At 65.7% G+C, this 57,005-nt stretch carries 53 protein-coding genes and 1 tRNA gene (2 of these 54 running past the window's edge); 16 read left to right on the forward strand and 38 right to left on the reverse strand.

The genetic code is table 11. The features are described from left to right. Window positions 1-891 carry the 3' portion of a UDP-glucose 4-epimerase GalE gene (galE, locus tag C3B78_RS13525; protein WP_104998529.1) on the forward strand. Its footprint begins 123 nt before the window's first position, so the window shows 891 of its 1,014 coding nt (coding positions 124-1,014); the start codon falls outside the window, past its left edge; the stop codon is at window positions 889-891. 151 nt (window positions 892-1,042) lie between these two features. Here the strand turns inward: galE and C3B78_RS13530 are convergent, their stop codons facing one another. The 3 genes from C3B78_RS13530 to fdxA form a co-directional block, all read right to left on the reverse strand. Beyond that, the gene (locus tag C3B78_RS13530) at window positions 1,043-2,329 is read right to left on the reverse strand and encodes a citrate synthase (protein WP_104998530.1); all 1,287 of its coding nucleotides are present in this window, start codon (window positions 2,327-2,329) and stop codon (window positions 1,043-1,045) included. Between the two features lie 241 nt (window positions 2,330-2,570). Continuing rightward, window positions 2,571-3,722, reverse strand: coding sequence for a succinyldiaminopimelate transaminase (gene dapC / locus C3B78_RS13535; RefSeq protein ID WP_104998531.1), 1,152 nt, complete (start codon window positions 3,720-3,722; stop codon window positions 2,571-2,573). 14 nt (window positions 3,723-3,736) lie between these two features. Further along, window positions 3,737-4,063 carry a ferredoxin gene (gene fdxA, locus C3B78_RS13540; protein WP_013601705.1) on the reverse strand — a complete coding sequence of 109 codons (327 nt, stop codon included), beginning with the start codon at window positions 4,061-4,063 and terminating at the stop codon, window positions 3,737-3,739. A 136-nt stretch (window positions 4,064-4,199) separates the two neighbouring features. Between fdxA and C3B78_RS13545 the strand changes: the two genes are divergently transcribed. Next, window positions 4,200-4,439, forward strand: a complete 240-nt coding sequence (locus C3B78_RS13545) for a putative acetyltransferase (RefSeq protein ID WP_104998532.1) — start codon at window positions 4,200-4,202, stop codon at window positions 4,437-4,439. Window positions 4,440-4,726: 287 nt separating this feature from the next. On the opposite strand, the gene typA is transcribed toward C3B78_RS13545, so the two are convergent. Next, window positions 4,727-6,655, reverse strand: coding sequence for a translational GTPase TypA (gene typA, locus C3B78_RS13550; RefSeq protein ID WP_104998533.1), 1,929 nt, complete (start codon window positions 6,653-6,655; stop codon window positions 4,727-4,729). A 268-nt stretch (window positions 6,656-6,923) separates the two neighbouring features. Here typA and C3B78_RS13555 point away from each other — a divergent pair, with 268 nt between their 5' ends. Further along, window positions 6,924-7,766 carry an SGNH/GDSL hydrolase family protein gene (locus C3B78_RS13555; RefSeq protein WP_104998534.1) on the forward strand — a complete coding sequence of 281 codons (843 nt, stop codon included), beginning with the start codon at window positions 6,924-6,926 and terminating at the stop codon, window positions 7,764-7,766. Window positions 7,767-7,833: 67 nt separating this feature from the next. Here C3B78_RS13555 and C3B78_RS13560 read toward each other — a convergent pair whose 3' ends face one another. The 6 genes from C3B78_RS13560 to ychF form a co-directional block, all read right to left on the reverse strand. Beyond that, a complete protein-coding gene (locus C3B78_RS13560; RefSeq protein ID WP_104998535.1) occupies window positions 7,834-9,540 on the reverse strand; it encodes a dipeptide ABC transporter ATP-binding protein in 1,707 nt (568 codons plus the stop codon). A gap of 11 nt (window positions 9,541-9,551) precedes the next feature. Next, window positions 9,552-10,496, reverse strand: a complete 945-nt coding sequence (locus C3B78_RS13565) for an ABC transporter permease (protein ID WP_104998536.1) — start codon at window positions 10,494-10,496, stop codon at window positions 9,552-9,554. Next, entirely contained in the window at window positions 10,486-11,415 is a 930-nt protein-coding gene (locus C3B78_RS13570) for an ABC transporter permease (RefSeq protein ID WP_104998537.1), read from the reverse strand. The genes C3B78_RS13565 and C3B78_RS13570 overlap by 11 nt, the downstream gene beginning before the upstream one ends. 122 nt (window positions 11,416-11,537) lie before the next feature. Continuing rightward, window positions 11,538-13,223 (reverse strand): peptide ABC transporter substrate-binding protein, encoded by a 1,686-nt coding sequence (locus C3B78_RS13575; protein WP_104998538.1) that lies wholly within the window; start codon window positions 13,221-13,223, stop codon window positions 11,538-11,540. Window positions 13,224-13,492: 269 nt separating this feature from the next. Beyond that, on the reverse strand, window positions 13,493-15,265 hold the full coding sequence (locus C3B78_RS13580; RefSeq protein WP_104998539.1) for an ABC transporter family substrate-binding protein: 1,773 nt from the start codon (window positions 15,263-15,265) through the stop codon (window positions 13,493-13,495). Between the two features lie 84 nt (window positions 15,266-15,349). Continuing rightward, window positions 15,350-16,435 carry a redox-regulated ATPase YchF gene (ychF, locus tag C3B78_RS13585; RefSeq protein ID WP_104998540.1) on the reverse strand — a complete coding sequence of 362 codons (1,086 nt, stop codon included), beginning with the start codon at window positions 16,433-16,435 and terminating at the stop codon, window positions 15,350-15,352. 115 nt (window positions 16,436-16,550) lie between these two features. Between ychF and C3B78_RS13590 the strand changes: the two genes are divergently transcribed. Continuing rightward, a complete protein-coding gene (locus C3B78_RS13590; RefSeq protein WP_104998541.1) occupies window positions 16,551-17,792 on the forward strand; it encodes a DNA recombination protein RmuC in 1,242 nt (413 codons plus the stop codon). Window positions 17,793-17,810: 18 nt separating this feature from the next. On the opposite strand, the gene C3B78_RS13595 is transcribed toward C3B78_RS13590, so the two are convergent. Together C3B78_RS13595 and C3B78_RS13600 are read right to left on the reverse strand one after the other, a co-directional pair. Beyond that, window positions 17,811-18,890 (reverse strand): 4-hydroxy-3-methylbut-2-enyl diphosphate reductase, encoded by a 1,080-nt coding sequence (locus C3B78_RS13595; RefSeq protein WP_104998542.1) that lies wholly within the window; start codon window positions 18,888-18,890, stop codon window positions 17,811-17,813. A gap of 9 nt (window positions 18,891-18,899) precedes the next feature. Continuing rightward, entirely contained in the window at window positions 18,900-19,751 is an 852-nt protein-coding gene (locus tag C3B78_RS13600) for a hypothetical protein (protein ID WP_104998543.1), read from the reverse strand. Window positions 19,752-19,939: 188 nt separating this feature from the next. Here C3B78_RS13600 and xseA point away from each other — a divergent pair, with 188 nt between their 5' ends. Together xseA and C3B78_RS13610 are read left to right on the forward strand one after the other, a co-directional pair. Then, a complete protein-coding gene (xseA, locus tag C3B78_RS13605) occupies window positions 19,940-21,277 on the forward strand; it encodes an exodeoxyribonuclease VII large subunit (protein ID WP_104998544.1) in 1,338 nt (445 codons plus the stop codon). Next, window positions 21,274-21,492 (forward strand): exodeoxyribonuclease VII small subunit, encoded by a 219-nt coding sequence (locus C3B78_RS13610; RefSeq protein WP_104998545.1) that lies wholly within the window; start codon window positions 21,274-21,276, stop codon window positions 21,490-21,492. The genes xseA and C3B78_RS13610 overlap by 4 nt, the downstream gene beginning before the upstream one ends. Window positions 21,493-21,502: 10 nt before the next feature. On the opposite strand, the gene C3B78_RS13615 is transcribed toward C3B78_RS13610, so the two are convergent. The 6 genes from C3B78_RS13615 to C3B78_RS13640 form a co-directional block, all read right to left on the reverse strand. Beyond that, window positions 21,503-22,357, reverse strand: a complete 855-nt coding sequence (locus C3B78_RS13615) for a polyphosphate kinase 2 family protein (protein ID WP_104999794.1) — start codon at window positions 22,355-22,357, stop codon at window positions 21,503-21,505. 51 nt (window positions 22,358-22,408) lie between these two features. Next, the gene (locus C3B78_RS13620; RefSeq protein ID WP_104998546.1) at window positions 22,409-23,629 is read right to left on the reverse strand and encodes a pyridoxal phosphate-dependent aminotransferase; all 1,221 of its coding nucleotides are present in this window, start codon (window positions 23,627-23,629) and stop codon (window positions 22,409-22,411) included. Between the two features lie 166 nt (window positions 23,630-23,795). Continuing rightward, the gene (locus C3B78_RS13625) at window positions 23,796-24,761 is read right to left on the reverse strand and encodes an ABC transporter substrate-binding protein (protein WP_104998547.1); all 966 of its coding nucleotides are present in this window, start codon (window positions 24,759-24,761) and stop codon (window positions 23,796-23,798) included. Next, window positions 24,758-25,504: an ABC transporter permease gene (locus C3B78_RS13630; RefSeq protein WP_104998548.1), complete on the reverse strand. Its 747-nt coding sequence runs from the start codon at window positions 25,502-25,504 to the stop codon at window positions 24,758-24,760. The genes C3B78_RS13625 and C3B78_RS13630 overlap by 4 nt, the downstream gene beginning before the upstream one ends. Continuing rightward, window positions 25,501-26,232 (reverse strand): ABC transporter permease, encoded by a 732-nt coding sequence (locus C3B78_RS13635; protein ID WP_104998549.1) that lies wholly within the window; start codon window positions 26,230-26,232, stop codon window positions 25,501-25,503. The genes C3B78_RS13630 and C3B78_RS13635 overlap by 4 nt, the downstream gene beginning before the upstream one ends. After that, on the reverse strand, window positions 26,232-27,329 hold the full coding sequence (locus C3B78_RS13640; protein ID WP_104998550.1) for an ABC transporter ATP-binding protein: 1,098 nt from the start codon (window positions 27,327-27,329) through the stop codon (window positions 26,232-26,234). Before C3B78_RS13640 ends, C3B78_RS13635 begins: the two co-directional genes overlap by 1 nt. 250 nt (window positions 27,330-27,579) lie before the next feature. Here C3B78_RS13640 and C3B78_RS13645 point away from each other — a divergent pair, with 250 nt between their 5' ends. After that, window positions 27,580-28,602, forward strand: coding sequence for a pirin family protein (locus C3B78_RS13645; RefSeq protein WP_104999795.1), 1,023 nt, complete (start codon window positions 27,580-27,582; stop codon window positions 28,600-28,602). Window positions 28,603-28,607: 5 nt separating this feature from the next. Here the strand turns inward: C3B78_RS13645 and C3B78_RS13650 are convergent, their stop codons facing one another. Continuing rightward, on the reverse strand, window positions 28,608-29,537 hold the full coding sequence (locus tag C3B78_RS13650) for an N-acetylglucosamine kinase (protein ID WP_104999796.1): 930 nt from the start codon (window positions 29,535-29,537) through the stop codon (window positions 28,608-28,610). Between the two features lie 65 nt (window positions 29,538-29,602). Beyond that, window positions 29,603-30,577 (reverse strand): LysR family transcriptional regulator, encoded by a 975-nt coding sequence (locus C3B78_RS13655; RefSeq protein WP_104998551.1) that lies wholly within the window; start codon window positions 30,575-30,577, stop codon window positions 29,603-29,605. A 174-nt stretch (window positions 30,578-30,751) separates the two neighbouring features. Between C3B78_RS13655 and C3B78_RS13660 the strand changes: the two genes are divergently transcribed. Both C3B78_RS13660 and C3B78_RS13665 read left to right on the forward strand, forming a co-directional pair. Continuing rightward, window positions 30,752-31,990 carry an MFS transporter gene (locus tag C3B78_RS13660; protein ID WP_104998552.1) on the forward strand — a complete coding sequence of 413 codons (1,239 nt, stop codon included), beginning with the start codon at window positions 30,752-30,754 and terminating at the stop codon, window positions 31,988-31,990. A gap of 130 nt (window positions 31,991-32,120) precedes the next feature. Beyond that, entirely contained in the window at window positions 32,121-32,624 is a 504-nt protein-coding gene (locus C3B78_RS13665; protein WP_104998553.1) for an Lrp/AsnC family transcriptional regulator, read from the forward strand. Window positions 32,625-32,641: 17 nt separating this feature from the next. Here the strand turns inward: C3B78_RS13665 and C3B78_RS13670 are convergent, their stop codons facing one another. Beyond that, window positions 32,642-33,895: an MFS transporter gene (locus C3B78_RS13670; RefSeq protein WP_104998554.1), complete on the reverse strand. Its 1,254-nt coding sequence runs from the start codon at window positions 33,893-33,895 to the stop codon at window positions 32,642-32,644. A 173-nt stretch (window positions 33,896-34,068) separates the two neighbouring features. On the opposite strand from C3B78_RS13670, the gene C3B78_RS13675 reads away from it, so the two are divergent. The 4 genes from C3B78_RS13675 to C3B78_RS13690 are packed head-to-tail and all read left to right on the forward strand — an operon-like array spanning window position 34,069 to window position 36,566. Beyond that, window positions 34,069-34,548 carry an Lrp/AsnC family transcriptional regulator gene (locus C3B78_RS13675; RefSeq protein ID WP_104998555.1) on the forward strand — a complete coding sequence of 160 codons (480 nt, stop codon included), beginning with the start codon at window positions 34,069-34,071 and terminating at the stop codon, window positions 34,546-34,548. Between the two features lie 31 nt (window positions 34,549-34,579). Then, window positions 34,580-35,005 (forward strand): DUF1761 domain-containing protein, encoded by a 426-nt coding sequence (locus C3B78_RS13680; protein WP_104998556.1) that lies wholly within the window; start codon window positions 34,580-34,582, stop codon window positions 35,003-35,005. A gap of 37 nt (window positions 35,006-35,042) precedes the next feature. Then, window positions 35,043-36,038, forward strand: a complete 996-nt coding sequence (gene corA / locus C3B78_RS13685) for a magnesium/cobalt transporter CorA (protein ID WP_104998557.1) — start codon at window positions 35,043-35,045, stop codon at window positions 36,036-36,038. A gap of 3 nt (window positions 36,039-36,041) precedes the next feature. Further along, complete coding sequence (locus C3B78_RS13690) at window positions 36,042-36,566, forward strand: hypothetical protein (protein ID WP_104998558.1); 525 nt, start codon at window positions 36,042-36,044, stop codon at window positions 36,564-36,566. A 169-nt stretch (window positions 36,567-36,735) separates the two neighbouring features. Here the strand turns inward: C3B78_RS13690 and C3B78_RS13695 are convergent, their stop codons facing one another. The 9 genes from C3B78_RS13695 to galU all read right to left on the reverse strand — a co-directional run bounded on the left by C3B78_RS13695 (window position 36,736) and on the right by galU (window position 42,942). Then, window positions 36,736-37,134, reverse strand: a complete 399-nt coding sequence (locus C3B78_RS13695; protein ID WP_104998559.1) for a DUF4259 domain-containing protein — start codon at window positions 37,132-37,134, stop codon at window positions 36,736-36,738. Window positions 37,135-37,164: 30 nt separating this feature from the next. Further along, window positions 37,165-38,049 (reverse strand): hypothetical protein, encoded by an 885-nt coding sequence (locus tag C3B78_RS13700; RefSeq protein ID WP_104998560.1) that lies wholly within the window; start codon window positions 38,047-38,049, stop codon window positions 37,165-37,167. 14 nt (window positions 38,050-38,063) lie between these two features. Then, the gene (locus C3B78_RS13705) at window positions 38,064-38,819 is read right to left on the reverse strand and encodes a hypothetical protein (protein WP_234005393.1); all 756 of its coding nucleotides are present in this window, start codon (window positions 38,817-38,819) and stop codon (window positions 38,064-38,066) included. A 219-nt stretch (window positions 38,820-39,038) separates the two neighbouring features. After that, entirely contained in the window at window positions 39,039-39,272 is a 234-nt protein-coding gene (locus C3B78_RS13710) for a helix-turn-helix domain-containing protein (RefSeq protein WP_104998562.1), read from the reverse strand. Next, window positions 39,272-39,832 (reverse strand): hypothetical protein, encoded by a 561-nt coding sequence (locus C3B78_RS13715; RefSeq protein ID WP_234005394.1) that lies wholly within the window; start codon window positions 39,830-39,832, stop codon window positions 39,272-39,274. The genes C3B78_RS13710 and C3B78_RS13715 overlap by 1 nt, the downstream gene beginning before the upstream one ends. 354 nt (window positions 39,833-40,186) lie before the next feature. Beyond that, window positions 40,187-40,259, reverse strand: a tRNA-Ala gene (locus C3B78_RS13720). A 126-nt stretch (window positions 40,260-40,385) separates the two neighbouring features. Beyond that, the gene (locus C3B78_RS13725) at window positions 40,386-41,306 is read right to left on the reverse strand and encodes a hypothetical protein (protein ID WP_104998563.1); all 921 of its coding nucleotides are present in this window, start codon (window positions 41,304-41,306) and stop codon (window positions 40,386-40,388) included. A 105-nt stretch (window positions 41,307-41,411) separates the two neighbouring features. Beyond that, complete coding sequence (locus C3B78_RS13730; protein WP_104998564.1) at window positions 41,412-42,032, reverse strand: GNAT family N-acetyltransferase; 621 nt, start codon at window positions 42,030-42,032, stop codon at window positions 41,412-41,414. Between the two features lie 4 nt (window positions 42,033-42,036). Beyond that, window positions 42,037-42,942, reverse strand: a complete 906-nt coding sequence (galU, locus tag C3B78_RS13735; RefSeq protein WP_104998565.1) for a UTP--glucose-1-phosphate uridylyltransferase GalU — start codon at window positions 42,940-42,942, stop codon at window positions 42,037-42,039. Window positions 42,943-43,078: 136 nt separating this feature from the next. Between galU and C3B78_RS13740 the strand changes: the two genes are divergently transcribed. From C3B78_RS13740 to C3B78_RS13750, 3 genes are all read left to right on the forward strand, one after another. Beyond that, on the forward strand, window positions 43,079-43,702 hold the full coding sequence (locus tag C3B78_RS13740; protein WP_104998566.1) for a 5-formyltetrahydrofolate cyclo-ligase: 624 nt from the start codon (window positions 43,079-43,081) through the stop codon (window positions 43,700-43,702). Window positions 43,703-43,829: 127 nt separating this feature from the next. Continuing rightward, the gene (locus C3B78_RS13745) at window positions 43,830-44,102 is read left to right on the forward strand and encodes an FmdB family zinc ribbon protein (protein ID WP_104998567.1); all 273 of its coding nucleotides are present in this window, start codon (window positions 43,830-43,832) and stop codon (window positions 44,100-44,102) included. 258 nt (window positions 44,103-44,360) lie between these two features. Then, window positions 44,361-44,975, forward strand: coding sequence for an RcpC/CpaB family pilus assembly protein (locus tag C3B78_RS13750; RefSeq protein WP_234005610.1), 615 nt, complete (start codon window positions 44,361-44,363; stop codon window positions 44,973-44,975). Between the two features lie 87 nt (window positions 44,976-45,062). On the opposite strand, the gene C3B78_RS13755 is transcribed toward C3B78_RS13750, so the two are convergent. From C3B78_RS13755 to C3B78_RS13790, 8 genes are all read right to left on the reverse strand, one after another. Continuing rightward, a complete protein-coding gene (locus C3B78_RS13755; RefSeq protein WP_104998569.1) occupies window positions 45,063-49,151 on the reverse strand; it encodes a DUF4011 domain-containing protein in 4,089 nt (1,362 codons plus the stop codon). 130 nt (window positions 49,152-49,281) lie between these two features. Beyond that, on the reverse strand, window positions 49,282-50,871 hold the full coding sequence (guaA, locus tag C3B78_RS13760; protein ID WP_104998570.1) for a glutamine-hydrolyzing GMP synthase: 1,590 nt from the start codon (window positions 50,869-50,871) through the stop codon (window positions 49,282-49,284). 114 nt (window positions 50,872-50,985) lie between these two features. Next, window positions 50,986-51,528 carry a DUF3817 domain-containing protein gene (locus tag C3B78_RS13765; protein WP_104998571.1) on the reverse strand — a complete coding sequence of 181 codons (543 nt, stop codon included), beginning with the start codon at window positions 51,526-51,528 and terminating at the stop codon, window positions 50,986-50,988. Continuing rightward, window positions 51,525-52,361 carry an SURF1 family protein gene (locus C3B78_RS13770; protein ID WP_104998572.1) on the reverse strand — a complete coding sequence of 279 codons (837 nt, stop codon included), beginning with the start codon at window positions 52,359-52,361 and terminating at the stop codon, window positions 51,525-51,527. The genes C3B78_RS13765 and C3B78_RS13770 overlap by 4 nt, the downstream gene beginning before the upstream one ends. A gap of 107 nt (window positions 52,362-52,468) precedes the next feature. Then, window positions 52,469-52,957 (reverse strand): PTS sugar transporter subunit IIA, encoded by a 489-nt coding sequence (locus C3B78_RS13775; protein WP_104998573.1) that lies wholly within the window; start codon window positions 52,955-52,957, stop codon window positions 52,469-52,471. 41 nt (window positions 52,958-52,998) lie between these two features. Continuing rightward, window positions 52,999-54,738, reverse strand: coding sequence for a glycerol-3-phosphate dehydrogenase/oxidase (locus C3B78_RS13780; protein ID WP_104998574.1), 1,740 nt, complete (start codon window positions 54,736-54,738; stop codon window positions 52,999-53,001). Between the two features lie 75 nt (window positions 54,739-54,813). Beyond that, window positions 54,814-55,950 (reverse strand): GuaB3 family IMP dehydrogenase-related protein, encoded by a 1,137-nt coding sequence (locus C3B78_RS13785; protein WP_104998575.1) that lies wholly within the window; start codon window positions 55,948-55,950, stop codon window positions 54,814-54,816. 109 nt (window positions 55,951-56,059) lie between these two features. Continuing rightward, a protein-coding gene (locus C3B78_RS13790) for an ABC transporter ATP-binding protein (RefSeq protein WP_104998576.1) crosses the window boundary here: on the reverse strand, window positions 56,060-57,005 show its 3' portion. The gene runs 908 nt beyond the window's last position; the window shows 946 of its 1,854 coding nt (coding positions 909-1,854); the start codon falls outside the window, past its right edge; it ends in the stop codon at window positions 56,060-56,062.

Below are 57,005 nucleotides of genomic sequence, written 5' to 3' on the forward strand. Positions count from 1 at the left end.
CGCCGGGTAGCCGAACTCAGCGGGAAGACTGCCGAATTCCATAATGTCGACCTCGTGGACGAGGCTGCCGTAGAGCGGGTCTTCGCCGCCGGAACCATTGACGCCGTGATCCACTTTGCAGGGCTGAAAGCCGTGGGCGAGTCCGTCCGCGAGCCGCTCAAGTACTACTACAACAACCTGGTGGGGACCCTGAACCTCATCCGGGTGATGGACCGCCACGATGTCCGGTCCATCGTGTTCAGCTCCTCAGCCACCGTCTACGGCGAACACAACCCCATCCCCTACGTCGAAAAGATGGAGATCGGGGCCAACAACCCCTACGGCCGCACCAAGGAGCAGATCGAGGACATCCTCTCGGACCTCGGGTCAGCCGACACCCGCTGGCACATTGCCCTGCTGCGCTACTTCAACCCGGTTGGCGCCCACCCCTCCGGCCGGATCGGCGAGGACCCCCAGGGCATTCCCAACAACCTGGTTCCGTTCATCGCGCAGGTGGCCGTGGGCCGCCGGGAAAAACTGATGGTGTTCGGCGGCGACTATGACACTCCCGACGGCACGTGCCTGCGCGACTACATCCACGTCGTCGACCTAGCCGAGGGCCACGTGGCCGCGCTGAACCACGTTGCGGACCGTGCCGGTGTGTTCCGCTGGAACCTTGGCTCCGGCAAGGGCTCCTCCGTCCTGGAGGTTCTCCGCTCGTTCGAGAAGGCGGTGGGCAGGCCTATCCCCTACGAGATCACCGGCCGCCGCGCGGGCGACCTCCCGGCCTTCTGGGCCGACGCCACCTCCGCCCTGGCCGACCTCAGCTGGGCCACCACCAAGACAGTGGACCAGATGTGCGAGGACCACTGGCGCTGGCAAAAGAACAACCCAAATGGCTACTTGGCTTAAAACCGCAACGCGGGGTCACTTAACGTCCTTCCAGGACGATTTATCGGGCGTGGAGTGACCCCGCGTTGCTTTAAGTGGTGATGAACGACGGCGGCTGCCCACCTCGCAAGGTGGGCAGCCGCCGTCGTAATTGCAGTTATTGGTCCGGAGGCTAGCGGACCGGGTAGTCCCGCTCCGGCTCGCCGATGTACAGCTGGCGGGGGCGGCCGATCTTGGTGTTGGGGTCGCTGATCATCTCGCGCCACTGGGCAATCCAGCCCGGGAGGCGGCCGATGGCGAACAGCACCGTGAACATCTTCTCCGGGAAGCCCATGGCCTTGTAGATCAGGCCGGTGTAGAAGTCCACGTTCGGGTAGAGCTTGCGCTGGATGAAGTAGTCGTCGTTCAACGCCTTCTCTTCCAAGCGCAAAGCGATGTCCAGCAGTTCGTCGTTGCCGCCGAGCTTGCTGAGGATCTCGTGGGCCGTGGCCTTGACGATCTTGGCGCGGGGATCGTAGTTCTTGTAGACGCGGTGCCCGAAGCCCATGAGGCGGACGCCGTCTTCCTTGTTCTTGACCTTCTCCATGTAGTCCTCGGGCTTGGTGCCGTCGGCCTGGATCTGGCGGAGCATCTTGAGCACGGCCTCGTTGGCGCCGCCGTGGGCCGGGCCGAAGAGCGCGTTGATCCCTGCGGATACTGAGGCGAAGAGGTTGGCGTTGGAGGAGCCCACCAGCCGCACCGTGGAGGTGGAGCAGTTCTGTTCGTGGTCCGCGTGCAGGATGAGCAGCAGGTCCAGTGCCTTCGCGACGACGGGGTCCACTTCGTACTGTTCGGCCGGAAGCCCGAAGCTGAGGCGCAGGAAGTTCTCCACCAGGTTGTGGGAGTTGTCCGGGTACAGCATGGGCTGGCCGATGGACTTCTTGTGCGCATACGCCGCGATGACCGGGAGCTTGGCCATCAGGCGGATCGTGGAAACTTCCACCTGTTCTGCGTTGAACGGGTCCAGCGAGTCCTGGTAGAAGGTGGACAGCGCGGAAACGGCCGAGGAGAGGACGGGCATGGGGTGCGCGTCACGGGGGAAGCCGCCGAAGAAGCCCTTGAGCTCCTCATGCAGCAGGGTGTGCCGCCGGATCTTCTGGTCGAACGCGTCCAGCTCCGTGGGCGTGGGCAGGTTGCCGTAGATCAGCAGGTAGGACACCTCGAGGAAGCTGGAGTGCTGCGCCAGCTGCTCGATGGGGTATCCGCGGTACCGCAGGATGCCCGCATCGCCATCGATGTAGGTGATGGCCGAGGTGGTGGCTGCGGTGTTCATGAAGCCAGGGTCAAAGGTGACTGCGCCCGTCTGCTTCAGCAGCTTGGAAACGTCGTAGCCTTCGTTCCCTTCAATAACCTGGATGCGCGGGAGCTTAAGCTCGCCTCCTGCGTGGAGCAGGGTCGCTGCGTTGTTGGTCTCAGTCATGGAGTCCCCTTCATGAGGCTTCTGGGCCTCTGTCGAAAGCTTGATCCAACATCAGGTGAGCCGCGCACTGACCCTGAGAACACAGGTTCCAACACCCGGGCTGCCTTCTTGTAGAGGGCCACCATTGATAGTCACTTAAAAAGTACCCGCTCCTTGGCGGGTGTCACTAATCCAAGACGCGGCCGAAGCCCCTAAAATAGGGCCCTTGTGGCGCGAGTCACACCATTGTTACGGTGCTGTTCTACTGCCGCGCCGGTGCCAGCCGGGACACTGCGGCATCGATGCGCTCATCCGAACCCGTCAAGGCCACGCGGATGTAGCCGTTGCCCGCCTCGCCGTAGAAAACCCCGGGGCCCACAACGATGCCGCGCTCTGCCAGCCGCCCCACTGTGTCCCACGTGCTCTCCCCCGCGGTGGACCAAAGGTACAGTCCGGCGTCGGAATCCTTGATCTCCAGGCCGAAGTCCAGCAGGGCCGGGACCAGCCGTTCGCGGCGCCCGCGGTACAGGTCCTTCTGCGCCTCTACGTGGGCGTCGTCGCCGAGCGCCACCCGCATGGCCTCCTGGACCGGGTAGGGGACAATCATGCCTGCGTGCTTGCGGCTGTTGACCAGGTTGGGCATCAAGTCAGGATCTCCGGCCACAAATGCCGCGCGGTAGCCTGCCACGTTGGACTGCTTGCTGAGGGAGTAGACGGCGAGGAGCCCCCGATGGGAGCCTCCTGCTACCCGGGGGTCCAGGATACTGGGAACGGCCTGGCCGCCGCGCTGGACGTCCCAATCGCCCCAGCCCAGCTCTGCGTAGCACTCGTCCGAAGCCACCACGGCGCCCAGCCCACGGGCCTGGTCCACGAGCGTTTTCAGGGATTCCACGCCCCGGACACTGCCTGTGGGGTTTCCGGGCGAGTTGACCCAGATGAGCCTTACCCGCGCCCGCGTGGCGTCGTCGAGTTCGTCCAGGTTGTCCGTCGCCACGGACGCGGCACCGGCGAGGGTGGCCCCGATGTCATAGGTGGGGTAGGCCACCTTGGGGCGCACGACGACGTCTCCGGGCTTAAGCCCCAACAGGAGCGGCAGCCATGCCACCAGTTCCTTGGAGCCCACGGTGGGCATGATGTTGCGGGGATCGAGGCCGGCAACCCCGCGGCGCCGCTCAAACCACCCCGCAATCGCTTCGCGGAGGGCCGGGGTGCCATGGACGGTGGGGTATCCCGGGGCGTCGGCGGCCGCCTTCAGCGCATCCTGGATCAGGGCGGGGGTGGGGTCAACGGGGGTGCCGATGGACAGATTGACGGCCCCGTCCGGGTGCTGCGCGGCCTTGGCGGCATACGGCGCCATGGCCTCCCACGGGTAATCAGGCAGGTCCAGGCCAAAGGTTCTTTCTGCTGCGGTCACGGTCCCTGCCCGGGTCAGTGGTCTTGGTTCTGCGGCGGCAGCGCGGCGATCATCGGGTGGTCCTTGCCCGTGTTGCCGATCTTCGCGGCGCCTCCAGGGGAACCGAGGTCATCAAAGAACTCCACGTTGGCCTTGTAGTAGTCCGCCCATTCCTCCGGGGTGTCATCCTCGTAGTAAATGGCTTCAACCGGGCACACCGGTTCACAGGCACCGCAGTCCACGCACTCGTCCGGATGGATGTACAGCGAACGCTCGCCTTCGTAGATGCAGTCGACGGGGCACTCCTCAATACATGCCTTGTCCTTGACATCTACACACGGCTGCGCGATTACGTACGTCACGTCCCTGGCCTCTCCACGTTGGTTCCGGCGACCGCCGGTTCTTGCATCCGGCAACTGCGGCCGGACTCTTGACATCTGAGCCTATTATCTCCCAGCCCGTTCCCGCGAACCTAGCCGGGGCACCTAGTATGAACTGGTGAGTCAGCCTATACCCACTCCTTCCGGGTTCCTCTCATCCGCAACGCCTGGAACGAGGGTTGTGGTGCGCTACCGCATAGAGGACGGGCTCACGGATGCCCTCGGGCACCTCCTGGCCTGCGACGCCGGTGCGTGCACCATCCGCACGCGGCAGGCCGACGTCGTCATTCCCCTGGACCGTGTGGTGGCTGCCAAGGAAGTGCCGCCGGCACCGGAGCGCCGCCGGCCGCGCGCCTAGGCGGCCCACGCTGCGCAGGGACTGCCTCTGCAGCGCGCCATCGTCTCGATGCTGGGCGGATGGATACATGCCCCGCGCCACCCTGCGCACCGTGCCGTCAAGCACGCCCGCATCAATGGTCCGGCGGGAGACGCCCGCCTGCCGCAGGACGCGGGCGCCCGCTACTCCGAGGGCAATTCATTGCGCGGGGACTGCGCCCGCGCACCAAACCCGGGCCTTACTGCTCAGGGCGGAACGCAGAATGCCACCGGCACAGGGCCGGTGGCATTCTGGGGAACGCGGGGTTGCTAGACCTTGGCGCGGGCGCGGTTGGCCTTGGCACGCTCGTTGGTGTCCAGGATGACCTTGCGGATGCGGATTGCTTCCGGGGTAACCTCCACGCACTCGTCCTCGCGGGCGAACTCAAGGGACTCTTCGAGGGTCAGGTCGCGCGGCGGCGTCAGGTTCTCGAAGGTGTCGGAGGAGGCTGCACGCATGTTGGTGAGCTTCTTTTCCTTGGTGATGTTGACGTCCATATCGTCGGCGCGGGAGTTCTCGCCCACGATCATGCCCTCGTAGACCTCGGACGTGGGCTTCACGAAGAAGGAGCCGCGTTCCTGCAGGTTGATCATGGCGAACGGGGTCACAACGCCGGCGCGGTCAGCGATCATCGAGCCGTTGGTGCGGTACTCGATGGGGCCGGCCCACGGCTCGTAGCCCTCGGAAATTGAGGCTGCGATGCCTGCGCCGCGGGTGTCCGTGAGGAACTTGGTACGGAAACCGATCAAGCCGCGGGCCGGGACGATGAACTCCATCCGGCACCAGCCGGTGCCGTGGTTGGCCATGTTGGTCATGCGGCCCTTGCGGGCTGCCATCAGCTGCGTGACGGCGCCGAGGTACTCTTCCGGCACGTCGATGGTCATGTGCTCCATCGGCTCGTGGACCTTGCCGTCGATGGTCTTTGTGACAACCTGCGGCTTGCCCACGGTCAGCTCGAAGCCTTCGCGGCGCATCTGCTCAACCAGGATGGCCAGCGCGAGCTCGCCACGGCCCTGGACTTCCCAGGCGTCGGGACGCTCGGTGGGCAGAACCTTGATGGAGACGTTACCGATCAGTTCCTTGTCCAGGCGATCCTTCACCTGGCGGGCCGTGACCTTGGCACCCTTGACCTTGCCGGCCAGCGGCGAGGTGTTGATACCGATGGTCATGGAGATCGCGGGATCGTCCACGGTGATCAGCGGCAGCGGCTGCGGGTTCTCGGCATCGGTCAGGGTCTCACCGATGGTGATTTCCTCGATGCCGGCGACGGCGACAATCTCGCCCGGCCCGGCGGATTCTGCCGGAACGCGGTCCAGCGCCTTGGTGGCCAGGAGCTCGGTGATTTTGACGTTCTTGAGTTCACCGTTGGCGCGGGCCCAGGCAACTGTCTGGCCCTTGCGCAGGGTGCCGTTGTAGATGCGCAGCAGCGCCAGGCGGCCCAGGAACGGGGAAGCGTCCAGGTTCGTGACGTGCGCCTGCAGGACACCTTCGGGGTTGTAGGTGGGAGCCGGGATGTGCTCGATGATGGTCTTGAACAGCGGCTCAAGGTCCTCGTTGTCCGGGGCGGCACCATTGGCGGGCTGCTCCAGCGACGCGCGGCCAACCTTGGCGGCGGCGTAGACAACCGGAACCTCAAGGACCTTGTCCAGGTCCAGGTCCGGCACCTCATCGGCAAGGTCGGAGGCCAGGCCCAGGAGCAGGTCCATGGACTCGTGGACCACTTCGTCGATGCGGGCGTCGGGACGGTCGGTCTTGTTGACCAACAGGATCACGGGAAGGTGCGCAGCCAGGGCCTTGCGCAGCACGAAGCGGGTCTGGGGCAGCGGGCCTTCAGAGGCATCAACGAGGAGGACAACGCCGTCAACCATGGACAGGCCGCGTTCCACCTCGCCACCGAAGTCGGCGTGGCCGGGGGTGTCAATGACGTTGATCGTGATGGTCTGGCCGTTGGAGGACGGACCGTTGTAGGCCACCGTGGTGTTCTTGGCCAGGATGGTGATGCCCTTTTCGCGCTCCAGGTCACCGGAGTCCATCACGCGGTCTTCGAGGTGGTTGTGCTCGGCAAAGGAGTTGGTCTGCTTGAGCATGGCGTCGACCAGCGTGGTCTTGCCGTGGTCAACGTGGGCCACAATCGCGACGTTGCGGAGGTCACTGCGTGATGCAGTGGCTACCGCGGTGTTGGTGGTGGTTTCAGACATGCGTAATGGCTCGATTCAGTGGGTCAGCTTTGAGGCATCGCGACATTTCCAACTGGAACGCACGACGGATCCGGCCCTTAGCACAGGGCACCTTCCCCAAGTCTAGCCGCACAGGCATTTATTGGCCTAAATTTTTCATCTGTCCGCGGATCCGGCGGCCCGCCAACCGCCCCGCCGCGGCGCATGTTTGTGGGCAAGATCACTGGCGGATCCTGCGGCGATGCCACATGATTGCTCTGACATACCGCGCGAGCCTGAAAGACACCAGATGCGAAATGCCTTGGCCGCCGTGGCCTGGAACCGCCGCCGTACCGCGGCCGGAGCCGTTGCGGTTATCGCCGTGACCGGCGCCATTTTCCTCTCCGGCTGCGCCCTGCCCGCCCCGTCCGTCGAGGGCCCAGCGTTCGTGTCCGCGGGGGCTGCCGCTTCCGGCGTCCTCAACCCTGGCAACGGCCGGCTTGAGGCGGTGGTCCCGGAGATCGGCAGGACCGTCCTCCTGATCGGCGATTCACAATCCGAGCCGGCCGACGGCTGGCCGCGCCTGGGCCTGGCCGCTGCGGGATACCGGGTGTACTTCTGCGGCAGGGGCGGCACCGGCTTTGTCACGTCGAAAGGTGCCACCGGCAACTACATCGATGCGCTCCTGCGCGGTGACTGGCTGCTCCCGGCCGGCACGCCCGCGTTGATCGTGGTGCAGGGCGGCGGCAATGATGCCACCAGCGGGGCCAGTGACAGCGCCATCGTTGCCAATGCTGAGCGCCTGATCGGGGAGCTCCAAAGGCGGTACCCGGGCACGCGCCTGGCGATGATCGGAACACTGGCCCGCGGCGAAGGCCATGGCGGAGGCCGGCGAAGCGAAGTCGACGCCCTGCTCGGCTCCGTGGCGGCGGCCCACGGCCTGCCCTTTGTATCCGTGGGTGACTGGCTAACCAAATACGGCCTTGTTAAGGACCTCGCGGATTCCGTGCATATGAACCCGGGGGGCCGCCGGGCGCTGGGCACGCTCCTTGAGGGCCACCTCCGCGAGCTGGGCTTGGAGCGAAAGCCGACGGCTGACGCTCACCCGCTGCTGGATGCGCGCACCGGAGACGCGGGTCTGGGCCAGGACTGAAAACAGCAACGGCCGGCGCCGGAGTCTGATACCCCGGCGCCGGCCGTTCCGCGTTGCTGCCGCCTGGCTACGCCACTTCCGGCGGCAGCATCAGCTTGGCGCCGGGAATGGCATTGAGCAGGGCCTTGGTGTAGTCCTGCTGCGGCGATTCGAAGACGTCGTCCGTGGATCCGGTCTCAACCAGGCGCCCCTTTTCCATAACGCAGACGTGGTCCGCGATCTGGCGCACCACCGCAAGGTCGTGCGTGATGAAGAGGTACGTCAGGCCGAGGTTCGACTGCAGGTCCGCCAGGAGGTTCAGCACCTGCGCCTGGACCAGGACGTCCAGGGCGGACACCGCTTCATCACAGATGATCACTTCGGGATCCAGCGCCAGCGCACGGGCAATGGCCACGCGCTGCCGCTGCCCGCCTGAGAGCTCGTTCGGGTACCGCTGCATGGCGGACTGCGGAAGGGCCACCTGGTCCAGCAGTTCCCGGACCTTTTTCTCGCGGGTCGCGTTGTCGCCGATCTTGTGGACCCGCAACGGCTCTTCAATGGTGCGGAAGATGTTGTACATCGGGTCAAGGGAACCGTATGGGTCCTGGAAAATGGGCTGGACCCGGCGGCGGAACCTGAAGAGTTCCGCAGGCTTCAGGGCAGACGTGTCCAAGCCATCAAACAGGATCCTGCCCTCGGTCGGCTTCTCCAGCTGGAGCACCATCTTGGCCACGGTGGACTTGCCGGAACCCGACTCCCCCACGATCGCCGTCGTGGTTCCCCGCTTGACGTCGAAACTTACGCCGTCAACGGCGGCAAAGTCTGAAGCTTTCCCGAAACCCTGCCGGAGCCTGTAGACCTTGCGCAGGTCCTGGATCTGCAGGACGTTGTCCGCCGCTGCTGCTTCCGCAGCCGGGGCCAGGAGGTCCGCCGTTTCCACGCCCTGTTCCTTGGCGGCCTGGATACGCCGGCTGGCCAGCGAAGGAGCGGACTCGACGAGCCTCTTCGTGTAAGGGTGCTGCGGGTTGCGCAGCAGTTCCAGCGAAGGCCCCGCTTCCACAACCTGCCCCTGGTACATCACCACCACCTTGTCCGCCCGTTCTGCAGCCAGGCCCAGGTCGTGGGTAATGAGCAGCACCGAGGTGCCCAGTTCCGTGGTCATGGTGTCCAGGTGGTCGAGGATCTGCCGCTGCACGGTCACATCCAGGGCGGACGTCGGCTCATCGGCAATGAGCAGCCGCGGCTGGCAGGACAGTCCAATGGCAATAAGCGCGCGCTGCCGCATGCCGCCGGAGAACTCGTGCGGATACTGGTTGGCACGCCTGCGCGCATCCGGAAGCCCGGCTTGGGACAGTACCTTGGCAATGTCCTCCGGCCCGCTCGGCCTGCCGTTGGCGCGCAGGGTCTCCTTGACCTGGTATCCGATTTTCCAAACAGGGTTGAGGTTGGACATGGGGTCCTGCGGCACCATGCCGATGGTATTGCCGCGCAGTTCGATCATCCGCTGCTCTGTGGCGTGGGCGATGTCCTCGCCGTCGAGCAGGATCTGGCCGCCGGACACCCGGCCATTGTTGGGCAGCAACCCAATGGCTGCCAGCGCCGTCGTGGATTTGCCGGAACCCGACTCCCCAACGATGGCCACCGTCTCACCGGGCATGATAGTCAGGTGCGCATTGCGGACTGCCTGGACGTCCCCGCCGCTGGTCTTGAACGTTATGGCGAGGTCGCGGATTTCCAGCAGCGGCCTCACTCCGGTGGTGCCGGCCTCATCGATGCGGATTTTTGGAGTGGTCATCTCGTTATCTCTCATCGCTGACGGCTCTTGGGGTCGAGGGCGTCACGTACAGCATCGCCCAGCATGATGAAGCTCAGGACCGTGATGGACAGGGCCGCGGCCGGATAGAGCATGATTTCGGGCCTGGTTCGAATGGACGCCTGGGCGCCGGCGATGTCATTGCCCCAGGACATGATGCTCTGCGGCAGGCCTATGCCCAGGAAGGACAGGGTGGCTTCGGCCACGATGAACACGCCGAGTTCCAGTGTGGCAAGGACGATAATCGGGGCGAGTGCATTCGGCAGTACGTGCCGCACCAGGGCCCCGAACTTGGAGACGCCCAGGGCACGCGCCGCGGTGACGAAGTCAGCGTTGCGTACCTCAATGACGGCGCCGCGGGTGATGCGTGCCATCTGCGGCCACGCCAGCAGCGAAATCACAAAGACCACCGTCCAGACGCCCTTGTTCTCGCGGAAGAGGGGAAGCTGGGTGATGACCAGCGCGCCGAGGATCAGTGGCAGGGCGAAGAAGATATCACCCAGGCGTGCGAGCACGGCGTCAATCCAGCCGCCGTAGTAACCGGCCAGGGCACCCACGGTGACACCGATGACCAGGACGCACAGCACGGAGAGCAGGCCTACTGACAGCGAGGCCTGGGTCCCGTGGATGACGCGGGAGTACACGTCACAGCCCTGGAAAGTGAAGCCGAAGGGGTGGCCCAACGTGGGCCCGCCCTCGGAATTGGCCAGCTCGCAGCCCTCATTGGGAGGCACGGAAGTAAAGAGTCCGGGGAACAGCGCAATCACGGTCAACGCCACGATGAGCAGCGCCGAAATGATGAACAGCGGACGACGGCGGAGCTTGCGCCAGGCGTCGGACCACAGGCTGAGCGGGGCCTGGTCAGTCTTTACGGCATCCGTTGCCAGCAGAGGAGTTTCATCGATGGGCGCCACAAAGTGGCTGTCATTACTGGTCATAGCGGATCCTCGGGTCAAGCCAGGCGTAAAGGAGATCGACAAGCAGGTTGGCCACTACGAAGACCAGCACCAGCACGCTGACGATGGAAACGATGGTGGGACCCTCGCTGCGGAGGACCGCCTGGTAGAGCTTGTTGCCGACGCCGGGCACGTTGAAGATACCCTCCGTCACAATTGCCCCGCCCATCAGGCCGCCGAGGTTGGCTCCAAGGTAGGTCACCACGGGAATCAGCGAGTTGCGCAGGATATGGGCCACGACCACCCGGGGCCGCGACAGGCCCTTGGCGGTGGCTGTACGCACGTAGTCGGCGTTCATGTTTTCGCTGACCGAGGCGCGGGTGAGGCGGAGGACATAGGCGAAGGACACCAGACCCAGGACAACGGCGGGCAGCAGCAGGCTCCCCCAGTCGGCGTTGGCGCCGACGGTAGGTTTCGCCCAGCCGAGCTGGACGCCGAAGACGAGCTGGAAGACGAAGCCCAGCACGAATGTGGGCACGGCGATGACCACGAGCGAGGCCACCAGGACGGTGGAGTCGAACCAGCCGCCGCGGCGCAGGCCTGCGAAAACACCGAATGCCACGCCGAAGATCGCTTGTATGGCCAAGGCCTCGACGGCCAGCATCGCGGTGACCGGGAAGACGCGGGCCAGGCTGGCCGCAATGGGCTGGCCCGTGAAGTCGTTGCCCAGGTTGAACGTAAAGAGGTTCTTCAGGAACAGTCCGTACTGGACCCAGAACGGCTCATCAAGGTGGTACTGGCTGCGGAGGGTGTCGATGACGGCCTGCGGGGGCTGACGGTCCCCGAAAAGCGCAGCGATAGGGTCACCCGGGAGGGCGAACACCATGTAATAGACCAAAAGGGTAGTGCCGATGAAGACAGGGATCACTTGCAGGAGTCGGCGCAGAATAAAGCGGACCACCGGATCACCAGCCTTCCGGTTGGGAAGAAAACAGGTTCATTGGTGCCTTCCTGCCGTGCAAGCCAATGGGGGCCCGGCGGTAGCCGGGCCCCCATGTGCTTACCGACAAGTTAGTTCTGGGACTACTTTGCGGTGATGCCGTAGTAGAGGATGCTGCCGTTCCAGCCGGTTTCAGCCTTGACGACGTTGTTGCTCCACACGATCGGCCGTGCCTGATCCCAGAGCGGCAGGCCCGGAAGGTCCTCGAAGAGGATCTCCTGTGCCGCGTTGAACTTGGCGTTAGCCTCATCCGTGGTCTTGGCCGCCAGGCCCTCCTTGAGGAGCTTGTCGAACTCGGGGTTCGAGTACTTCTCGTAGTTGGAGGATGCGCCCGTGGCCCAGACCGGCCCCAGGAAGTTGTAGAGCGACGGGTAGTCGCCCTGCCAGCCTGCGCGGCTCAGGCCCGGGAGGGACTGGGACTTGCGCAGGTTCAGCACCTCGGCAAACTTGGCGAAGGGCTGGATTTCAGCCTGGATCCCCAGGTTGTTCTTGAAGCCGTTGGCGACGGCGTCGATCCATTCCTTGTTGCCGCCATCGGTGTTGGAAGCGATCTGCAGCGGCTTGGAATTGTCGTACGGCTGGATCTTCTCGGCCTGCGCCCACAGGTCCTTGGCCTTTGCGGCGTCGAACTTCAGGACCTCGCTGCCCTTGAGGCCTTCCTTGAAGCCGTCGATGACCGGCGGGGCGTAAGCCTTGGCCGGGGTACGGGTGCCGTTGAAGACAACCTTGGCGATTTCCTCGCGGTTGATGGCGTGGGAAAGTGCCTGGCGGCGGAGCTTGCCGGCTTCACCCTGGAAGTTCGGGTTGTAACCCGGGATGTTCAGGGTGGAGTTGGTGGCAACGGGCTTGGTGGCGTTACGGTCCGGGAAGTCCGAAACGTACGTCTTAAGCGCGTTCGAGGGGAGGACGTCGGTTACGTCCAGGTTGTCCGACTGCAGGTCGGTGTACGCGGGGCCCGGATCGGTGTAGAACTTGAACGTCACGCCGCCGTTCTTCGACTCGCGGGGGCCGCTGTAGTCCGGGTTCTTCACGAGGGAGATGGACTGGTCGTGAACCCAGGCGCCCTCCTTCTCCATCTTGTACGGGCCGTTGCCTACCGGGTTCTCACCGAATGCCTTCGGGTCTGCCAGCGCCGCGGAGGGGAGCGGGAAGAAAGCCGAGTAGCCGAGCCGCAGGGACCAGTCAGCTTCGGGCTGGGCCAGCTTGACCGTAAGGGTGGAGTCGTCCTTGGCCTCGAGGCCGGACATGGTTTCCGCGGTGGGCGCGGGAGTGGTGGTGGTCTTACCGTCTGCAGACTTTTCGGTGGTTACCGCCGAGACTTCCTCATAGCCGGCGATGGATTCAAAGAAGAACCCGTTGTTCTGCAGGTTCTTCGAGTTCGCCGCGAAGTTCCAGGAATCCACGAACGTCTTGGCAGTGATCTCTTCACCGTTGGTGAACTTCTGGCCCTGCTTGATCTTGATAGTCCAGTTCTGGGCGTCCGGCGACTCGATGGATTCTGCAAGCGCGTTTACCGGCTTGCCATCAGCGCCGTAGGTCCGCAGGCCCTCGAACAGAAGCTCGACGACGCGGCCGCCGTAGACTTCGTTGGTGTTGGCCGGCAGCAGCGGATTTTGTGGTTCGTTGCTGTAGGCAGTGATGACCTTGTTCGGGTCGCCGGCGGCGTTGCTGGCTCCATCAGTGCTGCCGCCTCCAGCGCCGCAGCCGGTCAGGGCAAGTGCTGCTATTGCCAGGATGCCCAGTGCTTTGGAAGTGCGCGTAAAACGCATTCCGCCTCCTATGAGTTGTGGGAGATAAAGAGGGGGAATCTTGTGCTCCCCCGCAGGCGAGACCCAGCTGTCCGCTGTGACGCAGCCTACATATACGAGTAGCCTAACCGCACGAAGTCCGAATACTGGGACCCCGTTGCTAAACCGTGACCGGCGGGTTTCTGAACGCTTGGTCGGTCAACAGAAGTTGTGCAGGTCACATGCTACTCGCCGGTAGCTGCGGCGGCCAATCGGGGAAGGAGGGAAGCTGCCACTCAGGTCTGCTGGCCTCACGACGGGGTGGCAAGCCGCCAGTCCCACACGTTCCACCAGACACCCAAGGGACCCGAGCTCGTTTTGACGCCGGCGACCCGGGCGTTGAAGGCAGTGGTACCGATCGTCTGGTACAGCGGGAGCCCATAGGCGCTCTCCCAGATCTGCCTGTCGATCTCGGCCAGGAGCTCGTCCTGCTTGCCCAGGTCGGTGGTGCCGGCCAACTGTTCCATCGCCTTGTCTGCATCGCCGTCGGAGAAGCCGTTGAAGTTGCTTCCCGCGCCGGTGCGGAAGATTTGGGGGACCCGGCTGACGCCGGCACCCGTGCCGATCCATCCGAGCAGCGCGGCTTCGTAGCCCCCACCCCCGAGCGACCGCGCCCAGTCCGCGCTTGCCTGCCCGCCGTCAACCACCTGGAAGCCTGCGCGCGCTGCCGAGTCGCGGATGAGGGCAAAGGCTTTGGCCCTGTTGGGGTTGTCGCGGTTGTAGAGGATCCGGACCGTGGGGGTTTTGCCGTCCAGGAGGGCCTTCGCCCCCTCAATGTCCACTTCCGCATAGTCGGCTGAGCCGTTGTTCTTCACGGTGTCGTTGTACTTGGGCTGGGCGGGCAGGAAAACGTGGGAATCCAGGGGCTTCGCGTCCGGCAGAAGGTCCCCCACCACGGCGTCAACGATGGCCTGCCGGGGAACCGCCTTGAGGAACGCCCGGCGGACGCTTTCGTCCAGGAAAGGCCCGGAGAAGTTGAGGTCCAGGTGGTCGTAGCCGGACTGGTTGTACCGCTCAACTGTGATGCCCTGGCCGGCCAGCCCCGCCAGGAGCTCCTCCGTTTCGGCCGATGGCTGCGGGGAAATGATGTCGGCCTGGCTGTTCCGGAGCGCATCGACTGCCGCGGGCACGGCGCCGGTGAATCGCACGTTGATTTCATCCAGCCAAGGTTCCTGTCCCCAGACGTAGTCACGGTTCCGGACGAGTTTCATGGAAACTTCCGGGATGATCTCCCGGACGATGTACGGGCCGCTGGAGAGGAACACGGCAGGATCCTCGGGAAGGCCCTTGGAGTCGAATCCGGAGTTCCAGAAGTCGCTGACCTGCTTCAGGGGTGCGTTCAAAGCCGGCTTCTCCGCGTCCCCGCGGGGTGAGTTCCTGATCAGGTCGATCAGGTCCTCTTCGTCGTTGAGCCCACCTTTGGCTGCAACCACGTGGGCCGGCAGCCCGACATCGAACGCCACTTCCCAGTCGGCGTACGGAACGGTGTACTCGAGGGTGATGGAGCGGCCGTCCGCCCCGACTTCGGGAAGTACGGTGCCGGCGAGGCCGCTGGTGTCGGAGGCAACGGAAAAGTACTTGGTGCCAGTCCCCGCCAGGGGGTCGGCATCGTCAAAGTACCCCGAGCCCGCGGCCCAACTGAGCAGGAGGTCGCCGGCGTCGATCGCTTCACCGTCGGACCACGTGACGCCCTCGTTGACGGTATACCGCACCTTCCGCGGCTGGTCTGAAACTTTCTCGAAGCGCCCGAACTTTTCATTCCGCACCACCTTGGCGGCATCGTCCAGGTAGTAGAAGCCCGAATGGGTGATGTAGCCGATTTTTGTATTGATATCGGTGTTCCCGTCGGCACTGTACGGGTTGAAGGACGAGAAGGCGTTAACCTCCGCGACGGTGGCGCTGCCGCCGCGTTTGGCCTCCCCCACCACCACGGGTGCAGTGTCTCCATTGCCGGAGCAGCCTGACAGGACCAGGGCAGACGCTACCGCCGCGGTGATGTACTGCATCAGGCGCCTGATCGGCATGCCGCCTCCTTGTTTGTTTCTGCGGGAGGGGCTCCTGGAATCGCCAGGATCACGCCCTTTATTCAGGATAAGGCGTCCGCCGGATCAGACGTTGAAGCGGAACTCCACAACGTCGCCGTCGGCCATGACGTATTCCTTGCCCTCAATCCTGACCTTACCGCGGGACTTGGCCTCCGCCATGGATCCGGCTTCAATGAGGTCGTTGAAGGACACCACCTCGGCCTTGATAAATCCGCGCTGGAAGTCTGAGTGGATTACCCCTGCTGCCTGCGGTGCAGTGTCCCCCTGGCGGATGGTCCAGGCCCTGGTTTCCTTGGGGCCTGCCGTGAGGTAGGTCTGCAATCCCAGGGTGTGGAAGCCGACGCGCGCCAACTGGTCCAGGCCGGATTCGTCCTGGCCATTCATCTCCAGCATTTCGCGGGCCTCTTCCTCATCGAGTTCCACGAGGTCGGCTTCGAGCTTGGCATCAAGGAAGACGGCGTCCGCCGGGGCAACCATGGCCCGCAGTTCTTCCTGCTTTTCCGGGCTGCCCAGGATGGCTTCGTCGGCGTTGAAGACGTAAATGAACGGCTTGGCCGTCAGGAGGCCGAGCTCCTTGAGGTGTTCCATTTCCAGCTTGTCGCTCTTAATGGAAGAGAAGATGGTGTCGCCGCGCTCCAGGACTACCTGGGCTGCCTTGATGGCGGCAAGCTCGGCGGCCTCCCGCTTCTTGATCTTGACTTCCTTTTCGATCCGCGGAATGGCGTTCTCGATGGTCTGCAGATCGGCGAGGATCAGTTCGGTGTTGATGGTTTCCATGTCGGAGCGGGGGTCCACCTTGCCGTCCACGTGGATGACATCCGGGTCATCGAACACCCGCACCACCTGGGCAATGGCTTCCGCCTCGCGGATGTTGGCCAGGAACTTGTTGCCGAGGCCCTCACCCTCGGATGCGCCCTTGACGATGCCGGCAATATCCACGAACGACACCGGCGCGGGCAGCAGCCGCTGCGAGCCGAAGATATCGGCCAGCTTCTGGAGGCGGGGGTCGGGCAGGTTCACGACGCCGACGTTGGGTTCGATGGTGGCGAACGGGTAGTTCGCGGCCAGGACCTGGTTGCGGGTGAGTGCGTTGAAGAGAGTTGATTTGCCGACGTTGGGCAGTCCGACGATGCCAATAGTAAGAGCCACGAGTATTGATTCTACCCGCAGGGCGTCCGCCCACCGTAACGGGCAGGGAGTCCCGTGCATGCCGGGGAAAATGTCGCTTCGGCAAAATGTCACAGCCCCGTGCAACAGTGAGGGCATGGATGCTTTCGCCTTGATTCTTGCCTTATTCATGCTGCTGCTGGGTGCCTTCGCGGGTGCGGCGGCTGCGTTCTTTGTGCTTCGGAAAAGCGCCAGGGGCCTGGAGGAGGATTTCGACGCCGTTTCGTCGCGGCTTTCAGAGGTCAGTGCGCAGTTCGCCGCGGCCGACGCCGAGCGGCGCCTTTTGGCGGCACAGAACAGGGAGCTGGGCGAAGCCAGGTCCCAGGACGGCAGCGTACTGCGGGCTCTGGCGCCGGTGGCCGAGAAGCTCACGGCTGTCCAGCAGCAGGTGGCGCTGCTGGAGCGTGACCGGGTGGAACAGTACGGCCAGCTGGCGCAGCAGCTTCAGGAAGCCAGGCTCTCGGATGAACAGCTGATCCGCTCCACCCACGCGCTTGAGTCCGCACTCCGGTCCAACAGCGCGCGGGGGCAGTGGGGTGAAGTCCAGCTCCGGCGCGTTGTGGAAGCGTCCGGCATGCTGCGCCACGTGGACTTCATCGAGCAGGTCCACACTGCCGGGAGCGATTCCAGCGTGCGGCCGGACCTGGTGGTCCAGCTGCCCGGTGAAAAACAGTTGGTGGTTGACGCCAAGGTTCCGCTGTCCTCCTACCTGGAAGCCCAGGAGCTGGGAGCGGACGTCCGCACCGCAGGTGGTTCCGGCACCCTCCCCGCCGGTCCTGCGCCAAGCAACGGCCACCGAAGCCAGCAGGCACTGCTGGCTGCCCATGCCAAGGCACTGCGGGCACACGTGGATTCACTGGGAAGTAAGAAGTACTGGGACATTCCCGGCAACTCCCCCGAGCTGGTGATCTGCTTCATCCCGGCTGAGTCCATTCTCGCGGCGGCCCTCATGGCCGATGCCGGGCTCCTTGACCACGCACTGTCGAAGAACGTTGTCCTGGCCTCACCCAGCACGCTCCTGGCCGTCTTGAAGTCGGTGGCATTTACGTGGCGACAGGATGTCCTGACAGACAGCGCCCGGGAACTGTTCGAACTGGCGCGGCAGCTCTACGACCGGATGGGAACGCTGGGCGAGAACGTCACCAAACTGGGGTCATCGCTGAAGTCATCCGTGGACCGCTACAACGCCATGGTGGGAACACTGGAGGCGCGTATCCTTCCTACAGCCCGGAAACTGAACTCACTGGAAGAGTCCGGACTTGCCGCGCCGCCGGTGGTCGAAGCCACCCCGCGGGCCCTTGCCGCGCCGGAACTCCAAAGCGACGATGAAGCCGCGTGAGCAGGGGCTGCCCTGTGATCAGCTGCGCGCCCGGCGTCCGCCAAGGGCGCGGCTGACATCGCCGGCCTGCTTGAGGGTGGCACGGAGTTCCTTGGGCAGCGAGAAGAGCAGGTCCTCCTCCGCCGTGACAACTTCCTCCACGGTGCCGTAGCCGTAATCGGCCAACAGGCGCAGCACGTCCTGCACCAGCACTTCCGGGACGGACGCTCCGGACGTCACGCCAACGGTGGCAACCCCTTCAAACCAGGTTTCGTCGACCTCGTTGGCGAAATCGACCCGATAGGACGCCTTCGCACCGTACTCGAGGGCCACCTCCACCAGGCGGACGGAATTTGAGGAGTTGGCCGAGCCCACCACAATGACCAGGTCTGCCTGCGGCGAGATCTTCTTGATGGCCACCTGCCGGTTGGTGGTGGCATAGCAGATGTCGTCGCTGGGCGGATCCTGGAGCGTCGGAAACCGCTGCTTGAGCAACCGGACCGTCTCCATGGTTTCGTCAACGCTCAGTGTGGTCTGTGAGAGCCAGATAACCTTTTCCGGGTCCCGGACCGTCACCTTGTCCACCTCGTGCGGACCATTGATGATCTGGATGTGTTCCGGAGCTTCGCCGGCCGTGCCTTCAACTTCCTCATGGCCGTCATGGCCGATCAGCAGGATGTCGAAATCATCCTTGGCAAACCGGACGGCCTCCTTGTGCACCTTGGTCACGAGCGGGCAGGTGGCATCGATCGTGCGCAGGCCGCGGTCCTCGGCGGACTGGACCACGGCCGGGGAGACGCCGTGGGCGGAGAAGATGACCAGGGCACCCTCGGGCACTTCATCTGTTTCGTCGACGAAGATGGCTCCCTGTTCCTCCAGGGAGCTGACCACGTGGACGTTATGGACGATCTGCTTCCGCACATAGACGGGCGGACCGTAGTGCTCCAGGGCCTTCTCCACGGCGATGACGGCGCGGTCAACGCCGGCGCAGTAACCGCGGGGAGCAGCGAGCAGAACCTTCTTGGTTCCCGGTACCGGGGCCGCGGCAGCTACTTCCTCAGGTGAACGGCGCCGACGCGGGATTGTGGGCATCGAAAGGGAAACAGCTGAGGGGGTCATTCCTCCATGCTACCGGGTTGCCCGCGACCGCTTCCGCGAGGTGAACCCGGCAGCGACGCCCAGCACCAGCAGCACGCCGCCGGTGACCGCCGCAGCCACGGTCCAGGCCTGGAAATCCGCCGCGGAGGCGGCCACAAATTCGTCCCGGAACATGTTGGCAACGTCATTTCCGCTGTCCGCGGACACGATGGCGGCTGACGCAGCCTGTGAGCCCGCCGCCCAGGCAGCGGCGAGGAGCAGCGCGCCGACTCCCGCCCCGGCCAGCACTGTCCAGCGGCGGCGTGCAGCCACCAGGGCAAGGAGCAGCGCTACGGCAGACCCACCAGCCAGCAGGTAGCCTGCAGGCGCGTAGGTGGCGAGCCGTTCAGTCCACTCCTTATGCACAGGCTGCCCTACGTTGATGAGGGTCTGTTCAGGCGGGTCCAGGGGCAGCCTGGTGGTGCGCGAAATCTCCTCCGCGCCCAGCGCCACCAAGGGAGCGACGTCCAGGGTGAGGGACGAAGCTGAGGCTGCTCCGGCGTCGTCCGTTGCAGGGCCGGCGAAGCTGAGACGGTGGCTCCTGCGCAGCGTTTCCTCCCATGCGGCTGGATAGCCCGGCAGGCCTGTCAGTGAGGAAGCCGCGTCTTCAAGCACCGGCTTGACGAGGTCGGAAAGGAAACCGGGAACGGCGCTCGTGTCGATGGTGCCCACCGCCGCTACCGCCAGCTCCTGCTGGAACCCTGAATTTGTTGCCAGCGGGGCTGCCAACTCCACGAAGCCCTGTTCCTGGACGATGTTGCGGTCCAGCCAGATGGCCGGCACTGCCACGGCTGCCAGCAGGACTGCCAGCACGGTGGCGGCAGCAGAAACAAAAGTTCGCACGGCGGTTCCTAAGTCGTTGGTGGGGTCAATCCATCCTAGGCAGGCCTGGCGGCCGGTTCTTGTCAGCCCCGGTGGTACAGCTTATGGATAAGGTTGAATGACCGCCGAACATAGCCAGCAATACCAGACAGCCAAACACCGGACGAAGGACCCCATGCCCGCAGCTCCAGCCCCGCGAGGGCGTTCGCATGTCTGAACAGGCGTCACTTCCGGGCACCGGCCAGCAACTCACCGCGCCCACCACGCTGCCCGCCACGGCCGCCGAAACAACTCCTGACAATCCGTGGCCGCTCCAGCTGCTGTCGCAGAAGCTCAAAGCCCACATCGACCGCACGCCCTCTGCCTGGGTTGAGGGCCAGGTCATCGAGCTGAACCGCCGGGGCACCAACGCGTACCTCACGTTGCGGGACGTGGACGCGGAAGTTTCGCTGCCCGCCTCGGTCTGGACCAAAGTACTGGAACGCCAGGACCTGCCGCTGGAGCGCGGGTCCCGTGTGGTTGCCCTGTTGAAACCGGAGTTCTGGATCAAGACCGGCCGGCTGAACATGCTGGTCCGTGACATCAGGCCGGTGGGCCTGGGCGATCTCCTTGCCCGGATTGAACGGCTGCGCCAGGCGCTCTCGGCCGAGGGCCTTTTCGCTGACTCCCGCAAGAAACCCCTTCCCCTGCTGCCGCACCGCATTGGCCTCATCACGGGGCGCGATTCGGATGCCAAGAAGGACATCCTGCGCAACGCCGCCCTGCGCTGGCCCGCGGTTGAGTTTGAAATCAGGGAGGTGGCCGTCCAGGGGAACACCGCCGTCGCCCAGGTGGTCCGCGCGCTCCGCGACCTGGACGCCCTGCCGGAGGTGGACGTCATTGTTATCGCCCGCGGCGGCGGCGCCTTGGAGGACCTCCTGCCGTTCAACAGTGAAGAGCTGATCCGCGCCGTCGCCGCAGCCGTTACCCCTGTGGTGAGTGCCATCGGCCACGAGGCGGACAGGCCACTGCTCGACGACGTCGCGGACCTGCGTGCCTCTACCCCCACGGATGCCGCCAAACGGATTGTCCCGGAAGTTTCCGAGGAACTGGCGGGGGTCCGCCAGGCCCGGGAGCAGCTGCGCCGGTGCATTGAGCGGCTGGTGGACCGGGAATCGGACCGGCTGGCCTCCCTTCATTCACGGCCCGTGCTGGCTGCGCCGGAAGGACTGGTGACCATCCGCTCGGAAGAAATCGAGCGGCTGCTGAGGAGGTCATCGGCCGCAGTCAGTTCCACCGTGGTCCGCGCGGCTGACCAACTGGACCACCTGAAGGCCCAGGTGCGGGCACTGTCGCCGCAGAAAACCCTGGACCGGGGGTACGCCGTCGTCGAACTCGCCGGGAAGCTTGCGGCGCAATCAGGCGCCGCGGGCCACGCGGTGGTCCGCCGCCCGGCTGAGGCTCCCGCCGGCGCCCCGCTGTCCATCCGCGTGGCGGAGGGCCGGTTCGGCGCAACCTCCACCGGAACACCTGAAGAGACCACAACGGAAACCGGAGTATCAAAATGACGGAGCAGACGGCAGGGACCGGGATCGCGGCCCTGAGCTACGAAGAGGCCCGCGAGCAGCTCATCGCCGTGGTGGGGAAGCTCGAAGCCGGCGGGGCCAGCCTCGAGGAATCCCTGGCGCTGTGGGAACGGGGCGAAGCCCTGGCGGCCCGGTGCGAGGAGTGGCTGGAAGGTGCCAGGAAGCGGCTCGCAGCCGCCCGCGACCAGCCGCTCTAACCGCCAAGGCTCAGGACCGGGCCGCGAGTTCCCTTTCCATCGCGACGTCGAACTCCGCTTTGGGCCATTCAAGGTTAAGGTCAGTGAGCACCCCCAGCAGCAGTTGCTGGACTGCAATCCTGGCGAACCATTTCTTGTTGGCCGGGACAACGTGCCAGGGAGCGGCCGCCGTGCTGGTTTCCTCGATCGCCGCTTGGTAGGCGCTCATGTAGTCATCCCAAAAGGCGCGTTCCTCCAGGTCTCCCCGGCTGTATTTCCAGTGCTTGGCGGGGTTGTCCAGCCGGGCCAGCAGCCGCTCCTTCTGCTCCTCCCCGCTGATGTGCAGCATGACTTTGACCACCTTCGTCCCGGAGTCGGTCAGCCGCGCCTCGAACTCGTTGATGGCCACGTACCGCCGTTTGATTTCCGCGGGGGTCGCCCAGGCACGCACCCGGTGGATCAGGACGTCCTCGTAGTGTGAGCGGTCGAAAACACCCACCATCCCGGCGGCCGGCACCTCCTTTTCGATGCGCCACAGGAAGTCGTAGGACTTTTCCTCCTCCGTGGGCGCCTTGAAGGCTTTGAACTGGACGCCCTGGGGGTTCATCGCGGCCATCACGTGGCTGACGATCCCGCCCTTGCCCGCGGTGTCCATGGCCTGGAGGATCAGCAGGATCCGCTTCCGTCCGCCGAACCGCGACTCGGCGAACAGCTTTTCCTGCAGTTCCGTCAGTTCGTTGTCCATTTCGGCGAGCAGGGCCTGGCCGTCCTCCTTGGTGCCGCTGTAACCGGGGGTGGCGTCAGGATCGACATTGCTCAACAGGAACCCTTTCCCCGCCCGCAGCGTTTCAGAGGGGTGCTTGTCGAAGCCAACGGCGTCGGGCATGGGAATCCTTTCCGCGAAGTTCCACGGGTCCGAGGTGCCCGTGGACACAGGCTAGTTCCCCTGGTACCTGCTTAGGAAGTCCCCCATCCGGCCCACGGCTTCCTCGATGTCCTTGACGTTGGGCAGGGTCACCATGCGGAAGTGGTCCGGGCGCACCCAGTTGAACGCCCGGCCGTGGGAGACCAGGATTTTTTGCTCCCTGAGGAGGTCCAGGACGAACTTCTCGTCGTCACGGATGTGGTAAACCTCCGGGTCGAGCTTCGGAAAGAGGTACAGGGCGCCGCGGGCCTGCTGAGTACTCACGCCCGGGATGGCGTTGAGCATGTCGTACGCCTTGTTGCGCTGCTCCAGCAGCCGCCCGCCCGGCAGGATCAGGTCGTTGATGCTCTGGTAGCCGCCCAGTGCGGTCTGGATGGCGTGCTGGGCCGGCACGTTGGCGCAGAGGCGCATGTTGGCAAGGAGGCTGATGCCCTCAAGGTAGTCGGCGGCATCCTTCTTCGGCCCCGAAATGGCCATCCACCCGGCCCGGTACCCGCACACCCGGTAGGCCTTGGACAGGCCGCTGAAGGTGAGGCACAGGACGTCGTCGCCGGTAAGCCCCGCCAGGTTGATGTGGACGGCGTCCTCATAGAGGATTTTCTCGTAGATTTCGTCGGCAAAAAGGACCAGGCCATGTTTCTCGGCAAGGGCCACGATCTTCTTCAGCGTCTCTTCCGGGTACACGGCGCCGGTGGGATTGTTCGGGTTGATCACCACGATGCCCTTGGTGCGGGGCGTGATCTTGGCTTCCATGTCCTCTAGGTCAGGCTGCCACCCGGACTCCTCGTCGCAGAGGTAGTGGACGGGTTTGCCGCCGGCCAGCGCCACAGAGGCGGTCCAGAGCGGGTAGTCCGGCGTGGGGATCAGGACCTCGTCGCCGTCATCAAGCAGGGCCATCAGGGACATGGTGATGAGCTCGCTGACGCCGTTGCCCAGGTAGATGTCGTCCACATGGATGTTCTGGATACCGCGGGTCTGGTAGTACTGCGACACTGCTGTCCGGGCGGAGAAGATGCCGCGGGAGTCACTGTAGCCCTGGGCGTGCGGCAGGTGGCGGATGATGTCCACCAGGATGGCGTCCGGCGCTTCAAATCCAAACGGCGCGGGGTTTCCGATGTTCAGTTTGAGGATCCGGTGACCCTCCGCCTCCATCTGCTGGGCGGCCTGAAGGATCGGTCCACGGATGTCGTAAAGCACGTTGTTGAGTTTCGTGGACTGCCTGAATTCTGCCATCCCTCAAATATGCCACAGGAAGGATGGACTGCCGTTGAGACGTCAGCCACACGGTGCGGCGGCTTCAGGCAGGCAGGACGGACGACGGCGGCTGCCGGGCCTCCAAAGGTCCGGCAGCCGCCGTCGTCTGCTACGCCATCGCGCTGCTGGCGGCGCCAGGCAGCTACTACTTCACGATGCCCTTTTCCTTCAGCCACGCCTGCGCGGCTTCCTTGGCGCCCTGCTTCTGGCTGCCGCTGACGGCTCTGTTCAGGTTGATCAGGTCCTCGGTGGTCAGCACGCGGGATACCGAGTTCAGGGCTTCCTTTGCCTTGTCCGTCATCTTCGCCTCGTTGTACAGCGGAACCACCTGCTGGGCAATGAAGTTGTTCTTGGGGTCCTCGAGCACCACAAGATCGTTGTCAGCAATGGACGGGGTGGTGGTGTAGATGTCAGCCACCTGCACCTTGTCCTCCAGGAGTGCCTTAAGGGTCACCGGCCCCCCTCCATCACTGAAAGGCTCCAGTTTCTTGGGCTCGCAGTTGTAGTTCTTCTTCAGGCCCGGCAGGCCGTAGGCGCGCTCGGCGAAGGTGGCCGGAGCCCCCACCACGATCTCGCTGCAGACCTTGGCCAGGTCCTCGATGGACTTCAGCTGGTACTTTTCGGCGGTTGCCTTGGTGACCACCATGGCGTCCTTGTTTTCCGCCTTGGACGGTTCCGGCACCCCCAGGCCCTCCGGCAGCTTCTCCACGACGGCTTTGTACACCTCGTCTGCTGCGACTTCTTTGGCTTGCGGATCAAGTGCCACTGTGAGGAGGTTTCCGGTGTATTCCGGGATCACGTCAATGGATCCGTCCTTGACTGCCTTGAAGTACACCTCGCGGGAGCCGATGTTGGGTTTGGTGGTGGCTGTGACGCCGGCTGCATTCAGCGCCCCGGCGTACAGTTCACCGATGATCTGGCTTTCCGTGAAGTCGGCTGAACCAACCACCAGGGACGTTGCTCCCCCGGAGGCTGCCCCGCTGGTGGCCGGCGCCTTGCTCAGCGGATCCGGGGATCCGCCGCAGGCAGAGAGTGCCATGGCCAGCACGAGCCCTGCGGCGAAGCCGCCGAATGCCCGCCTGCCAAGATGGTGTGGACGGCTTTCTTTCATGATTTACCTCCTTGTACCACAGCCTCCGTGAGGACGGGGTCTGTGAGATCGGCCGTAGCCTGCTGGCTGCGGCGGGACTGCCTCGAGGCGCCTGTTGCCAGGAACAGCCTCTGGAAAAGGGAAAGGACAAGGTCGACGGCGATCGCCAGTGCCGCGATGAGCAGTGAACCGCCGAACATCTGGGGGAAGTCGCTGAGGACCAGGCCGTCGAAAAGGTACCGGCCCAGGCCGCCCAGGTTGATGTAGGCCACCACGGAGACCGTGGCGATCACCTGCAGCACGCCGGTGCGGAAGCCGCCGAACATCACGGTGAGCGCGTTGGGCAGTTCTGCCCGGAAGAGGACCTGCAGTTCGGTCATGCCCATGGCACGGGCCGCGTCCACCACGTTGCGGTCCACGCTGGAGATGCCGGCATAGGTGCCCGCGAGCAGGGGCGGGACAGTGAGGATGACCAGCGCCCAGATGGGGGGCATCAGCCCGATCCCGGCAAGCAGCACAAAGAGCGTCAGCAGGCCCAGCGTGGGCAGTGCACGCAGCGCGCCGGCGAGCGCAACCACCGCAACCCTTCCCCTGCCGGTGTGGCCTACATACATGCCTATGGGGACGGCGATGGCGACCGCGATCAGCATCACCAGGCCGGTGTACTGGAGGTGTTCGGCCAACCGGGCGGGGATGCCGGCGCTTCCCGTCCAGTGCAGGGGGTCGGCCAGCCAGGCGAAAGTATCCGTAAAGACGTTGCTCATGCGTTTCCGCCTCCTGTCTTGGGCGCGGCCAGCCTGAGGGCCGGGTCAAGTGCCTCGCCGGCGGTCCCGGTTTCCCGCTGCCGGTCCGGCCGCTTGCCCGCGCGCTCCCAGGGCGTGAGGAGCCGTTCCAGCAGGACCAGGACCGCATCCATCAGCAGCGCAAGGATGAGGATGGCGATGATCCCCACCACCACTTCGGTGACGAAGTCCCGCTGGAGCCCGGAGGTGAAGAGCATCCCCAGGTTTCCGATACCCAGCAGGGCTGCCACGCTGACCAGGGAGATGTTGCTGACCGACACCACCCGGAGCCCTGCGAACAGGACCGGGAGGGACAGCGGCAGGTCCACGCGGAGGAACCGCGCCAGCGGTTTGAATCCCATGGCCACGGCGGCCTGGCTCACGTCCTGGCTGACCGAATCGAAGGCGTCCAGGGCGGCCCGGACCAGCAGGGCAACGGCATAGATGGTCAGGGCCACCACCACGTTGAGGGGATCCAGGATCCTGGTACCAAGGATGGTGGGCAGGATGATGAACAGCGCCAGCGAAGGAATGGTGTAAAGGAGCGAGGAGGCTGTGAGCACCACCGAGCGGAGCACCCGGTTTTGCCGCGCCAGCTGCGCGAGGGGGATGGAGATGACCAGCCCCAGGACCATCGGGACGAGGGCCAGCACCAAGTGCTGGCCGGCGCGCTCCAGGACCATGCCGCTGTTGGCGAGGAACCACTCCATCAGAGTGCAGCCTGCCGGAGCTGGCGCGCCTCTTCAATGAGGGCCAGCACTTCTCCGCCACGGATCACGCCCTTCACCCTGCCCTCTCCATCCACTGCCACGCCCAGGCCCGATGGCGAGGAAAGCGCGGCGTCCAGCGCCCGGCGCAGGCTCTCCCCTGGGCGGAACAGGGAGCCGCCCGGGATCAGGCCTTCGTTAGTGCCGGGAGTGGACCAGCCGAGCGGGCGCATCTCCTCGTCCACCACCAGCTGCCAGCCGCCCGCGGCGTCCGGACCGGTGTTACCGCCGCGTCCGCGGACGAGCGTTGGCACCGGATGGAGGGTGACGCCGTCGGACGGGGTGAAGCCAAGGTGCCGGAAACCGCGGTCCCGTCCCACGAACGAGGCCACGAAGTCGTTTGCCGGGGCACGGAGGATTTCCTCAGGGGTGGCGTATTGGGCGAGCTTCCCGCCCACTGCGAAGACGGCCACTTTGTCCCCCAGGACGGTGGCCTCATCGATGTCGTGGGTGACGAACACGATGGTCTTGGCCAGGTCCTTCTGGAGGCGCAGCAGTTCCTGCTGGAGCTCATCGCGGACCACGGGGTCCACGGCGCTGAAGGGTTCGTCCATGAGCAGGACGGGAGGATCGGCGGCGAGCGCACGCGCTACCCCCACGCGCTGCTGCTGGCCGCCGGAAAGCTGGGAAGGGTAGCGCCTGCCGAGCGGGCGGGCCAGACCCACAACGTCCAGGAGTTCCTCGGCGCGCCGCCTTGCTTCGGACTTGGAGACACCGTTCAGCCGGGGCACGGTGGCGACGTTGTCCAGCACCGAGCGGTGCGGCAACAGCCCTGCCGACTGCATCACGTAGCCCATCGAGCGGCGCAGTTCAGCTGCCGGGACGGCGGTAACGTCCCTGCCGCCCACCGTGATGGTCCCGGAAGTGGGTTCCACCATCCTGTTGATCATGCGCAGCGTGGTTGTCTTGCCGCAGCCGGAAGGACCGACCAGGACGGTGATGGAGCCTTTGCTGATGGACATCGAGAGGTTGTCCACGGCCGGCTGGCCGCCCTGGTACTGCTTGGTAACGCTCTGAAACTCGATCATCGCCTGGTCCATGGTGCGGACTCACCTGTTCTCTGGGACGGGCTCCTGGAAGCACCGCGACATTGTCATCAGCACGCTGATAGTTACGGTAACCCAATCCGGGGCCGGCAACACCCTGCAGCGTCCCGAATCCGGGCAAAGGAATCCCTACTGTAACCATTCGGAGCCGGGAGCGGCCGGGATGGGATCTCCTATGCAGGCTTGAACAACCGGAGGGCCTGGAACCGTGCCTGACGTGCGCCGTCCGGCCTACAGTGGATTCGTGACCAACTTGGAAATAGCGCCCCAGCAGGAAGTGTGCCCGCCGGCAGGCACGGACGGTACGTCCGGGCCTTGCCTGCAGCTGTGGCCGCAGCGCGAAGTACCGCTCGGCGGCGTCCGGGCCATGAACGTCCAGCGGACGCTGCCGCAGCGCGGCCTCCCCACCATCGGGGCATGGTGTTTCCTGGACAGCTTCGGACCTGACCGGACGGCGATGTCCGTGCTCCCGCATCCCCATATTGGCCTTCAGACCGTGACCTGGCCCCTCGCCGGCCATATCCGGCACCGCGACAGCGTGGGCAGCGACGTGGTGGTCCGGCCGGGCGAGCTGAACATCATGACGGCTGGCCACGGCGTCTCCCACTCGGAGTTCGCCGTGCTGCCGCCCGCCGGGGAGGCGCTGCCGGTTCAACGTGGCCTGCAGCTCTGGGTTGCCCTGCCGGAGGGTGAACGGCACCGGCAGCCGGCATTCGAGCAGCACCGCCGGCTTCCCCGGGCCAGCGGCCAGGGCTTCACCGCCACCGTGATGGTGGGCGAGCTCGCCGGCGTGACCTCTCCGGCAACCATGTACTCACCGATCGTGGGCGCGGACGTTTCGTGCAGCGGGTCCGCCGTGTTGCCGCTCAACGCGGAATTTGAGCACGGAGTCCTGGTGCTCGACGGCGGGCTGGCGGTGGACGGCCAGGAGGTTCCGCCTGGCCCGCTGGGCTACCTGGGCACCGGGCGCACGGAACTGCTGGTCCGGGCGCTTCCAGGGACACGCTTCCTCCTCATTGGCGGCGAGCCGTTCCAGGAGGAACTGTTGATGTGGTGGAACTTCGTTGGCCGTACCCACGACGAAGTGGAGCAGGCACGGAGTGACTGGGAAGCCCAGGCCGGACTGCCCGAAACGGAGGAGGCAGCAGCCCGGTACGGCGTGGTCCGCGGCCACGGTCCTGGCGCGGGGCCGGAGGCCGGCCGCATTCCTGCTCCTCCGCTGCCGGGTGTGCGGCTTACGCCCCGGAAACGGCTCCCGGGGAACTGATCCGCCTAGGTCTGCTCGGCCACCAACTGCAGCACACCGAACACCGGTTCCTGGTCCAGCACCCGGATGTCGGTCACGCCCGCGTCACTAAGGTGGCGGCGGAAGGAGTGCTGCAGCGGGGCAACGTTCATGCCCAGGCCCCCGCCCAGGATCACGGGACCGGTGATGCCCAGCAGGCCCAGTACCTGCAGGGCAAGCGCTGAAAGGTCTTCACCGGCTTGGTCCAGCAGGGCATGGCTCTCCGGGTGGCCGCCGGCTGCCGCCTCCACTACCAGCCGGGCCTGCTGCGCCCAGAAGCGCCGGCCGGTTTTCGGCGAATGGAACAGCGCAATCAGCCGGTTGGGATCGTCAACCCCGCAGGACTGCAAAAGGGATTTGGTCAGGGCGTCCACCGGCAGGCCCTGGTTCATCCGCCGGAGGCTGTGCCGCACCGCTTCCCGGCCCAGCCAGTATCCGCTGCCTTCATCGCCCAGAAGGTAGCCCCAGCCGCCTGCCCGGGCTTCGCCGCCGTCGGCATTCCTGCCCCAGGCCGCAGAGCCGGTGCCGGCAATCACCGCAACACCGGTGCTCGCGTAGCCTGCCGCCAGCAGCAGGCGCGAATCATGGACCACGGTGACCCGGGCGCCGGGGACATGCGGCTGGATCAGGGACGCCAGGGCGGCGGCGTCGTCGTCGGTATCAATGCCGCCGGAACCCGCGTACACCTGCGACACCTGGCCCCCGCCGATGCGTGCAAAGAGCTCGGCAAGGTTGGCGGCTGCCTCGTCGCGGCTGACGTTCTGCACGTTGGAACTGCCGGCCGACTCATCCGCAACCGGAACCCCGTCCTCAAAACGGACCCCGTGGGTCTTCGTCCCGCCGATATCCAGTCCGATGATGGCGCCGCGGAGTGGACTGGCGGCCGGGAGTGCGGAGGAGTTTTCAGCGTTGGTCACGTCACAAGGGTAATGGTGCTGGAGCGGCGGTACGCCCAGGCGCCGCACTTCCCGGCGCTCGCGCTTCAGCGGGAGCGCTGCCTGACCAGCCCGGCCAGGAGCCCCGGCCCTTCCGTCACCACCATGTCCCGGAACAGCCGGACGGGCACGGGTTCGGACCCAGGCTTGCGCCGCCGCCAGGACAAGCCCGCTTCGCGGAAGGCCAGGGCGGACTCAAGAGGGACCTCAACCCAGCCGAGGTTCCCGGTTTCGGGGCTGACAGTCCGTCCGGGGGCATCGCCGCCTGGTGGCAGGATACTGACACCGAGCCCCGCAGAGACAAGGCCGCGGGCCGTGTGTGAATCCTGGCTTTCGAAAGCGATACGGGGCCGGTAGCCGGCCTCGCGGAACAGGGCATCGGTATGCGACCGCATTCCGTATCCGGCGCCGAGGGCCACAAAAGGCTCTCCCCGTATGTCGGCAAGCCGGGCCGCCGGCCGTGCGGCGAGGGGATGGCTATGGTGCACAACCAGGCGGAGCGGCTCCCGGTACAGCGGCGCCGAGGACACGTTCCGGCCCGGCGGCGCCACAGGCGCGGTCAGGGCGAGGTCGGACTCGCCCGACGCGAGTTCGTCAAGGCACGCGTTGCGGGCGCCCTGGCTGAGGGTGAAAACAGTGCCGGGATGCCTGCTCCGGAAAGCACTGATCAGGAGCGGCAACGTCGCCTCACCAAAAGTGTGCTGAAACGAAAGGGAGACCCTCCCCCGGGCCACGTCCGACTCGTCCCGGACAACGTCCAGTCCCGCCTGGAACGCCGTCAGTGCCTGCTCAATGTAGGGCAGCAGGGTCCGTGCCGCGGGCGTCAGCCGGACTCCCCTGCCGTCCTTGACAAGGAGTTCTATACCGACGACGGCGCTCGCCCGGGCCAGCGCCCGGCTCACCGTGGACTGGGGTACCCCAAGGAGTTCCGCGGTTTCCGTGACGTGCTCGGTCCGCCCCAACTCGGCCAGCACGGGCAGCAGCGGAAGCAGCTGCACCAGCTGTTTCTGATCCGGTTCCACGGGCCTGCCCCCCTTCCTGCTCCGCGCGAGCCCAACTAGGTAGCGCTAAGTGTCGTTTTGGGCGTTCAAAACGACACTTAGCGCTACCTAGTTGGGAAAGCATGCAAAACGGCTATCAGTTTTACACAAAGCATGCATTGGAGGCATGTGTTGGGTGAAAGCTAGGCTGACCGGATGGCCCACATCGTCCGTTCCGCCGGCAACAGTCCTTCCCCACGCTGGGAAGGGCATGCCAAAGGATCGACGGCGTACGCCAGAATTCTCGCTGGCCTTTCCTTTGCGGGTGTGGCGACCTTCGCGCAGCTCTATTCCACCCAGGCCGTCCTGCCGATCGTGGCCTCGGACCTTAAGGTCACGGCAGCCGAGGCGGCCCTGACCATCTCCCTGGCCACCGTGGGACTCGCGGCGACGGTGATCCCCTGGTCCTTCCTGGCGGACCGCATAGGGCGGGTCCGGGCGATGACGTGGGGCATCTCGGTGGCCACCGTCCTGGGGCTGCTGGTTCCCCTGTCCACCAGCTTTGGCATGCTCCTCACCCTCCGGCTGATGGAAGGCATGGCACTGGGCGGCATCCCTGCCATTGCCATCGCCTACCTCAACGAAGAGGTCACCAAAGCGCATGCGGCCCTGGCAGCGGGAAGCTATGTTGCCGGCACCACGCTGGGCGGCCTTGCCGGCAGGCTGGTGGCCGGGCCGGCCGGTGAACTGTGGGGCTGGCGGGCAGCCGCACTGGCTGTCTCAATCCTTGCCACGCTCGCCGCGGTCGCGTTCCTGGTCCTGGTGCCGCGGGCCCGGGGCTTCGTCTCCGCCCCGGCATCCGGCCTGCGCGGCGCCTTCCGGACCTTGGGCGGCCACCTGCGGAACGTCCGCTTGCTGGTCCTCTACGGCCAGGCCTTCCTGACGATGGGCGGGTTCGTGGCGGTCTACAACTACCTCGGGTTCCGGCTTTCAGGCGAACCGTTCGGCCTGCCGGGAACGTTGATCAGCCTGATCTTCCTGGCCTACCTGTCCGGGACCGTCACCTCACGCTGGTCCGCCGGGCTGACCCTGCGCTTCGGGCGCCGCAGCGTCCTCCTCGCCGGCCTGGCGCTTTCAATGGCGGGACTTGCGCTGACGCTGACGCAGTCCCTCCCCCTGATACTCGCCGGCCTTGTGGTGTTTACCGGCGGCTTTTTCGCCGCCCACAGCATCGGGTCAGGCTGGACCGGCGCCCTCGCCGGTACGGGCCGGGCGCAGGCCGCCTCACTCTACAACCTGGCCTACTACCTGGGGTCCAGCATCATCGGCTGGGCGGGCGGCCTGGCCTTCCAGTCCCTGGGCTGGAACGCACTGGCCGCGGCAGTCATGGTCCTTGCCTGCCTCACCGCGGCAGCTGTCGCCGTCGTCCATCCCCGGCGAGAACCCCGCGCGTAAAGGCAGCTGCACGAATTATGTGCCCCTCTGAAGGCAGCCGCCGCACAAAAATTCGGCTGCAGAGCCCGTGCGAACCCGAAAGCGCATATCCGCAGGTCTAGGATGAACAAAGGACCATAGAGGAGTTGCAGTGAGCACGAACGCCAGGAATCCCAGGCCGGGAGCGCACCTTGAGCCGCTGGATGCGATTGACGAACGGCTCCTGGCGGCGCTGGTGGCTGATGCGCGGATCTCCAACAAGCAGCTTGCGGAACTTGTCGGGATTGCCCCTTCCACGGCCCTGATGCGGACACGCGCCCTGTCCGAACGCGGGATCGTTCAGGGCTACGAGGCCAAGCTCAGCCTTTCTGCCATCGGGCGGTCCGTGCAGGCGCTGGTTGCCGTGCGCCTCCGCGCCCACGACCGTGACCAAATTGACCGCTTCACCTCCCGGGTGCCCCACCTGCCCGCGGTGCTGTCCACGTTCCACACCTCAGGCTCCGTGGACTACCTGCTGCACATCGCCGTCGCCACTACCGAGGACCTGCGGGACTGGGTCCTCGACAATCTGGCAACTGATCCGGTGGTGGGGCACACGGAAACCACGCTGGTCTTCGAACACATCCAGGGCAATCACGGTCCGCTCCCTGAGTAGATGCCCGGCGGAACGGACTAGGCAGCGGCCCTGCGGCCGATGACCGCGAGGCGGAAAGTCACGGCTGCGAGGCTCAGAGCAGCCGCACCGCACAACAGGACGAAACCCGCTACGGCGGCCGGCACGCCCACCACGCCGGAGGCCCAGCCCAGCCCAAGGACCGGCACAGCGCTTCCCAGGTACGTGATGACATAGACAGTGCTGACAATCTGGGCATGCAGTGATGCCTCCACCTTGGCCGCCACCTCGTTGAAAACGGTGCGGAAGGCGATGCCCTGCCCGGCCCCGGCCGCCACGGTGGCTGCCACCAGCAGCAGCGGGCTTTGCCAGGCTCCCGCGGCGCCCAGGAGAAGCACGGACACGCCCAGGACTGCAAGACCGGCCGGAACCACGTAGCGGCCCCGGAAGGTCAGGAGCTGGCTCAGCGCCGAGGATCCCAGGGCCAGGCCGGCCAGCACGCCAACCAAGGGGCGCGAGTCTGTCTCCAGGACCTGCGCAAAGTAGCCGGGTGCAAGGGATAGGCAGAAGCCGAAAACCGCGAAGCTGAGGAAGCCGACGCCGGCAGCGAGCCAGAATGCGCCCCTCGCCTCCCGCGACACGGACGGACGGCGGGGCGCCAGTGCCCGCAGCGCCCTGGCCGGGGCCGGAGGATTGATTGCCGGGCGGGCATGGAGCAGGTACAGCGGCACCAGGAGGCCGGCCAGAACCAGCGAATGGACGTAGTAGGGTGCGGTGGTCGGGCCGGGGAGGAGGGACAGCAGTCCCCCAATAACGGGTCCGGCCGCCACTCCCCCGGACGACGCCAGCAAGGTGAACCGGGATGCCCACTCAGGACGGGACGGGAGGAGCTCGCGCAGGGCTGCGGCACTGGCCCCGGTTGCCAGCGCAACGGCTGCGCCCTGCAGCGCCCGCCCGGCGCATAGGGCAGCGAGCGTCTGTGCCTCGGCAAAGAGCCAGCCGCCTCCCAGCCCGATGACCACAGCGAGGATGAGCGCAGCCCGGCGCCCGATGTGGTCCGACCAGTGCCCGGCCAGCATAAGCGTGGCCACCAGCGACAGGACATAACTGGCAAATGCGGCGGTCACGCCCAGCGTGGACAGCCCGAGCTCCGCCTGCAGGAGCGGATACAGCGGCGTCGCGAGGTTGGCACCCACCAGCAGAACGAAAATGACAGCGCCGGCCATCACCAGCCGCGCCGTGGTGGATGCATCCCAGCCCGCCCGGGCAGCAGCCGGGGCAGGGCGCATCCGGAGCTCGCTGAAGACCGTCATGTGGCGCCGCCTTTTGGTTCTGACCGCGGCAGGTGGTCCTTGTGGGAGTCCGGCGCGGGGTGGATATCCGATGGCACAAGAATGCGGCACTTCTGCTCCATTGCTCGACATTCTCGTGGCCTATTGCGCAAAAACGTCAAAATCCTGCCGTCCATGTGATGCAGAATGACCATATGAACAATCTGGATGCCACCGACCTGAATATCCTGCTGGCCCTTATCCGGGATCCCAGGATCCAGGTCGGTGAACTCGGCGAGTCCCTGGGCATCGCCCGGAACACGGCCCAGACGCGGCTGCGCCGCCTCATCCGGGCAGGAGTACTGAGGCCGGGCGGCCGCGAAGTGGACCTGGAGGCCGTGGGCTATGACGTGGTGGCCTTCGTGACGATTGAGGTCTCGCACCGGGAGCTGGACGGCGTGGTGGCCGCACTGCGACTGATCCCCCAGGTCCTGGAAGTTCACGAAATCTCCGGACGCGGCGATGTCTGGTGCCGGGTGGCAGCGACGGACACCCACAACCTCCAGTCCTCCCTAAGGCAGGTCCTGAGGATCAAGGGCGTGATCCGGACCGAAACCGTGCTGGCCCTCCATACCCATATCCCCTACCGCACCGAGCCGCTGATCAGCGGCCTGGCCAAGGCGTCGAACACCTGACGTCCGCGCCCGGGCGGCTAGGATTTCCAGAATGGATTGGCTCTCGTACGTTTCACAGATCAACTGGCTGGCCGTGCTGCTGGCCTTCGTCGCAACCATGGCCATCGGCTTTGTCTGGTACATGCCCGCAGTCCTGGGCAACCGGTGGATGGCTGCCATCGGCAAGACGGAGGAGGATCTCAAGAACATCAGCGGCGGGGCAGCCATCTGGGTCCCGATGATGGCAGCCGCAGCCCTGACCGCGATCCTGCTGGCCGTCCTGATCACCAAGCTCGGGCTGGACAGTGCCGTGGCGGGCGGCTGGTTTGCCCTGGTTGCGGGACTGGTCTTCAGGGCAGGCGGCCACGTCATCCACAACGGCTTTGCCGGGCGCCCGGCAGCCGTCACGCTGATCGACTCCGGCCATGACCTGGTGGCCATGACGGTAGCCGGTGCCATCATCGGAGGAATGTCCTGATGGTGGCCGTTGCCCTCCCGGCGGGAGGCCGGCGCCCATGACCATCATTGACAACGCCGTCTACGTCAACGGGGTCCGCCATGTCGAGCCCGAAAACCTGGAACAGACCTTCGAAACGCTGGCCCGGCACGGAGGAATGGCCTGGATCGGCCTCTACCGGCCCACCGAGCAGGAAATGGCCGCCGTTGCCGCTGAATTCGGCCTGCACGCGCTCGCAGTGGAGGACGCCATCTCGGCCCACCAGCGCCCCAAAATCGAGCGTTACGAGGACAACCTCTTCACGGTCCTCCGGCCTGCACGGTACCTGGACGCGACCGAAACGGTTGAATTCGGCGAGCTGCACATCTTCACGGGGAAGAACTTCGTGGTCACCGTACGGCACGCCGAGACGGCCGGAGTTGCCAAGGTAAGGCAGCGCCTCGAAAGCCGGCCGGACCTGCTGCGGCACGGCCCCGAGGCCGTGCTCTACGCTCTGCTCGACCGGGTTGTGGATGACTACGGGCCCGTGGTGGCCGGCCTTGAAAACGACATCGATGAAATTGAGGACCAGCTCTTTAGCGGTGACACTGCCGTATCCCGGCGCATCTACGAGCTCGCCCGGGAGGTCATCCAGTTCCAGCGGGCCATCCATCCCCTGCCGGACATCATGCGCCAGCTTAAGCAGGGCTTTGAAAAGTATGATGTGGAGACCGACCTCCGGCACAGCCTCCGTGACGTTGAGGACCACGTGGAACGCGTGATCTCCCGGGCCGATTCCTTTCGCGACCTGCTGCAGAACGCCCTGACCCTGGACGGCACCCTCACCGCCAACCGGCAGAACGAGGCTAGCGCCAAGCAGAACGAACAGGTGAAGAAGATATCCTCCTGGGCTGCGATCCTCTTTGCACCGTCCTTCGTGGCCGGGATCTACGGGATGAATTTCGACCACATGCCCGAGCTCCACTGGGAGCTGGGGTACCCGATTGCGATCGGGCTGATGATCGCGACGGCGGCCCTCATGTACGGCATCTTCAAGAAGAAGGGCTGGCTGTAAGAGATGGAAACGGGGCCGCAGCCTCCAGTTCTCCGGGAAGGCCGCATTATTGTTCCCGGCAGCAGCCGCCAGTTGGCTGCCTACGGCCTTTTCCATCCGCAGCCCGACCGGCGCAGGGCTCTCCCATCCGGCTCCCGTACATTCGATGCCAAGGCCCTGGAGCATGACCTGCTGTGGCTCAGCTTCGATGAACTGTGCGCGCCGGGCACCTCAGTGGAGGACTACTCCGTCCTGGCGGCCGGCCCGGAGCTGTGCGTTATTGACGGCGTGCCCGCTCCGGACCCTGCGGATGCAGGGTTCCGGGCAGAGGCCTGGGAGCAGTTCGCCGCCGTTCTTGCCGTCCTCGCGGCCAGGAATGCGACGCTTTTTGTTGTGGGCACCAGGCCCATGGACTGGGCAGCCGCCTCGGCTGGCGCCAAGGACCCACGGCTGCGTGCCTCCCTTGCCGGCATCGACAGGCTCCTGGCGGGCCTTGAAAGGGTCGAATCGGACGAGACCGTAGCCGTTGAGGGCGTTTCGGGGAGTTAGGCGGGGGACCTTCATTGCGGAGCTAAAGGGGATTGGGACCCCAGACCTCTTCGACCCTTGGGGATGCCGTCAGAATTGATGGCACGAGATGAAGCGGCGGCATATTTTTCAACAACATCGTCGCCCGGAACAGTGAGAAGCCGCTGCGCCACAGCCTGTGGGTCGTCACTCACGCCAGTGCTGCCCTCAGTCGCTCGGAGAGGTTGTCGAGGGATTCCTTCCACTCCGGCTCGTCCGCCTCGTCCCAGAGTTCGGCAAGCTCGGATTCCTCGCCGACAACCCGTTCAACCGCTTCGAGGGCCAGCTGCGCGTCTTCAGCTGTGAGCTCGGCCCCGTGGGCGGTCACCCACGTTGCGACGTCCTCGGGCAGGTCGCCGTGCGGGTTTCCCTGCGCAGCTGCGGTGATCTCGGCGGCCGCAACGGCGACGCTCCCGTCCGGCGCGTCGATGTAGCCGTCGGCCACAGCGTTCAGACCCTGGCGGACGACCTCCGCGCCGCCGGCTTCGAGCTCTTCGAGCCAGTCCAGGGCATCGTCGTTCTCGAAGGCCTGGAATCCCCATGCACCCATGTCTTGCTCCTTCTCATTAGTCCGAATATTCTAGGCCGACCGCAGGTCGCGGACGTTGGCCTGAAGATAGCGTGCCACCCACTCCTGAAGCCGGTCAGTGCTCCAGGTCGGCGTGGCAACCAGGAGGATCTCACGGTCCTCACAGACGACGCGGGTGATGCCGTCTTCCTCCTTGAGGGCTTTGATCATGCGGCCCACCACCCTGTTGTGCTCAAAGACGATGTCCTCCCGCAGCGCCACCTCAAGCTCCCGGCCGCGGAGCTCGTCATCGCCCAGGTCTTCCACCTCGACGAGCGGCTCGTCCTCGGCCATCTCATCATCGTCCGGGCGATCACCCTGGTTCAACTGCTCGATGAGTCTGCGCGCGTAATTAGCCATGGTGTCATCCGGGGACTCGCGAAAACCGGTGAGGCTGCTGTAGGCGTGGACCCTTGGCAGTCCGGGGAGGTAGTTGTGGTCCTCCCCCGTGCCGCTGGCCAGGACGGGGTGCTTGTTGAGGTGGTATCGCCTGATGCGGTGGTGGGCGATCTCCCACCGCGCCTCCGGGGCGTGCTGCTGCACGACCTCACCCAGGTAGGACACCAGCCCGTCGATCAGGAACAGCGACTCCAGCGGCAGGGCGTGCATTACCTCATACTCATGCCGCGTCCAGGAGGGCCATTGTTCCCGCGGCGCGCTGTTCGGATCAGTTGCGCCGCCGGGCGCGTCGAACACCGTGAGGTGGGCGAGGATCCACCGCCACAGCGGAACCAGGCTCTCGATAGAGCCATCCAGCAGCGCGTCCGGGTCCTGGCCGTCGGCGACCAGCGCCTCCCGCAGCCGGTCCAGCGCCGGCCCGCGCTCCGCCGGGTATTCCCGGAAGGCAGCTTCGGCCTGTGCCTTGGTCATGTCGATGTAGTTGACGTACTTGGTCATGGCGTCCCCTCTTCCTACCGGCCGCGCATAGCAAAGGTATTGACGGTCTTCTGCCCCGTCCGGCGCTTCCGCCGGCGCCTGCCCGGACCATTGAACGGCGGCCGGGGCTGGCCGAGCCGTGGGCCGGTCCAGTACCTGCCGCCGATAAGAATGCCGGCCAGGACTCCATAGGCCCACGCGAATGGAAGGGCCGTCTGGTCTGTGGCACCGCCGACCAACGCCAAGGCAATCCAGCCGACAGGTACAACCAGGAGGAGGCCGTTCCTGACCTGCAACGGTGGCGCGAAGCGGAACAAGGCCCAGCCTCCCAGGACCGAGACGGCAAGGACGGCGACAGCAGTCATTGTCGGTGACAGCAATACGAGCCCTGCTGTACCGATTGCGGCCAGCACCAGGCCACACACGCCGTTGATCACCGCGAGACGCCGCCCGCCGGTGAAGCTGCCGTCGGCTTGACGGATGCGTTTCGGCTGTTTGAATTCCGTCCCGGCCCGCGGGCCGCGCCACACATATCCGCCACCAATTGACCCGACGATGAACCCGAGGAACCACGGTCCCGCTGCAGGAACACCCAGGCCGTTCTCGATGGAGGTCAACGCAAGGAAGTTCAGGAACATTGCCCAGAGCGTCACAGTGAAAGCGCGCTCTGACTGCGAGACGACCCGGTACGCGAGGACCGCGCAGACCACCGACAAGGTGAAAAAGAATGAGGCCTCAAATAGCCAGTTGTGGAAGAACCATACGAACACGGCTATCAACAGCGCGATCAATGCGGCATGGACGACCCGTACATTCCATCGGCCAATTCTCTTCAGCAAAGCCCTACCCCCATGGAGTCAAGGATAGGTCAGCAGCGTGTGCCCCATGTCATCAATCCGGGCTGCTAGCGGCCAGTCCGTGCGCGTACTGGGAGCGGCCGCGGTCCAGCACGACCCGGGGCCGCCCATTACCTCCAGGGGCGCCCGGCCCGCCGCCACCTTCCAGCCCTTCTACCGCGGTCCGCCACGCGTGGTCACCAGCAGATCGCCGACCTGGCAGTCCAGGACGTCGCAGATCGCGGTCAAAGTGGAGAACCGGATGGCCTTGGCCCGGTCGTTCTTGAGCACCGACAGGTTCACCAGGCTCACGCCGACCTGCCTGCTGAGCTCGGTCAGGGTCATCCCGCGCGCTTCCAGGAGCTCATCGAGCAGGCAGTGGATGTCGGAGGAAGCGTCGGCAGGCATCAGACCAGGCCTTCCGTGTCCTTCTGGAGCCGGCGGCCGTACTCGAAGACGCCGGCGACAAGGACGAGGACCAGTCCTGCCATCAGCGCCGCCAAGTCGAAATGGCCGACGAAGATGAGACCTTCCTCCGCGCTCCGCCGGCTGGCACCTATCAGCTCCGCCAGACGGCCGCGGGCGACCTGGTCAAGAATTTGCCCGATAATGGAGGCCGCGGCCAGCACCGCTCCACAGGCGCCGATGATCCGCACCGAAGCTGCGGTGAACAGGATCGAACTGCGAAGCCGGTAGCCCAGCAGAAACAGGAGCGCCAGGACAGTGAGAATGCCAAGCTGGTTCAGGGCGGCAGCCCAGGACAGCAGCGCCGCCTCCCCGGGAGGAAGAGCCTGGAGGGTGGCCTGCAGCGCCGTGTAATGGCCGGTGACCCCGGCCTCAAGCCCACTGGCGGTCAGACTGTCGGTCGCAATGGGAAGCTCCAAGGTCGTCGGACCGGTGAAGTACCCGGCGGTCCCGGCAACAGTTCCTGCCGTGGTGGCTACTGCAGCAACCGCCGACGCAACCATAATGAAGAGAGCGTCAAGTCTGGAAACGATCGGCTTGCCACCTTTGCGCCGACTGTCCGTGTTTTGTTTTATCCCCACTGGTTCCCCCCAAATAGTTATCGACTGCCGTTAATAACGACAGTCGATAACGTAACCGGAGTTGAGCATCTCGTCAACGCGTTTTCTCACAGCGGCCCGCGTTTTCTCACGTCAAAGCTGCCGCACCAAGGCTCGGGGAGCCGTAACCGATGGCCTTCGCTTCCTCACGGATCGAGCCCAGGATCGGGTCTGCACCGTTGGCCTAACGTCAGGCCCCAAAGTGTTACGAATGTGCTTATTCTGGGCTATCGAACCCTCGTGGAGGCCCGGACTTTGTGGAGCTAAGGAGATTCGAACTCCTGACCTCTTCGATGCGAACGAAGCGCTCTACCAACTGAGCTATAGCCCCGGAACCCTCCGCCCCTGCAGGTGCGGCACCGGTGACCCTAGGCTACAAATTTTCCGGGCAGAAGCCAAACCGCCATGCCGAACCCGGTTCACGGGAAACTGTCTGCCCTGGTGGGCACTTGTCGGGTCAGGCGCGGCGGCGCTGCAGGACGTCGTCGAGATTACTGAGGGCGCTCTGCGCCTTGGAAAGCTGGGGGCCGTCAGCGGCGGCAGCACCCGAAGGCGGCGCGGCGGCAGCACCTTGCTTTAGGGACGGCTTGCCAACAGCCTTCGGCAACTCGGGGAGCTCCAGAGGCTCGGGGGCAGGGCGCTCGGCCTTGGCTGCCTCAACATAGACGGGCTTGGGAACCTCTACGGGCTCCCACGTGGCGGACGCCGGGGCAGCGGCCGCTGCGCCGGCTGCTGCGGCACTCGGATCGCCCGCGGCCACCGCGACGGCAAGTGCAGCCTCGCGCAGTTCCATTGCCGTCAGCGGCTTTACCCTTGGCTGGTGCGCCTCGGCGTCGAAAAGCGGGTTGTCCGGCTTTGCCGGCGCTGCTTCCGGCTTCGGCGGAACCTTGCCGGCGGCCTTGGACTGCCGGGGCGGTGCTGTCATCGCGGACCGGAAGGCTGCGTTAACCTTGGCCCTCCTGTCCCGGACAGCCAGCCAGCGCAGCAGGACCACGGATCCGGTGGTAAGTCCGACGCACGTCAGCGGAAGGAACGGAGCGGCCAGCCCGAAAAGGAGGAGCGCTCCGGAAACGAATGCGGTGGCCAACGACAGCAGCCCGATGAGGGCGATTGCCGTCCGGCCGTAGCGTATGCGGAACTTGGCCCCGGCCGGTGAGCCGGCAGCAGCGGTCCCGGGTCCGGCGCTCTTCCTGGTGTCCATGGCGTTCTCCTGCTGGGCGGCGACGTTCATAACCAAAGCGGCTGGCGGTTCCGGTGCTTCATCGGCTGCGGTGTCTGCCAGGAAATCGCCGGCGGGCTGGAACTGGTGCCTGCGGTTCCGGAGGACGTAGGGCGCAACCCACACAATCCAGAGCACAACGGCAACCACAAGGATCACTGAGCTGCTAAGGGGGAAGTCCACATTCAAAACCGTATGAGCATCCGGCCCGCTGCGGCAGCATTGGCTGCGGTGTGTCGTGGCGCAACCGCCAATTCACTGGATTTATGACCGCTGTGAGGCCAGCCACGGCCGGAGGAGACCCTCCGGGACCTCTTCCGACGTCAAGGCAAACGAGCGGTGGTCGGCCCATTCACCGTTGATGTGGAGGTACCGCGGCCTATAGCCTTCGTCCCGGAACCCGAGTTTCTCCACCACACGGAGGCTGGGTCCGTTCTCTGGCCGGATGTTGATTTCCATCCTGTGCAGGCCCAAGGTTTTGAAGCAATGGTCCGTCACCATGGCGACGGCGGTGGGCGCGATGCCGCGGCCCGCGCAGGCCTGGTCCACCCAGTAGCCGAGGGTCGCCATCATGGCCGAGCCCCAGACGATCGACGAAACGGTCAGCTGGCCAATAATGGGTGGCCTGACACTGCCGGGCCGCCGCTCGGTGATGAGGAAGGGCAAAGCGGTTGCCTGGGACGCCTGCGCCTTCAATGACCGGACCATATGCCGGTAGTCCGGCAGGCCGCCGGAAGGATCCGGGTTGGACGCTTCCCACGGCGCCAGCCACTGGCTGTTGCGGGACCTGACTTCGGTCCATTCCTTCTTGTCCCGGTACCGGATGGGCCGCAGGACCAGATCCCCGCACTCCAGGGTCACGGGCCAGATGGGACCAGGGCGCATGGCGCTACTTGGAAAGGCTGGCGGTGAAGCCGGGCAGCCACTCCCGCAGGCCGGGGCCGAGGTCCTCGCTGTCAATGGCCAGCTGGACGCAGGCCTTGAGGTAGCTGAGCTTGTCCCCGGTGTCGTACCGCCGCCCCCGGAACACGACGCCGTAGACACCGTGCCCTTCGCCGTCACCGGTTGCCAGTTCCTGGAGAGCGTCTGTCAGTTGGATTTCGCCGCCCCGTCCAGGACCGGTGCGCTCGAGGACGCCAAAAACGGCCGGGTGGAGTACGTAACGGCCAATCAGCGCCAGGTTGGAGGGCGCTTCCTCCGGAGTCGGCTTCTCCACGAGGCGGTTGACCCGCACGTATGACTCGCCGTCGATCGGTTCGATGTCAGCGCAGCCGTAGGCGCTGATCTGCGACGGTTCCACTTCGATGAGCGCCACGACGGACCCGCCGGTTTTGGCCTGAACATCAATCATGGTGCCGAGCAGTTCGTCCCGGGCATCGATGAGGTCATCGCCCAGCAGCACGGCGAAGGCTTCATCGCCAACGTGCTGCTTCGCCCGAAGTACGGCATGGCCCAGTCCGTGCGGGTCCCCCTGCCGGACGTAGTGGATGTCGCCCAGGTTGCTTGCCGCCTGGATGGAAGCGAGCTTCTCGGTATCCCCCTTGCCTTCAAGGGTGGACTCAAGTGACGGCACACGGTCGAAGTGGTCTTCCAGCGCCCGCTTGTTCCGCCCGGTGATCATCAGGACATCGTTGAGGCCGACGTGCACGGCTTCCTCAACCACGTACTGGATGGCAGGCTTGTCCACGACGGGAAGCATTTCCTTGGGCATCGCCTTGGTTGCCGGCAGGAACCGGGTGCCAAGTCCGGCGGCAGGAATGACGGCTTTGCGCACTCTCGGATTACTGGTAGTCACCGGACTAATCTAACGTCAGCGTCAAGCATTCAGTAATCAGGGGATGGCGGGCAACGCCCATTACTGACAGACGGAACAGGCAACAACGCGCCGGCCCGGTCACCGGCCGGCGCCGTGCGGCAGCTACGGAGGAAGAATGACGTTCGAGGATACAAAGGCAGCCAAGGACGATATACGCGCTGCCCATCGCCGCCGTCGGGCTTTGCTGACGCTCCAGGAGCGGCAGGATGCCGGGGAAGCCTTGGCGAAGCACGGGGCAGCGTGGGCCGATTCGGTAACCCAGGGGAAGGCAGCGACGGTCTGCGCCTACCTCGGCGTCGGGGCGGAACCGCCCACGCTGCCTCTGATCGCGGCCCTCCACGACGCCGGCCACAAAGTCCTGCTTCCCGTCTGCGAGCCGGGGCGGGAGCTGAAGTGGGTCTTTTGGGCGCCGGGCGTCGACCTGGTGAGGAGCAGGTTTGCCCCCATCCTGGAGCCTGTGGGGGCACGGCATGAAATTGAGGTGGCCGGGGAAGCTGCCGCGCTCTTTATTCCTGCCACCGCAGTTGACCTCGCCGGCAGCAGGGTAGGCCAGGGCGGCGGTTACTACGACAAGTTCCTGGGCCACCTCGAATCAGCCGGGAAGCATATTCCGCTGGCCGCGGTGATCTACGACGGGGAACTGCTGCCCGCGGGCAGGATTCCGGTAGAGGCATTCGATCGGCCCGTGCCCGGCGTCGTGCTTCCCTCCGGGTTCCGGAGCCTGCGGGACACCCCCTGACCGGGGACGTGCCCGCCCGCGAGGATGGTAGAATTAGCACTCAGGCCCTGCGACTGCTAATGGACATCCATCCGGATAATCCTGCGGCCGTCCGGGACCTCTCGTTTGCCCAAGAGGAGGAGCACCAGTGCCAACGTATGCGTACGCCTGCAAGGATTGCGGCCATGCCTTTGACATCGTCCAGTCGTTCTCGGACGGCTCTCTGACGTCCTGCCCCGAATGCCAGGGTACCCTGCGCAAAAAGTTCAACAGCGTGGGCGTCGTCTTCAAGGGTTCCGGCTTCTACCGCACCGACTCACGGGACGCCAAGGGCAGCACGGTTTCTGCCGCTTCCGGGGCGCCGGCAGCAACGCCTGCGGCCGCACCTGCTGCTCCGGCTCCGGCTGCCGCCGCTAGCTGATCCACGTTCCTCCGACCAGGCGGTTGCCTGTCAGCCGGGCCGCGTTGTCCACATAGCGGCAGGCGCACCTGCCGCGGCGGCCGTTGGCGCCTCTAGCGTAGGCACATGCCCGCGCACGGACAGCAACGCCAGGTTATATCAAGCGCCTCGTACAGACCTGGACTCCCCGGGGCCTCACACCGCAGCGGCCCCCACGGCAGGAGCCGCGGCGCCGGCCGCAACGCAAGCCGCCGCCCGCCGGCCCGCTTTGCCTCCTGGCTGGGCCGCAACAGGCGGCTGGCGGCCGCGCTGCTTCTTTGCGCCGCAGCCGCCATCACGGTCCAGCAACTTACGCCGGCGCCGGTCTACACCGTGTCTGCGCTCGCCGCCGCCCGCGACCTTCCCGCAGGCACAGCAATGGCAGCCGCGGACCTCGCCTCTGTCCAGGTACCGCCCGGAATGCTGTCCGACGGGTTCCTCAATCAACCGGGCGAGGCGGCCGGGAAGCAACTTGCGGCCCCGCTGCGCAGGGGGCAGCTGCTCACGGATGCCCAACTGCTCGGTCCGGGGCTACTTGCCGGAACTCCCCCAGGGTCAGCGGCTGTTCCCCTTCGCATGGCGGATCCGTCATCCATCCAGCTCGTCTCACCGGGCCAGCTCGTGAACGTGGTGCTGACGGCAGCCATCGGCTACGACCAGCAGGGGCCGCCGGAGGTCCTGGCTTCAGGGGTTCCGGTGCTGTGGACTTCGGGTCAAGGCGGGCAAGGCGGCCAGTGGCTGGGCACGGCGGAGACGGACGGGCTCATAGTGGTGGCAGCCAACGCAGAACAGGCTGCCCGGCTCGCCGGATCCTCCACCCGGGGGAAACTGTTCTTCGTCCTGGTCGGACCGTAGCCTTGGGGGGCGACAGCGTGGTCGGCGCCGAGCCACGGCGCCAGCCACTTCCGCAGGGGCAGGGCTCTTGCCCCGCTGCTAGCCTCCTCAGCCCCAGTGGGGAGGCTTCTGTTCCTTCAGCCACGAATCGTGGTCGTCGTCTTCGCGGTCGCCCCAGCCCCGGGGTTCGTCTTCGGCTGCCTTGTTTGGCAGGGCGGGAGTGCCAGGCAGCGCGCCCGCGCCCGCCTGGCCGGTGTCCGAAGAGTCGTTCTTCTCGTGGTCCGGGGCCATCGCACCCGCCTCCTTGCTGTCCAGGCCTTCGGCCTCTGCTGGTTCATGGTCCGATGCTGCGTGCCGGGACGCGGCGTCGATTCCGTTGAGCGCCTGGTCCACGTCGTCGTCCAGGAAGGCGATGGATGTGGCTGTCCGCCCGGAGAGTGCGTTCTTTTCGAGGCCCAGGTATCCTGCGATGCGGTCGGCGCAGGCGGACGGATCCGTGAACACCTCGATGGTCCACAGGGGCATGTAGCGCCAGCCAAGGCGCTCCAGCAGTTGCGGGCGCAACCGGCTCCGCTCCCGAACGCTCAGGGCGCGGTACTGTTCGGTGCCATCGGATTCAATCGCCACCGGCCAGGGGAGGTCGGCGTCCTCCTGGCCCATGGTGTTCAGCGGATCCGCGGCGGCCACCACGTCAATGGCGCCGTCATACTGGTGCCACACCCGGGCGCCGCGGGCGCGCAGGCGGTCTCCGAGGTCGGCCACCAGCGGATCGGCTCCAAGGGCCTGCTCGCTGGCCGCGGCCCGCGAGGCCGGAGTTCCGAGGTCCGTGTTTCCCGCAATTTCACGGTCAAGGAGCGCGTACAGGTCCACGGCGCCGTGCGTCAGCCTGGTGTGGTCCAGGTCCTCGGGCCGGAAGCAGGTGAGAACGTGCATCGACCTGCGGGCGCGGGTCATGGCCAGGGCGAACTTCTCCCGGCCGCCCTCGGCGGAGAGTGGCCCGAAGTTGTGCAGTGCGCGCCCGTGCGGTGTGCGGCCAAAGCCGGGCGAGAAGATGACATGGTCGCGCACCAGCCCTTGGGCCCGTTCAAGATCCACAACCCGGAAGGACTCGGGACCGGCTCCGAAGAAGCCCGCCAGGGCCGGGTAGTTGGGCAGTTGGAGCCGGATGGATTCCCCGATCCTGGCCGCATGGCGGAGGCTTGCCGTAACCACGGCCAGCGAGGTACGCGGGCGCAGCCGGGCGTGCTCGAAGACCAGCTGGACCACCCGGTTGACTTCCGCCACCACCGATTCCACGCCCTCGTGGCCCGCACTGGGCAACCCGGTGCCGTCCGGCAGGTACTCCACCAGCAACGACCGGTCCAGTCCCGTGGCGGACTGCCCCTCGGGGAGCCGGCGGAGGCCGCCGTCGTAAAAGTTCTTGCTCAGCTGGAGCACGAGGTCCTCGTCCACCGCCCGGTAGACGAAGTTGAGCCGCCACACCGGAAGTACCCTGGACAAGGCAGCGAAGGCGCTCTCCACCCGCTGGTGCGCCGATTCGCCGGCCGCCAGGCGCTCGACGCCGACGGTGAACGTGCGGGGGCTGGCGATGCGGGAGTCGCCGAAGGCAATGACCTGCCCGGCGCGGGCGATGGACGGCAGCACGGCCTGGAGCGACGTCGCTTCGGCATCCAGGATGACCACCGCGTCAAAGCGCTGCTCCGCCGGCAGCAGGCCGGTCATGAGATAGGGGCTGACGGACCAGACCGGAACCAGCGTGCCGATCAGTTCAGGCGCCTGCGCCGTCAGCGACGGCAGGGACACCCTGCCGTCCTTGAGCAGGCTCCGCAGGAGGTCCGCCTGGCGGGGGTGGGCGGCGATGGCGCTGCGCCACCGCTCGGCGAGGTCCCAGCGGAGGCGGGCGGCGCCGCTGGCAATGTGGGCGTTGTCCGCAAGGCGGTACTCGGCCTCCAGCTTCCGCAGCGCGTCGCCGTCGGACATGGCCAGGTAGTCGTCGCCGCTGATCATGGCTTCAAGGGCGGACTGCCACCAGGCCAGCTCAAGTTCGGCGGCCACGGACCCCGCCGGAACCTCGCGCTCCGCGAGGTCGGCCAGGAGCTCACCGAGCCCGTGCTCGCGCATGTTCTCAACCAGCAGGGTGCGCTCGGGCAGTGTCTTCAGTGTTTCGGTATCAGCCACCAGCCGTTCAAGCCGCTCCATGAGCTCCTCAAACCGGACGGCAGCCAGGGAACCGCCGGCCTCCGTGTGGCGCAGGGCATCACCCAGGCGGGCCAGGTCGCTGTCCAGCGAACGGTACATGGCGTTCATCTCGGCGAGCCCGGACGGAACGGCGGGATGCCGCTGCGTGGTGGCATAGCCTGCCCACAGTGCACGCTGCTCCTGGACCAGCAGCAGGGACGTGTGCAGGTCCGCGATGTGGACCCCGGGCCTGACGTACTCCTTCGCGACCCTGCGCAGCCTTGAGCGCTGCATGGAGGTCATCTCAATGCCGCGCTCCTTGCGCCAGGCCGAGGGCGCCGTGGCGGAAATGAGGTCCGTGACCGGGCGGTCGAAGATGTCCGGCGTGAACTTGTCCAGGCTGCCCCGCACCGCCACAAGCAGCTCAAGCTGCTCGCCCCACTCCGCAAAGGAGGCACCCAGCCTGATTTCCGCGTGCTCGGCAACTGCCTCCATGCGGTCGCGCAGCGCAGGCAGGCTCTTCTCCACCGAGCGGACCAGTTCCTGCGCTTCCTCGGTCTCTTTCCGCGTCAGCAACCGGGCGCCATGCCACGGACTGGTGGTGGAGGCCTTGCTGAAGCTGCCCAGCTCAGCTGCCCGGCGGAGTCTGCCGGCAAGCTCGTCACGGTCCCGGATGCTGTCCAGGACGCTCCGTTTCAGCCGCACAGTGGTGGCCGGGGCAGGGTGGATGGAGGTGAGCTCCGCCAGCGACTGCATGGCTTGGTAAGGCGAGCAGCCCCACCGCTGCCGGACGTTGTGGAGCGAGGCCACATGGTCCATCAGGGCGTGGCGGTGCTCCGTGAGGGTGTTGTGGAGGTTGCCCAGCTGGGGTTCAAGCGACTTTTCGTTGCGGACGATGGCCCGGACCAGCTGGGCCTTCAGCTGCTGGGCCGTGACATTCCCGGATAGCTGGAAGAGGATGGACTCCAGGCCCAGGCCCTCCAGCTGGCCGGATACTTCGTTGAGGCTGGCGCGGCGGTCCCCCACCACCAGGACGGTTTTTCCGGCATCCACCAGCGCACCGATGGTGTTGATGGCGGTCTGGGTCTGGCCAGTGCCCGGCGGGGTGCTGACCACCAGGGAATCGCCGGCACGGGCAGCATCTATGACGTACTGCTGGTCGGTGTCCGCATCCAGCAGAAGCAGTTCGTCCTTGGGGTGCCTGCTGTCCAGGGGAGGGAAGCGTGAGGGATCCGGCTCCATAACGTCCACCACTTCCCCTCCTCCCGCGGTGGCCAGCGCGGAGATGAGCGGGTTGGATTCGTTGATCCACGGGTCATCCAGGTTGCCCGAGAGGTCCGCGAAGGTGGAAACCAGCAGGTTGTGCTGGGCTTCTGCGCCGTGGATGGGCCTGATCAGCGTGCCCAGCCGGTCCAGGACGGGCTGGGGATCGAAGCGGGCCGTGCTGTACGCAAGCCGGGTGACGGCGTTGACGTCAAAGACAATGCCGTGGATGTTCTTCAGGTGCCGCACCAGGGCGGGGTTGATGTGCGCCTGCTCGGTCAGCTGGAGTTCGTAGTCGTCCTCCCCCGGCCGGACGGTCAGGGAAATGGCGGTGAGCATGACCGGCGCCGAGATGCGCTGGGGTTTGCCGCCGACGGCGGACGTCCACACCACGGTGCCTGCGGAGAGATAGCCGGCGTCAATGCCGCGCTCATTGGAAAGCTCGAAAATCTTTGACCGGATGTTCCGCGATGCCCTGGCGGCGACGACGTACTGCTGGCGGTCACGGATCAGGGTGGACAGCCGCGTCTTGCGTCCGGCCATGAGCTGGGCCAGCCCGGACGGGTGGGCATGAGTCAGGTCGATGGAACCTTCGGGAGTCTTGGTGAAGCGCAGCATTGTGTCCGCCCCGGTGACGGGTTTAAGCCCGGACAGCCATTTGCGGAGCTCCTCGGAGCCCTCCGGGTGGCCTTGACCAACTGACACTACTGCCTTCTTTTCTGCGCTTGCACGTGACGTCCTGGACCATACGGGCATAGGTTCGAGAGTAGCCGCTTAGGCGGCGCGACTGAGAGACCGCAACACTGCAAGCCCCGAAATTCCGGAGGATTTCACCCCGGAACACCAGTGGCCGGCCTCCCTTGACGGAGGCCGGCCACTCAGGATGCTACTCCCACTCGATGGTTCCCGGCGGCTTGCTGGTGACGTCGAGCACCACGCGGTTGACGCCCTCAACTTCGTTGGTGATGCGGTTGGAGATCCTCGCCAGCAGTTCGTACGGAAGCCGGGACCAGTCAGCCGTCATGGCATCCTCCGAGGAGACAGGGCGGAGCACAATGGGGTGGCCGTAGGTGCGGCCGTCACCCATGACTCCAACGCTGCGCACATCAGCGAGCAGCACCACCGGCATCTGCCAGACCTCGTTGTCCAGGCCTGCGGCAGTCAACTCGGCGCGGGCGATGGCGTCAGCCTTGCGCAGCAGGTCAAGGCGTTCCTTGGTGACCTCGCCGACGATCCGGATTCCAAGGCCGGGGCCCGGGAAGGGCTGGCGACCCACGATTTCCTGCGGCAGGCCCAGCTGTGCACCCACGGCGCGGACCTCGTCCTTGAAGAGTGCCCGCAGCGGTTCGACGAGCTCGAACTGCAGGTCCTCAGGCAGGCCGCCCACATTGTGGTGGCTCTTGATGTTCGCAGCACCCTCGCCGCCGCCGGATTCGACGACGTCCGGATAGAGGGTGCCCTGGACCAGGAACTTGATCTTCTCGCCGTGGGCGGCTGCCTCGGCGATGATGGCCAGTTCGGCTTCCTCGAACGCGCGGATGAATTCCCGGCCGATGATCTTGCGCTTGGTTTCGGGATCGCTGACGCCGGAAAGCGCGGACAGGAAGCGCTCCTGCTCGTTCGCGACATACAGCTTCACGCCGGTGGCGGCAACGAAGTCGCGCTCCACCTGCTCGGCTTCGCCTTCGCGCAGCAGGCCGTGGTCCACGAATACACAAGTCAGCTGGTCACCGACGGCGCGCTGCACCAGGGCTGCGGCGACGGCGGAATCCACGCCGCCGGAGAGGCCGCAGATGACCCTCGCATCACCGATCTGCTTCCGGATCCGCTCCACCTGTTCCTCGAGGATGTTCCCCGTGGTCCAGTTGGGCTCGATCCGGGCACCCTTGAAGAGGAAGTTTTCCAGGACCTGCTGGCCGTAGGCCGAGTGCTTGACCTCGGGGTGCCACTGCACGCCGAACAGGCCCTTTTCCTCATTGGCGAACGCAGCCACTTCAGCGCCCGCCGTCGTCGCCAGCACTTCAAAGCCTTCCGGGGCCTCGTGGACGGAGTCGCCGTGGCTCATCCACGTGTTCTGGTGCTGGGGCATGCCTTCCAGGACCGAGCGGCCTTCGCCGATGATGGTGGTCCGGGTGGAGCCGTACTCGCGCAGCCCGGTCTTGTCCACCTTGCCGCCGAGGGCGTTGGCCATGGCCTGGAAACCGTAGCAGATGCCGAAGACCGGAACCCCGGCTTCGAAGAGGTCGGCACCGACGCTCGGGGCCCCGTCAGCGTAAACGCTGGAGGGGCCGCCGGACAGGATGATGGCGGCGGGGTTCTTGGCCAGGAGCTGCTCGGTGGTGTAAGTATGCGGAACCACTTCCGAATACACGTTTGCTTCCCGGACGCGGCGGGCAATCAGCTGCGCGTACTGGGCACCGTAGTCAACAACCAGCACCGGCTTCTGGGAAGTCTGGGATGCAGTGGGAGTAGTCACCGTAATAGCCTACTTTGCGCCGTTGCGCCGGCGCACCTTGAGACGCCGCGCTGTGACGGAGCAGACTCCCCCGGCGGGCAGTACCGGCCGGCTGCGGGTCAGTAGCGCTGCTGGTCAGTAGCGCAGGGGCGCCTGGGGGTTCGCGGCCAGCTCGGCCTCAACCTCCGCATGGACCCTCTTCTCCACGATGAAGGAGAGGAAGGGAACCACGCCGCCCAGTGCCAGCAGGACCAGCTTCAGGAACGGCCAGCGCATCAGGGACCACAACCGGAAGTTCGACATCAGGTACACCACGTACATCCAGCCGTGCACAATCAGGACGGCCACGGACAGGTTGACGCCTCCCAGCACACCCGGGGGCTCCGCATCAGCAAAGCCGAAGCCGAATGGCTGGCCGGTGACGGCGTTGGTGCCGCCGGCAAACAGGTACTGCCCGAAACCGTACCGGGCGGCAAGTTCGGCGCACAGCAGCAGCAGCATGGTGCCGGTGAGGTAAGCGAGCACTTTGTAGAACGTCAGGGCCGAGCGGATCTGGGCTGCCGTTCCACCGAAGCGCCGCTTCCTGCCGGCGGACTTCCCGGCCGGGCCGGTGCCTGTGTTGGTGCCTGTATTTGTGCCTGTGGCAGAGGCGGGGTTGGCCGGTTTCGGGTCGATCATGGCTGTACCTTTTGCTGGTTGTGTTCGGGGTGCAGGGTGTCTTCGTGTTCTTCCTCAAGGCTGTCCTCAAGGTCCCGGTGGTAGTCGTCCTTGACGAGCCGCCACCAGATGAAGAGGGCAAAGCCGGCGAAGACCACCCATTCGAGGGAATAGAAGAGGTTGAGCCAGTTGATCTGCTGGGCCGGCGGCTGCGGGCCGATGTTCAGGGGAAGGAGCGCGCCGGGCACGGCCGCCGGGCTGACGTCCTCGCCGCCGGCTATTTCCGCAGTGGCGGCAACGAAGCCGGGATAGCTGCTGACTTCCCAGTAGTTGATCAGCTCAGCCACGGAAACCGCCGTGGCTTCGCCCGGCTGGGGCGCCGTTCCCGGCACGGGCGCCTCGGACGGCAGGAGCCGGCCGGTCAGTTCGAGAATGCCCGACGGCGGCGGTGGAGCATCTGCGCGGTCCGCCACCCAGCCGCGGGCCACCGGGATCCACGTCTGGGGCGAAGCGGCAACACCGCTCAGCGCGGGTGCACCGGAGACGGCAAAGGCGGTAACTACCCAGTAGCCTGGCTTGCCGTCATGCAGCCGGCCGGGAACCAGCAGCTGCTTTGCGGGGTCATAGGAGCCCTCTGCCGAAACCATCTGATCGGCATCCGTTCCGTGGAAAAACTCGCCGGGCTGCAAGGTATCAGTGAGGGGCTGGACCTGCTCGGTGGCGGGGTTGGCGGGGATTTCGGGCCTGGTGGACCGTCCGAACTGCCACTGGCTCAACAGCACGAAGACCCCGGAGATGGCGATCGCGAAGACAAAACCGGCGATCCATCGGGGCTTAAGGGCTGTTTTCCACACGTCTTAACCGTACTTCGTACCGCTGTAGAACAACTAAACGCCGGGACTGCGGCAGGAACTGCACCGCACGCCGGGTCCCGGCGGCCCGGATGCTTGGCTGGGGCTGGTTAGTGATCGAAGAACACCAGGCTCGAGTTGATGAGCTCCGCGATCACCTCAGGATCGTATGCCCGGCGCAGCGACTCCCTGAACGACTCCTTGGACAGCGACCGCGCCAGGGTTGCCAGCACTTCGAGGTGGTCCGAGAAGGAACTGGCGGGGGTGGCAATCAGCAGGATCACGGTAGCTGGGCCGTCGGCCGCGCCAAAGTCCAGGGCATGTCCGTACTTGGCGATGCCCACGGCAATGGACGTGCGGGAAACAAACTCGCTGCGGGCGTGCGGAAGGCCAATCCCGCCGGGAAGCCCCGTGGCCAGCTGGTGTTCCCGGGCATTCACATGCTTAAGGAATCCGTCCAGGTCCGAAATGCGCCCGGCTGCATAAAGCCGCTTGGCGAGCTGCGTGGCGGCGTCGGCCTTGTCCGCTGCTTCCAGCTCCAGGATCACCATTTCGGGTGTGGTGAGCTCGGCATCGTACCGGTCAAGTGGTTCCGCCAAGGCGTATCCCTTCGGTCAGGAGTGCTGTTGCCGTGGACCCCTCAGCGCAAGGGCACGATGTCTTCCACGCCCAGGCGGGCGGCGTCTGCGGATTCGTCGTCCGGCTGTTGCTGGCTGAGGCGTTCGGCCTCCACCCGTGCGATGTAGTGCCGGACCTCGTTTTCGCGCTGTTCGTCACTCCAGCCAAGAACGTCACCCATTAGTTTAGCGACAACCGGCACGGCGGACACGCCGCGGTCCCACGCCTCGATGGAAATCCGTGTCCTTCGGGTCAGGACGTCGTGCACGTGCCGGGCACCCTCGTGTGTGGCGGCGTACACGGCCTCGGCCTGGAGGTAGTCGTCGGCGCCGGGAATCGGCTCAGCCAGGGCCGGATTCTCTTCGATGATGGCCAGCACTTCATCGGTCATGGAGCCGTAGCGGTTCAGCAGGTGCTCGACGCGGGCCACATGCACGCCGGATTCCTCCGCGGTGCGGTTGCGCCGGTTCCACGCCGCCCTGAAGCCGCTTGCGCCCAGCAGCGGGATGGTCTCCGTGCAGCTGGGCGGAACCCGCTCGTCCATGGTGCGGGTGGCCTCATCCACCGCGTCCTTGGCCATCACGCGGTAGGTGGTCCACTTCCCGCCGGCAACCACCACAAGCCCCGGAACGGGATGGGCCACCACGTGTTCGCGGGACAGCTTGGCAGTGGAGTCGTTTTCCCCGGCCAGGAGCGGCCGCAGTCCGGCGTAGACGCCCTCCACATCCTCCCGGGTCAGCGGCCGCTTGAGGACCTTGTTGACGTGTTCCAGGATGTAGTCGATGTCCTTGCTGGAGGCGGCCGGGTGGGCCTTGTCCAGGTTCCAGTCGGTGTCCGTGGTGCCGATGATCCAGTGCCGGCCCCAGGGAATGACGAACAGCACCGACTTTTCGGTGCGCAGGATCAGCCCCACCGTTGACTGGAAGCGGTCCCGCGGCACCACCAGGTGGATGCCCTTTGAGGCCCTGACCTTCAGCTGGCCGCGGTCGGTCACCATGGCCTGGGTCTCGTCCGTCCAGACGCCCGTGGCATTGATGACCTGCTTGGCGCGGATCTTGAACTGCGTCCCGTCTTCATGGTTGACCACTTTGGCCCCGACGACCCGTTCCCCCTCGCGGAGGAAATCAACCACCTTCATCTGGTTGACGGCGTGGGCGCCGTAGTAGGCGGCGGTCCGCACCAGGTTGGCGCAGTACTTGGCGTCGTCCACCTGGCCGTCGTAGTAACGGATGGACCCTACGAATGCATCGTTCTTGAGGCTGGGGGCGGCACGCAGGGTGCCCCGGCGGGTGAGGTGTTTGTGGAACGGCACTCCCCTGCTGTGCCCGCTGGAGATGGACATGAAGTCATACAGCGCGATGCCGGCACCCACGTAGGGGCGCTCAATGAAGGGCTTGGTCAGCGGATACAGGAAAGGCACCGGCCGGGCGAGGTGCGGCGCCAGTTCCGAGAGCAGCAGTCCCCGCTCCTGCAGCGCCTCCTTCACCAGGCCGAAATCAAGCATCTCCAGGTAGCGGAGGCCGCCGTGGATAAGCTTCGAGGACCTGGAGGACGTGCCCGCCGCCCAGTCGCTCGCCTCAACGATGCCCACCGTCAGGCCGCGCGTGACGGCGTCCAAGGCCGCGCCGGTGCCCACGATCCCGCCGCCGACAATGAGGATGTCCAGTTCCTGGCCTGGATCCGAGGTGGCACGCAGCCGCTGGATGGATGCCTCCCTGGCTTCCGGGCCGAGCGCCCCGCCATTAACAGGAAATTTCTTCATTGAACGCCTCCAGTGCCTCTCGTGCCGGTAGTAAAACCACCCTACTTGCTGGCGGCACGCTTGGGCAGGAGTCCGTCAGTTTCCGGCGTAAGGGGAAACCACGACGTCGACCCGCTGGAATTCCTTCAGGTCCGAGTAGCCGGTGGTCGCCATGGAGCGGCGCAGTGCGCCGATGAGGTTGGAGGTTCCGTTGGTGTGGTGGCCCGGCCCGAACAGCACTTCCTCCAGCGGGCCCACAGTGCCCACGTTGGCGCGGTCGCCGCGGGGAAGTTCGAGGTGGTGGGCTTCCTGGCCCCAGTGCCATCCCTTCCCGGGCGCTTCCTCTGCGCGAGCGAGCGCGCTGCCGAGCATTACGGCGTCGGCTCCCATCGCGATCGCCTTGACGATGTCACCCGAGGTGCCCATGCCGCCGTCGGCAATCACGTGGACATAGCGGCCGCCGGACTCGTCCATGTAGTCGCGGCGGGCTGCGGCGACGTCGGAAATGGCGGATGCCATGGGCGAGTGGATGCCCAGTGCGCGGCGCGTTGTGGTGGTGGCACCGCCGCCGAAGCCCACCAGGACGCCGGCGGCGCCGGTCCGCATGAGGTGCAGTGCCGGCGTGTAGCCGGCCGCGCCGCCCACGATGACCGGGACGTCCAGTTCGTAGATGAACTGCTTGAGGTTCAGCGGCTCGTGGTCCTTGGAGACGTGCTCGGCGGACACGGTGGTACCGCGGATGACAAAGATGTCGACGCCGGCGGCGACGACCGTCTTGTAGTGCTCCTGGGTGCGCTGCGGCGTCAGCGACCCCGCCACCGTCACTCCTGCCTCGCGGATCTCGGCCAGGCGGGACGTGATCAGCTCAGGCTGGATAGGTGCCTGGTACAGCTCCTGCATCCGCCCCGTCACCGCGGGGCTGTTGGTCTCATCCTCCAGGGCGCCGATCTCGTCCAGGATGGGCTGCGGGTCCTCGTAGCGGGTCCACAGGCCTTCGAGGTCAAGCACGCCCAGGCCGCCGAGCCGGCCCAGGGCGATGGCCGTCTGGGGCGACATGGCTGAATCCATGGGCGCCGCGATCACCGGCATGCTGAACTGGTAGGCGTCGATCTGCCAGGAGACGGAGACGTCCTTGGGGTCGCGGGTACGACGGTTAGGGACGATTGCAATGTCATCCAGGGAGTAGGCTCGACGCCCACGCTTGCCACGGCCGATCTCGATCTCGTAAGTCACTGCTCTAGGTTATCCCAGCCGGGGTGCCGGCCATGGCTGTGGCCGTCCGTGGCTACAGCGGCCTGCTCGTGGGGGCTCCCCGCCGGCTCCCTGGCAGAAGGTGCCCGGGTCAGGGGCCCGTGGGGACGCTGAGCTGGGACTCGAACATCCGGAAATACCGCCCGTGAAGTGCCACCAGTTCCTTGTGCGTGCCCTGCTCCACAACCCTGCCGTCCTCCAGCATGTACACGATGTCCGCCTTCTCGATGGTGGCCAGGCGGTGGCTGATGGCGATGATCGTGCTGCCGCGGTCGGCGAAGAGGCGGGTGAAGATCCGGTGCTCGGCGAGGGCGTCGATGGCTGAGGTGGGCTCGTCCATCACCATGAACGAAGCGTTCCGGTAGAAGTTGCGGGCCATCGCGAGCCGTTGCCACTGTCCGCCCGAGAGGCCGCTGCCCTTCCGGCCGCGCGGGTCCTCCATCCAGTTGCTGACGTGGTTTTCCATGCCGTTGGGCAGTCTGTTGATGAACTCCAGCGCCTCCGCGTCCGCGGCGGCCTTGCGGATGCGCGCATCGTCGCGCGGCGAGTCGACGTCGCCGAAGTAGATGTTTTCCGCGGCGGTGGCGAACTCGTATTTGAGGAATTCCTGGCTCAGCACCGCCAGGTGCCGGTGCCAGGAGGTGACGTCGACGGCGGCGAGGTCCACGCCGTCGAGCATTACCTGCCCGGAGTCTGGGCGGTAGAGTCCGGCGAGGATGCGGATCAGGGTGGACTTTCCGGCACCGTTCTCCCCCACGATGGCGATGTGCTGGCCCTCGCGGATGGTCAGGCTCACGCCGCGGATCACCTCGATGTCGCTGCCCGTGTAGGTGAAGCGGATGTCTTTCAGCTCAACGGTCTTCGGGGATCCCAGCAGGGGCGGCGCATGCTCCGAGTGCACGGGCAGGGCCATGAACAGCTCGTAGTCCTTGAGGTTGGCCAGGTCCTCGTCGATGGAACTGAGGGAGGATACGAGGCTGTTCGCGGTGGACAGTGCCCTGCTGACAATCTGCTGTACGTAGAGGAACTGGCCCACG

The sequence above is a fragment of the Arthrobacter sp. PGP41 genome (assembly GCF_002953935.1).
Classification (GTDB): Bacteria; Actinomycetota; Actinomycetes; order Actinomycetales; family Micrococcaceae; genus Arthrobacter.

Bases quoted from the DNA above. Each gene is read 5' to 3' on its own strand.
- C3B78_RS13755 (WP_104998569.1), bottom strand. From the start codon at position 49,151: ATGCCCGTATGGTCCAGGACGTCACGTGCAAGCGCAGAAAAGAAGGCA.
- C3B78_RS13580 (WP_104998539.1), bottom strand. From the start codon at position 15,265: ATGCCGATCAGGCGCCTGATGCAGTACATCACCGCGGCGGTAGCGTCT.
- C3B78_RS13680 (WP_104998556.1), top strand. From the start codon at position 34,580: ATGGATTGGCTCTCGTACGTTTCACAGATCAACTGGCTGGCCGTGCTG.
- typA (WP_104998533.1), bottom strand. From the start codon at position 6,655: ATGTCTGAAACCACCACCAACACCGCGGTAGCCACTGCATCACGCAGT.
- C3B78_RS13590 (WP_104998541.1), top strand. From the start codon at position 16,551: ATGGATGCTTTCGCCTTGATTCTTGCCTTATTCATGCTGCTGCTGGGT.
- C3B78_RS13610 (WP_104998545.1), top strand. From the start codon at position 21,274: ATGACGGAGCAGACGGCAGGGACCGGGATCGCGGCCCTGAGCTACGAA.
- C3B78_RS13710 (WP_104998562.1), bottom strand. From the start codon at position 39,272: ATGCCTGCCGACGCTTCCTCCGACATCCACTGCCTGCTCGATGAGCTC.
- C3B78_RS13780 (WP_104998574.1), bottom strand. From the start codon at position 54,738: ATGAAGAAATTTCCTGTTAATGGCGGGGCGCTCGGCCCGGAAGCCAGG.
- C3B78_RS13640 (WP_104998550.1), bottom strand. From the start codon at position 27,329: ATGGACCAGGCGATGATCGAGTTTCAGAGCGTTACCAAGCAGTACCAG.
- C3B78_RS13635 (WP_104998549.1), bottom strand. From the start codon at position 26,232: ATGGAGTGGTTCCTCGCCAACAGCGGCATGGTCCTGGAGCGCGCCGGC.
- C3B78_RS13660 (WP_104998552.1), top strand. From the start codon at position 30,752: ATGGCCCACATCGTCCGTTCCGCCGGCAACAGTCCTTCCCCACGCTGG.
- C3B78_RS13695 (WP_104998559.1), bottom strand. From the start codon at position 37,134: ATGGGTGCATGGGGATTCCAGGCCTTCGAGAACGACGATGCCCTGGAC.
- C3B78_RS13575 (WP_104998538.1), bottom strand. From the start codon at position 13,223: ATGCGTTTTACGCGCACTTCCAAAGCACTGGGCATCCTGGCAATAGCA.
- C3B78_RS13565 (WP_104998536.1), bottom strand. From the start codon at position 10,496: ATGACCAGTAATGACAGCCACTTTGTGGCGCCCATCGATGAAACTCCT.
- C3B78_RS13730 (WP_104998564.1), bottom strand. From the start codon at position 42,032: ATGCGCCCTGGTCCCATCTGGCCCGTGACCCTGGAGTGCGGGGATCTG.
- C3B78_RS13765 (WP_104998571.1), bottom strand. From the start codon at position 51,528: ATGATCGACCCGAAACCGGCCAACCCCGCCTCTGCCACAGGCACAAAT.
- xseA (WP_104998544.1), top strand. From the start codon at position 19,940: ATGTCTGAACAGGCGTCACTTCCGGGCACCGGCCAGCAACTCACCGCG.
- corA (WP_104998557.1), top strand. From the start codon at position 35,043: ATGACCATCATTGACAACGCCGTCTACGTCAACGGGGTCCGCCATGTC.
- C3B78_RS13675 (WP_104998555.1), top strand. From the start codon at position 34,069: ATGAACAATCTGGATGCCACCGACCTGAATATCCTGCTGGCCCTTATC.
- C3B78_RS13620 (WP_104998546.1), bottom strand. From the start codon at position 23,629: ATGGCAGAATTCAGGCAGTCCACGAAACTCAACAACGTGCTTTACGAC.
- C3B78_RS13740 (WP_104998566.1), top strand. From the start codon at position 43,079: ATGACGTTCGAGGATACAAAGGCAGCCAAGGACGATATACGCGCTGCC.
- C3B78_RS13625 (WP_104998547.1), bottom strand. From the start codon at position 24,761: ATGAAAGAAAGCCGTCCACACCATCTTGGCAGGCGGGCATTCGGCGGC.
- C3B78_RS13715 (WP_234005394.1), bottom strand. From the start codon at position 39,832: ATGGTTGCGTCGGCGGTTGCTGCAGTAGCCACCACGGCAGGAACTGTT.
- C3B78_RS13530 (WP_104998530.1), bottom strand. From the start codon at position 2,329: ATGACTGAGACCAACAACGCAGCGACCCTGCTCCACGCAGGAGGCGAG.
- C3B78_RS13670 (WP_104998554.1), bottom strand. From the start codon at position 33,895: ATGACGGTCTTCAGCGAGCTCCGGATGCGCCCTGCCCCGGCTGCTGCC.
- C3B78_RS13615 (WP_104999794.1), bottom strand. From the start codon at position 22,357: ATGCCCGACGCCGTTGGCTTCGACAAGCACCCCTCTGAAACGCTGCGG.
- C3B78_RS13560 (WP_104998535.1), bottom strand. From the start codon at position 9,540: ATGACCACTCCAAAAATCCGCATCGATGAGGCCGGCACCACCGGAGTG.
- C3B78_RS13690 (WP_104998558.1), top strand. From the start codon at position 36,042: ATGGAAACGGGGCCGCAGCCTCCAGTTCTCCGGGAAGGCCGCATTATT.
- C3B78_RS13555 (WP_104998534.1), top strand. From the start codon at position 6,924: ATGCGAAATGCCTTGGCCGCCGTGGCCTGGAACCGCCGCCGTACCGCG.
- C3B78_RS13700 (WP_104998560.1), bottom strand. From the start codon at position 38,049: ATGACCAAGTACGTCAACTACATCGACATGACCAAGGCACAGGCCGAA.
- C3B78_RS13595 (WP_104998542.1), bottom strand. From the start codon at position 18,890: ATGACCCCCTCAGCTGTTTCCCTTTCGATGCCCACAATCCCGCGTCGG.
- C3B78_RS13630 (WP_104998548.1), bottom strand. From the start codon at position 25,504: ATGAGCAACGTCTTTACGGATACTTTCGCCTGGCTGGCCGACCCCCTG.